Here is a 56,714-nt window from a genome sequence, read left to right as displayed (position 1 = left end):
AAACTCGCATCGAACTGCGGCGCGGCAGGGCTCGACTGCGGATCGTGACGGGCTTTCAGCAGGGCGGGATCATAAAGCAGCGAGATTTCCTGCTGGGTCTCGTTAGAAAACCCTGAGACCGCCGCGCTCTGGCGAAGCGAGAAATACCGGGCAAAGTTTTCAAGCGCGACAACAGAGTTCTGTTTGCGCCCGGTGTTCGGCGCTTCGACAATCAGGATGCCATCTGCATCCAGCGCGGTGAAGACCGCGCCCAGCGCATCGATCTGGTCGCCGCGCCGCACCTCGAAACGCCCGGACGGACCGTTATCCACCATCAGCGCATTGTCGTTGTCAAAGAGATTGGCGAACCATTCGACGTTATAGGTGGCCAGACGCATCAGGTCAGCGCGCCGTTGATCTCATCCCATGCCCGGTTGATGTCGCGCATTCTTTTTTCAGCGAGCTTGATTGCCTCTTCGGGCACTCCACGCGCCATCATGCTGTCGGGGTGTGTCTCGCGCACCAGCTTGCGCCAAGCCTTGCGGATTTCCGAGGGCGGCGTGTCCGGCGTGACCCCCAGCACCGAATAGGGATCGGGCTTGGCATCGGAGACAAACCGGCAGCGCAGCGCCTGAAACCCGGCTTCGGACAGGCCGAATATCTCGGCCACGTCGCCCAGAAACCTGTCTTCGTCCGGGTGGTACTGACCGTCCGCGATCGCGATATGGAACAGCCCCTCCATCAGGTCGCGCAGCGTGTTGGGATCGTCAGCGAACATACGCTGGATGGACCGCGCATATTCCTGATAGCCCGCGATATCGGTCCGGGCGAGGTTGAACACCCGCGCGGCGTTCGCCTCGTCCTCGCGGGCGATCTGAAAGACCTCGCGAAAGGCGGTGACCTCGTCCTTGGTGACCTGCCCGTCGGCCTTGGCCATCTTCGCGCCAAGTGCAATGATAGCGATGGTAAAAGCTATGCTGCGTTCGGGGGGCGTGCGCAGGCGGTCGAACACCTCCGAAAGGCTCTCGCCATTCGCAAGCGCCGAGAGCGCATCGGAAATTCTGGTCCAGATCGACATGGCAAGAGCCTACTTCAGCACACTGCCGCTGTCAGGCAGAGTTTGCATGCGCAGCGAAAGAGTTTTCGCTGTTCTCGATACAGCGTCTGCCATGCGGCGTTGAGAACTCTGCCATCAGACCGGCATCGCCGGTCTCGAACTGCACCCGATTTTCACCAAGGTGGGGGGCAAGAGTGCGGCGCAGGGAATCCGCCTTGGGGTGGGAAACCACCAGCATCTTGAGCGCACAGCCCGACGGTGTAAGCGACTTGGAAGGATGCTGCCCCGTTGACCATTCGATCAGCGGCGGGAACATGTTGTCATAAGGTAGCACGCCGTCGACCGGCACCGCCATGCGCCAGCACAACTCGCCGCGTGACAGTTCCATCGGCTTTCCAGCCGCCTCGGGCATCTGCGACAGGATCGCATCCAGATCCTCGGTGGCGCAGATCCAGTTGGTCAGCCGCGCCGGACCGCAGAATCTGTCAAGATCGAACCAGCGCGGCCGATCCGGTCTTGGCGCTTCGGGGTCGATGGCGATGGCTTCGAGATAAAGCCCGTCTTCGAGCCCGAGAAGGTTGTTATGGGTACCGAATACCGGATGCTGTCCGCCCGGCTGCATTTTAACGCCCAGAGCCTCTTCGACCAGATCGGTGGCACAACCGATCATTTCCCCGGAAACTGCGAGATGATCTAATTTCATTACAAAATTTACCTCGTATAAAAGATATAGGTCAGGATAGCTGAACAATCAGAGGATGAAAACATCCCGGCTTATAGCCAGACGATCAATGTCCAGATGCCGACAAGAACTGTCGTATAAAAAGTCGCTGCGAAACCGAATGCACGTAAAGCAGGCGCACGTCGGTAACCGATCCAGAACAATACTCTGGCGGCGGCAAAGGCTGTCCCCATCCAGATAACAACTGTTCCGCCAAGCGTCAGCGCCACAAACGGCCATATCAGCATGGCGAGCACCGCCTGTTCGACCGTATTGTTCAAAACCTGCTGATCGACCCAGCCCGGAGAGCCGGTCTCGAACGCCTGCCCGTCGATATGCGAGTCGTCAAAGAATCGCCTGCGCGCAAGGCTCCCGATCATTGCGATCATGACCAGACCGGGTCCGATAAGCGCACCCGGAATGGCCAGCGGCGGCGGCAGGAAAGCGCCGCCACCGTTCAAACCGGCAAATATGACGGCAACGGCCCAGACCAGACCGCCCGCCATTCCGGCGAGTATGGTGCGCCTCTCAGCCACGGGCCTTGCGGATCAGGGCAAGGATATCCTCGGCCGCCTTGGGGATATTGGTCCCCGGCCCGAAAATCGCCTTGACCCCTGCCTTGTAGAGGAAATCGTAATCCTGCTGCGGAATGACCCCGCCGCAGATGACCAGAATGTCCTCGGCATCCGCCTCCTTGAGCGCCTTGACCAGCTGCGGCGCAAGCGTCTTGTGCCCGGCCGCCTGGCTGGAGATACCGATCACGTGCACGTCGTTGTCGACCGCATCCTGCGCGGCCTCTTCGGGGGTCTGGAACAATGGCCCGACGTCCACGTCGAACCCGATATCGGCAAATGCGGTAGCAATCACCTTGGCCCCCCGGTCGTGCCCGTCCTGCCCCATCTTGACCACCAGCATGCGGGGGCGACGGCCTTCTTCCTCGGCAAAGGCTTCGACCGATTTCTGGATCGTGGCGAACCCCTCGTCGCCCTCATAGGCCTTGCCATAGACCCCGGCGAGCGTTTTGACCTCGGCGCGGTGACGACCGAACACCTTTTCCATAGCCATGCTGATCTCTCCTACGCTGGCCCGTGCGCGCGCGGCTTCGACCGCGCCTTCAAGCAGGTTGCCCCCCTCTGCCGCGCGGCGGGACAATTCCTCGAGCGCCGCGGTGCAGGCGGCCTCGTCCCGGGTGCTGCGGATCTTTTCCAGCCGCGCGATCTGGCTGGCGCGCACCTTGTCATTGTCGATTTCAAGGATATCGATCGGGTCTTCCTTGTCCTTGCGGTACTTGTTGACACCGACGATGACCTCGTCGCCCCGGTCGATCTGGGCCTGCCGCATGGCGGCTGTTTCCTCAATCCGCAGCTTGGGCATGCCGCTGGCCACCGCCTTTGTCATCCCGCCCATCTCCTCGACCTCTTCGATCAGCTCCCACGCCTTATCGGCCAGATCGGCAGTTAGTTTTTCGACGTAATAGGACCCGGCAAGCGGATCGACCACGTTGGTGACGCCGGTTTCCTCCTGCAGGATCAGCTGCGTGTTCCGCGCGATCCGCGCCGAGAAATCAGTCGGCAGGGCAATCGCCTCGTCCAACGCGTTCGTGTGCAACGACTGGGTGCCGCCGAGCACCGCGCTCATCGCCTCATAGGCGGTGCGGATCACGTTGTTATAGGGGTCCTGTTCCTGCAGGGACACGCCCGAGGTCTGGCAATGGGTCCGCAGCATCGAGGATTTCGGGTTCTTCGGTTCGAACTCCTCCATGATCCGGCTCCAGAGCAGGCGCGCCGCCCGCAGCTTGGCCGCTTCCATGAAAAAGTTCATGCCGATGGCAAAAAAGAAGGACAGACGCCCGGCAAACTTGTCCACATCCATGCCGCGCGCGATGGCAGCGCGCACGTATTCGCGCCCGTCTGCCAGCGTATAGGCAAGCTCTTGCACAAGGTTCGCACCGGCTTCCTGCATGTGGTAGCCGGAGATCGAGATCGAGTTGAACCGGGGCATCTCGCCCGAAGTATATTCGATGATATCCGCGATGATCCGCATCGAGGGCTCGGGCGGATATATATAGGTGTTTCGGACCATGAACTCCTTCAGGATGTCGTTCTGGATCGTACCCGACAGCACCGATTTGTCATGTCCCTGCTCTTCACCCGTCACGATGAAATTCGCTAGGATCGGGATCACCGCGCCGTTCATCGTCATCGAGACCGAAACCTTGTCGAGCGGGATGCCGTCGAACAGGATTTTCATGTCCTCGACAGAGTCGATTGCCACACCGGCCTTGCCAACATCGCCCTGAACGCGCGGGTGATCGCTGTCATAGCCCCGGTGCGTGGCAAGGTCGAAAGCCACCGAAACGCCCTGCTGCCCAGCGGCAAGGTTGCGACGATAAAAGGCGTTCGATTCCTCGGCAGTGGAAAAGCCCGCATACTGGCGGATCGTCCAGGGACGCCCCGCGTACATGGTCGCCTTGACGCCACGGGTATAGGGTGCCTCGCCCGGCATGGAGCCGAGATGACCGACATCCGAAAGGTCCTCCTGCGAATAGACCGGAGAGACATCGATGCCTTCCAGCGTCTTCCATGTCAGGTCTTCCAGCGGCCTGTCGCGCAGCTCGGATTCGGCGCGCTTCTGCCATTCGGCTTTTTTTGTCATAACAGCATCCTCGTGTTCATTCCCATCCGCGTGACGCCCCCAACCTTCAGGTCAGGCCGCCGCGCCCGCATTCACCCGCCCCATTGTCCGGGGCATCCGTTCAACCGGCGTGACAATCCTGTTAACCCGCCCGGTTTTATCGCTTTCCTGCTTCGCATTCGCGGTTCGGCTACCTATATTCAAAACAACAGGAGACCCAATGCCGCGCATCTCAGCCCTCGTTCTATCGCTCCTCGTTCCTCTGGGCGCGAGCGCACAGGAAACCGGAAAAGAGGCCTTGAACGCCTCTGAAACCTCGATCATCCAACCGGCCGGTGAAAGCGAGCTCAGCGAGTTCCACTGGATCGCGCGTCCGGTCGTTGTCTTCGCCGATTCCCCGCAGGACCCCCGGTTCATCGAACAGATCGAATATCTCACGGCAGAGGCCGAGATGCTGCGTGTGCGCGACGTGATCGTCCTGACAGATACCGACCCGGAGGCGCGCTCGCCGATCCGAATGCAGCTGCGCCCGAGAGGTTTCATGCTGGTGCTGGTCGACAAGGACGGCAATGTCGAATTGCGTAAACCGATGCCATGGACCGTGCGTGAACTCACGCGATCCATCGACAAGATGCCGAACCGGCAGCGCGAAATAGACGAACGGCGCCAAAGCAACTGACCTGACCTTGCGTCACGTTCACCCGTCGAAGCGTGACTTGCAGCGCCACGCTGATTATCCTCGCATTTCCAATTATTTGCGACATGCCGCTCGCGCGGGCGCGACCCGCAACGCTCCAAAGGACTGAAATGCGACTTCTCAACCTGAACGGCGATCTTAGCTATTTCTGGGAAATACTGGGCTACGCCGAAAATGAAACGTCCATGTTTTTTAAAAGTGGATCCATCACATTTTTCGAAAGCAGCGTAGGTTCGGGCAAGTCTTATGCATTGGGCATGACAGGTAATTTCGATGTCGAGACACTGACCGGCACGATCAGCAGCTCTGCATTCGAACTCATCGACTACGGCTCCGTCCTGACGCCGCCATTGATTGCCAGATTCTACGGATTGGACGTTGGGATTGGCAGCGTATTCGCCAAAAGCGCCATCTACGGCTACACCTTCGATCTCGGCAGCCTGACAGACGCCATCACAGCGGCAGGTGAATACATGGTCACCGGCTCGGACAATGACGACAGGCTGGCGCCCGACTCCTTGTTCGAATTCGCCAGCGACGATCAGATGTTCGGCGGCAAGGGCAATGACAGGTTTTTCGGCGGTGCCGGCAACGATCTCATGGATGGCGGAGAAGGCAACGATGTGTTCCACGGCAACATCGGCGACGACCGTTTGCTGGGACAGCAAGGTAAGGACAAGCTGATCGGGGACGAGGGCGATGATGTGCTTCTCGGCGGACGTGGCGGCGACACCCTCTTGGGCGGCACCGGGCGCGACAAGCTCAAGGGCGGCGGCGGCGGAGACCGGCTGGAAGGCGGCGGCGGCAAAGACACCCTGACGGGCGGCGGCGGTCGCGACATCTTCGTGTTTTCCGACCGTGGCCGGGATGTGGTCAGGGATTTCGCCGACGGCCGCGACGAGATTTCCGTCAACGCCTACATGAAAGACCTTGAGATCACCGATACCAAGCGCGGCGCGCTGGTGGTTCATGGCGATGCCGAAATGCTGTTGCTTGGCGTATCTGCCGACAGCCTCGGGGCGGACGACTTTCAGTTCATCTGATCCGCGCAGACGATACTGTCCGGTGCTGCAAGGCACCGGACAATTGATCGACATATGAGGCGCGCGGCGCTGCATCGCCTTATTCGAACTCCATGATCACATCGTCGACGGCAAGGCTGTCGCCCGGTCCGGCGTTGACCTTGGCCACCACGCCCTTTCGTTCGGCGCGCAGGATGTTTTCCATCTTCATCGCCTCGACCGTGCAGAGCGGTTGGCCTTCCTGCACCTCGTCCCCCTCGGCCACGTTGATTTTTACGATCAGACCGGGCATCGGGCAAAGCAGCATTTTCGAGGTATCGGGCGGCAGCTTCTCGGGCATCAGGTCGGCCAGTTCCGCCTGACGCGGGCTGCGCACATGCACCTTGAGATCCGCCCCACGGCTGCGCAGGCGGAAGCCGCCGGAAATCTTGCCCACCTTGAGCACGAGCCGTTCGGCATCGACCATCAGTTCCGCAAGCTGCTTACCGGGTGTCCAGTCGCTGGTGACGCGGTGGCTGGAGCCATCCTCGAAGACGACCGTCGCTCCTTCGGGATCGGCTTGCACCTTGACCTCATAGCGAAGCCCCTGAAGGTTGACGACCCAGTCTTCGCCGACCACCCGTTCATGGTTGTCGATCCGCCCCGAGATCCGGGTCCGACGGATTTCAGCCACGCGGTGCATGGCGGCGGCGCTGGCCGCGATCCGTCGCAGCACGTCCTCGGAGAGTTCGACACCTTCGAAACCTTCCGGCCATTCTTCGGCGATAAAGGCGGTGGTCGCCTCGCCCGCGACGAATTTCGGATGATCCATCACAGCGGACAGGAACGGTAGGTTATGCCCGATCCCCTCCAGCTCGAAACTGTCGAGCGCAACGCGCATCGCCTCGATGGCTTCGGCCCGGGTCGGCGCCCATGTGCAGAGCTTGGCGATCATCGGGTCGTAATACATCGAGATCTCGCCGCCCTCGTAGACGCCGGTATCGTTGCGCACGGCGATGGGGCCGCTGGGGGCCTCTCCCTGCCACTTGTCATTATCCAGCAGCGGACCCGCAGCGACCTCGGCGGGCGGACGATAGCGGGTCAGACGCCCGATGGAGGGCAGGAAGTTGCGATAGGGATCTTCGGCATAAAGCCGGTTTTCAATCGCCCAGCCGTTCAGCTTGATATCGTCTTGGGTGATCGTCAGTTCTTCGCCATTGGCGACGCGGATCATCTGCTCGACAAGATCAATGCCGGTGATCAATTCAGTCACCGGGTGTTCCACCTGAAGACGGGTGTTCATCTCGAGGAAGTAGAAATTCTTGTCGCCATCGACGATGAATTCAACGGTGCCCGCACTCGTGTAGCCAACCGCTTGCGCCAGCGCGACCGCCTGTTCGCCCATCGCTTTCCGGGTCGCTTCGTCAAGGAAGGGCGACGGCGCTTCCTCGACCACTTTCTGGTTCCGGCGCTGGATCGAACATTCCCTCTCGCCAAGGTAGAGGCCATTGCCATGCGCATCGCACAGAACCTGAATCTCGATGTGGCGCGGCTGGGTGACGAATTTCTCGATAAATATCCGGTCATCGCCAAAAGAGTTCGCGGCTTCGTTCTTGGACGACTGGAAGCCTTCGCGTGCCTCGTCATCGTCCCAGGCGATACGCATGCCCTTGCCACCGCCACCGGCGCTGGCCTTGATCATCACCGGATATCCGATCTCGGCCGAGATTTTCACCGCTTCGTCAGCGTCCTCGATAAGGCCCATATAGCCCGGCACCGTGCTGACGCCGGCCTCTTTGGCGATCTTCTTCGAGGTGATCTTGTCGCCCATCTTTTCGATGGCGCCAACGGGCGGGCCGACAAAAGCCACGCCCTCGGCGGCCAGAGCCTCGGCGAATTTGGGGTTTTCCGACAGGAAACCATACCCCGGATGGACCGCTTCGGCCCCGCTGGAGCGGATCGCCTCCATCACCTTGTCGATGACGATATAGGACTGGTTGGCGGGCGGCGGACCGATGTGAACCGCCTCATCCGCCATTTCCACATGCAAGGCCTGCCGGTCAGCGTCGGAATAGATCGCGACCGTGCCGATCCCCATCTTGCGCGCGGTCTTGATCACGCGGCAGGCGATTTCGCCCCGGTTGGCAATCAGGATTTTCTTGAACATGGAGTGCCCTTCGTCTGGAAGCGTTGGAAATGCAAAACGCCGCGACGCGGATCTCTCCACGTCACGGCGTTCGGATAGGTGCGGACTGACAGGCGGTCGCGGGATCCGCGACGCCCCGTCAGATCAGGTTCAGCATTTGCCGGGGTTTTCCTGGCAGTAAATGAGGTTACCGGCTGCGCCGACGGCAGCGCCGGTGACAAGGTTGGTGTCAAGGACGGCTGCTGCGCCTGCCCCTGCCGCGCCACCATAAAGTGCGCGTTCGCCGGTTGTGTCGCCACAGGCCGCCAGCCCGCCGACGAGCCCAAGAACCGTTGCCGATTTAACGATGAAAGATGCACGTAGCATGGGGAAATTCCTTCGATTTTTTTATTGCTCGATGGAAAAACAAATGAACGGCTTCTTTGGTTCCACAAGGATAAACCGCGCCCGCGCCGGGTTTCAGCGACTTCCCGCCTGCGGTATGCCGGACCGGCGCCAATGGCCCAAAGAAAGACAGACAGGCCATCGCGGGGTGCGGTGACCTGCCTGCCTAAGGAAGGGGTACAGAATAGTTGGGACGCGACACGGAAAGATCCGAAATAGATTGTCGCGAGGTCAATTTTTAATGAAAAGTTAACCCCTGCCAAGCGGTTACTACAACTTTTACGGGTATCAGCCATTTCGCGCCGAAAAGCTGCGCTGACGTGCAGATTCCCGCCGATCCGAGATGTCAGGTTCATCTAAACACCTCGGGGAAGGACAGGCGGGCCACGGCCACGTCGATCTTCAGAAGCGATTCATAGCTGGCAGGATCGAATGGCTCCTCGGCCGGAATCACTTCACGTCCGAATAGCCAGCTCAGCCTCCCCGCGTCGAGGTTTCCGCGCTTGAACGGTTCTTCGCCGAAATGTTCCCAGAGCGCGGTCATGAACCCCGCATCAGCCCGCCGGTCAGGCGGGCGGCGGTCGGCAAAACGCTCGCGCCGGGTCAGAGGTGTGATCCCCTTTGGATTGGGACGGCGAATGACGAACTGGTAATCCGTGCCAGGCAGCCGCCCGGGAAATCCGCGATGTTTCAGCATTGTCCTGCCGCCTTCTTTTCTTCGTCGTGTTCGTATGGGGGACGTCGCATCAAAATGGCTCCCAGATGCAGCCACCATCATCCGGACGGTAGGATTCAAAGAACTGGGTGGCCTCGGGATCGGCATAGCCGAAAGGCACCTCGCGATCCGCCATCGATATCACGACGCTGGCGACGTCCAGTTCATATTTTTCCAGATAAGGCAGCACAAGCTGGACGCAGAGATCGGCCATGTCATTCGATGCGGTTTCGAAATCAACTGTACCACCGTCGCGCGCAATGGCCGGGGCAAGGAATCGAAACCGGGCAAGCGACCCGTCAACGGAGTCATCGATCAGGACCTCGTTAAGGGTGACGCTCTGGCCGGAGGGAACCTTGACGGGCTGATCGGCCCGGAGCGTTTCCGGGACTGAAACAAGCATTAGCAGGGCAAGCGCCGGTCCAATTAGACCGCGGCCCCAACCTTGCCCTTTCGGGCAAGCTCCTCCTGTCGGGGCCGCAGGCGCTACGTTCGTCACGCGCGCAAACTTTGTTCCGTATTTCGCGATCATGGCGCAACTTCGTGCCGAGTGTCAAACACTGTGGTGATTTTATGTCCTGCAATCTTGAAATTTCCGGACGGGCGTGATTGGCTCGCGCGCCGCAGACGGCCAATGACAGCTGTCCAGACCCGCTGGCTCGCAGGTTTTGAGGCGCGACGTTTACCGCCTCCACCCCCACCTATAGTGGCTGGGCAAAGCCGAGCCGGCACATGTTGGGGTTTTACGATAAGAAACAGGGGAGATTCACCTTTTAGGTGAATTATTCGGCAATCTGCGCATCCATAGATTGATTCCGCTCTCACCAGTCGCTTCAAGAGAGCGTTTTCCGCATATCGAAGCGCGCTTGCAGGACCCTCAACTTTGCCCCGCTGATTCTTTCCGCCGTGCGAGAATTGTTTCTGCAAGGCAGGGGCGTGGTTCAGCTGTTGCGCAGCGCCTTTATGAGTTCCGTCTTGCTCATGTCCGAGCGGCCCTCGATCTCCAGCTCCTGCGCACGGCTGTAGAGTTCCTCGACGGTCCAGTCCTCGTAAGGCGGATGGCTTCCGCCCTTTTCCGAAGGGTGCATATCCGGATTGGCTTTCGCGTTGGCGATACGCGCGGCCTTTTCCTTGGAGGCGCCCTGATCGCGCAGTGCTTCGTAGGTATCCTGATCCTTGACCGACGGTCCCGGTGTCTTTCCCATGGCTGGCTCCTTTAAAAACGAAACCGCTACCGGCGGAAAGGGTTCCGCCGGTCGGGCCGATTGACGTCTGTGCGGTCTGCATCCGGATCATGATCTGTCGGGCCGTGGTGATGCCTTCAGGCGTGGGAGCCTCCGGCGGGAGTATTTCGCGCAAAAGGAAACTAGAGCACTCAGAGCGGGATGTTATCGTGTTTTTTCCACGGGTTGCTAAGGTGCTTGTTGCGCAGGGAGGCAAAGGCCCGGGCGACGCGGCGGCGTGTCGAATGTGGCATGATGACCTCGTCGATGAAGCCCCGCTCGGCGGCGACAAAGGGATTGGCGAAACGGTCTTCGTAATCCTTGGTATGGGCGGCGATCTTTTCCTCGTTGCCGAGGTCCGCGCGATGGATGATCTCGGTCGCGCCCTTGGCGCCCATCACCGCAATTTCCGCCGTCGGCCACGCATAGTTGAAATCGCCGCGTATGTGTTTCGAACTCATCACGTCATAGGCGCCGCCATAGGCCTTGCGGGTAATGACGGTGACTTTCGGTACCGTCGCCTCGCCATAGGCAAAGAGCAGTTTTGCGCCGTGCTTGATGACGCCGCCGTATTCCTGGCTGGTGCCGGGAAGGAAACCGGGCACATCGACGAAGGTGAGGATCGGGATTTCGAAACAGTCGCAGAAGCGCACGAAACGCGCGGCCTTGCGGGAGCTGTCGATGTCGAGGCAGCCCGCAAGCACCATCGGCTGGTTGGCGACGACGCCGACAGTCTGACCCTCGAGCCGGATGAAGCCGGTGATGATGTTCTTGGCGAAATCCTCCTGAATCTCGAAGAAGTCACCTTCATCCGCGGTCTTCTCGATCAGCTCTTTCATGTCATAGGGCGTGTTCGCGTTTTCCGGGATCAGCGTGTCGAGGCTTTTCTCGCCGCGGCCCGGTTCATCGAAGAAAGGGCGAACGGGAGGTTTTTCGCGGTTGTTGAGTGGCAGGAAATCGACGAGACGGCGCACTTCGGCGAGAGCTTCGACGTCATTCTCGAAGGCTCCGTCCGCGACCGAGGATTTCTTAGTATGGGTCGAGGCACCGCCAAGTTCCTCGGCTGTCACCACTTCGTTCGTCACCGTCTTGACCACGTCGGGGCCCGTAACGAACATGTAAGAGCTGTCCTTTACCATAAAGATAAAGTCGGTCATCGCCGGGGAATAGACTGCGCCGCCGGCGCAGGGCCCCATGATCACCGAGATCTGCGGCACCACGCCGCTGGCCATGATATTGCGCTGGAACACTTCGGCGTATCCCGCAAGCGAGGCGACACCTTCCTGAATGCGGGCACCGCCGGAATCGTTGATGCCGATCACCGGCGCGCCGTTCTGAACTGCCATGTCCATGATCTTGCAGATCTTCTGCGCATGGGTTTCAGAGAGAGAGCCCCCGAAGACCGTGAAATCCTGCGAGAACACATAGACCATCCGGCCGTTTATCGTGCCCCATCCGGTAACGACGCCGTCGCCATACGGGCGCTGCTTCTCCATCCCGAAATCGGTGCAGCGGTGGGCGACGAACGTGTCGAATTCCTCGAAACTGCCTTCGTCCAGCAGCAGTTCTATGCGCTCGCGGGCGGTAAGCTTGCCGCGTTTGTGCTGGGCTTCGATCCGGTGCTCGCCGCCACCCAGACGGGCCATGTCGCGGCGGCTTTCCAGTTCCGACAGGATATCCTTCATGATTCAGCTTCCCTCGCAAATTTGGGCCACCATAACGTCATTCGGAAAATCACACAGGAAAATCTCGCAAATTTGCAAACCACTCTCTTTGCCGTATGAATATATTGCAAATCAGCAAATTGCCCTTGTTTTGACGATTTTAAGTGTAAATGAGTTAAGCTGCGCGGGGAGAGAGCGCACAACAGGCATTCACAGGTTTGTTTCATGACGACGGATATTCTCGAAGGGCTGCAATATGAAGGGCTGCGCGCCCTGAACCCGGTCAATGTGACCGGGGCCGCGCGCTATAGCATCACCTACCAGTTCGCGACGACCTACCAGCCCGACGATCTTGCCTTTTCAGGAACCTACACGGGATGGACCGCGCTGAACGCGGCGGAGAAGGCGAACATCCGCACACAGCTGGACCATATCGAAACCTTCCTGAACGTTTCTTTTGTCGAGACCTTTGGCTCGACCGACCCGGTTCTGAACCTTGGCAAGATCTCGATGGCCGGCGAATACGCAGGAACCACCGGGCTTGGCGGCAGCTGGTATCGCTATAGCGGCAATACCATCACGAAGTGGGACGGCAGCGCGGTTTTCAAGAACGACATCGACATGTCACAGGCCAGCGAGGATGACCTCATCCTGCATGAGATCGGTCATGCCATGGGTCTGAAGCACCCCCATGCGGACCCGACGCTGGACGAGGCATTCGACAGCAACAAGTATTCGGTCATGTCCTATGAATCCAACCCGGACAACGGCGAGGATTCCGATGCGATGATGCTGTTCGATGTCTATGCCTTGCAGGACATCTGGGGAGCGGCGGATTACAACACCGGCGACGACACCTATACCGGAAAGCGTACCGATACGGTCGACACGATCTGGGATACGGGCGGCATCGACAGCCTTGATGCAGGTGCAAATGGCAACGCAGTGGTCATTGACCTGAACCAGGGCGCGTTTTCGCAATTCGGCGCCTATGACGACGTGGTGATCGCCTATGGCGTCGATATCGAGAATGCCGTCGGCAGCGCCTTTGACGACGACATCACCGGCAACGCACTGGGCAACCGGCTGGAAGGCGGCACAGGGGATGACCGCATGATCGGCGCCAACGGCGATGACACCCTGCTTGGCGGCAGTGGGCGGGACAAGCTGTCAGGCGGCAAGGGCCGCGATTCGCTGTTCGGCGAGGCCGCTCGGGACAAGCTCAAGGGTGGCGGCGGGCGCGATACGCTGGACGGTGGCGCACGCAAGGACAAGATCGACGGCGGGCGCGGCGACGATACGCTCACCGGGGGAGCGGGCCGCGACAAGTTCCTGTTCAAGAAGAAATTCGGCGATGACACGATCACCGATTTCAAGGACGACAAAGATATCCTCAAGTTCCGCTCATATACTGACGCCAATAAAATAATCGAGGCAGGGCAGGATATCGGCGATGACGTGGTTTTCGATTTCGGCGATGGCAACACCCTGACCGTCCTGAACATGTCGCTTGCACAACTGGGAGATGATATTCTGGTGTGACCACCCGACGTCCGCCGAAGGGCGCGGCCAATTAAATGAAGATGCCGGTCGCGTCCTCAATGGACATTTCACACTTGAAGTACTAACTCCGTGCAGATGGCAAGACACCCCGTTTCCCGTTACCTTGATCGCAAGACAGTTCCGCATGTCTCGACCCTGATCCTTGTGACGGGCTTGGCGGCGCTGGCGATGAACGTGTTTCTGCCAAGCTTGCCGGGCATGACGGAGTACTTTCATACCGAATACCGGGTTATGCAACTTTCAGTTGCGCTCTACCTTGGGTTCAACGCGATCCTGCAAGTATTGATCGGCCCGATTTCGGACAAGTTCGGGCGACGTCCGTTGATCGTGTGGGGGATTGCTCTGTTTCTGCTGGCAACGCTGGGCTGCATCTATTCGCCCACTGCCGAAATCTTCCTGTTCTTTCGCATGTGCCAGTCGGTGGTTGCAGTTGCCATGGTGCTAAGCCGCGCGGCGGTGCGCGACATGTTCGACACCGACCGGGCCGCAAGCATGATCGGTTACGTGACGATGGGCATGGCGGTCGTACCAATGATCGGCCCGGCCTTTGGTGGCGTACTGGATGAGATATTCGGCTGGAAATCGACCTTCTGGGCGTTGTTCCTGATCGGAATCCTGACGCTTGTCGTGACCTATTACGACTTTGGCGAAACCGCGATGAAAAGCGGCAAGACCCTTGGCCAGCAGTTTCGCGAATACCCGGAACTGCTCACCTCACCGCGCTTCTGGGGCTATTCTCTGGCGGCGGCCTTCACCTCGGGCAGCTTCTTTGCCTATCTCGGCGGCGCGCCCTATGTCGGCAGCGAGGTCTTTCACCTGACGCCGTCCGAACTGGGTGTCTACTTCGGTGCGCCGGCGGTCGGGTACTTCATCGGTAACTTCATCACCGCGCGCTGCGCCGTGCGCTTTGGGATCAACAAGCTTGTCCTCTGGGGCGGCATAATGATCTTTGCCGGGATCACGACCTCGACGGTGATTACAATGCTGGGTCATGCGAACGCCTATACCTTCTTTGGCTTCATGTGCTTTGTCGGCCTTGGCAATGGCATGACCATCCCGAACGCGACCGCAGGGTCGCTGTCGGTACGCCCTCATCTGGCCGGGACCGCCTCGGGCCTTGGCGGGGCGTTGATGCTCGGCGGCGGCGCGGCGCTCAGCGCCTTTGCTGGCATGATGCTGAAACCCGGCGTTGGTCCCCTGCCCCTGCTGTTCATGATGATGGCGACCACGGCGCTGGGCATCTGTTCGATCCTGCTGGTCATCTACCGCGAGCGCCAACTCGGCCTCAGATGACCTTGCTCCGGACGGTTTGCAAACATATCCTGCGGGAAAAGCAAACCTGCAAAGGCACTCTATGGCTCCGCACAAGCTCTACGCTGGCACGAAACTGCGCGAAATGCGCGCCCGCTTTGGGCTGACCCAACGGGAATTCGCAGCCAAGCTCGGCGTCTCCCTCCCCTATCTGAACCAGATGGAAAACAACAACCGCCCGGTGTCGACAACGGTGATCCTTGCGCTGGCGCAGGAATTCGGGCTGGACGTGACCGAGCTGTCGACCGGGGACAGCGCCAGGCTGGTGAGCGATCTTCGCGAGATTCTGGCCGATCCGGTGTTTGCCGATGTTATGCCCCCTCTGGCGGATCTGCGCTTGGCCGCGTCGAACGCGCCCGCCCTTGCCCGGGCCTTTATCGAACTGCATCGCAGCTATCGCCAGACCCATGAACGTCTCGCCTCTCTCGACGAGGCGCTGGGCCGCGGCGACAGCCGGGTTCAGGCCAGCCCGTGGGACGAGGTGCGCGACTTTTTTCATTATTGTGACAATTACATCGACGCGGTGGACCGCGCAGCGGAAAGCTTTGCCAGTCAGGCAACCGGCGGGCGCGATATCCGTGCGGTCGCGCTTGCCGCGCTTGCCAGTCAGGGCATCCGGGTCGAAATGACCGAGATGGAGCAGCTACGCCGTTACGACGCCCAGACCCGCGTTCTCCAGATTTCCTCACGCGCCGCGCCCCAGACCCAGATATTCCAACTGCTTCTGCAAACCGCCCTGCTGCAGCAGGACAAGCTGATCGAGGCGACGCTCGATTTTGCCCGCTTCCAAAGCGACGAGGCCCGCGCCATCGCCAAGATCGGTCTGGCTAATTACTTCGCGGGCGCGGCGCTGATGCCTTACAACACCTTTCTCGAAGTCGCGCAGGAAGTCCGCCACGATCTGGAATTGCTGTCGGCCCGGTTCGACGCCTCAATCGAACAGGTGGCGCATCGCCTCTCCACCATGCAGCGTCCGGGCAACAAGGGCATTCCGTTCTTTTTCGTTCGTGTGGATCAGGCTGGAACCATCACCAAGCGCCACAGCGCAACCCGGCTGCAATTCGCCCGTTTCGGCGGCGCCTGCCCGCTCTGGAACGTGCATCGCGCCTTTGAAACGCCCCGCCAGTTCCTGCGCCAGCTGGCCGAAACGCCGGACGGGGTGCGCTATATCAACCTTGCGCGGGATGTCTCGAAACCGGGCGGCTCATTCGGCGCGCCGGTGCGCCGTTTTGCCATCGCGCTGGGTTGCGAGGTGCGGCACGCGGACAAACTGGTCTATGCGGACAGTCTCGACGTGACCAAGGCCAGCGCCTTTGAGCCCATCGGGATTTCCTGCCGCATCTGCGAACGCAAGACCTGCCATCAGCGGTCCGTCCCGCCTCTCGAGCGGCAGCTTTCCATCGATACGGATCAGCGTGGCGTACTGCCCTACGAGGTGAACTAGCGTTTCGCCCGGCGCCATCCTGCCGCGCGCGCCTCGGCCTCGCTGCAGAACCAGCGTTCGCCCTTTGCCGGGGAAATCTTCGTGCGATTGTAATGCTCTTGCCCCGGCGCGTGATAAATCCGCTCGCCATTGGAGGAAATGTTACCCTTGATACGGCAATCACCCGGCGCAGGCTGCACGTTCACCTGCCGCTGCGCCGCCCGGAAATCCGAAGGCCGCTGCATGTCGGCCCCGTGCAGTCCGATGCCCTGCACTGCCGCGCGTTTCTCATCAAGATCGTAATCCATCGAGTAACGCCGATAGGCCAGTGCCACCCCGTCCGCCACAAGATCGCGCCCGACGTCGCGCCCCTCAACGCTGCAGCGCGCGACGACACGCTGATAGCGATCCACGGTCACCGCGCGGCAGGTCGCTGTCTTGCCTTGATAGCGCGCGCGGACCTCGCGCGAGGCCCAGGCCCCGCAGCGCCAGAGCTCACCCCCGCGTTCACAGGTCTGGTCCGTCTCCGGCGTGTCGATCCCGAAGAGCCGCACGCGCGTACCGCCCACATTCCAGGTATCGCCGTCGATGACCCGGACAACACCCGACGGATCGGCCAGCGCTGCCAACGGAAGCATGAGCAGAATGAAAAGCGAACAAATCCTTAACATCCTGCCGCTCTACGGCAAAAGTTAACGGACTCACAAGCCGTCCCTCATAACAGGCTTAACGCTGCGCGCTCTCCCACTGTGGGTGTATCCACGGTGCATCATTCGACGGTGCTATCGGATCGCGCTCCAGCAGGTGATCGGACATCTTCTCGCCCACCATGATCGACGGACCGTTCAGATTGCCATTGGTGATGCGCGGGAAAATACTGCTGTCCGCCACGGTCAGCCCGTCTACACCGATCACCCGGCCCTTGGGGTCGACCACCGCCTCCGGATCGTCCGCCCGCCCCATCCGGCAGGTGCCACAGGGATGATAGGCGCTCTCGGCATGTTCCGCGACAAAGGCATCGAGATCTGCATCGCTCACTTTGTCCGCCCCGGGCTGGATCTCATGCTTGACGAAAGGCGCGAAGGCGGGCTGCGAGAATATCTCTCGCGTCATGCGCAGACAGGCGCGGAAATCCACCCAGTCCTGTTCCGTCGACATGTAGTTGAACCGGATCACCGGCGCCGCCCCCGGATCGGCAGACCGCAAGGTCACCGCGCCCAGGCTGGGCGAGCGCATCGGGCCCACATGGGCCTGAAACCCGTGCCCCTCGGCCGCCGCCTTGCCATCATAGCGCACCGCGATCGGCAGGAAATGATATTGCACATCCGGATATTCGATCCCCGCCCGGCTGCGCAGGAAGGCCGCGCTCTCGAACTGGTTCGACGCGCCCAGACCCGACTTCAGGAACAGCCACTGTGCCCCGATCACGGCCTTCGACAGAAGGTTCCAGTGCTTGAACAGGGTGACCGGCTGGCTCGACGCCATCTGGAAATAGACCTCCAGATGATCCTGTAGGTTTGCACCAACACCGGGACGGTCCGCGACGACCTCGATCCCGTGCTCGCGCAGATGCGCACCGGGACCGATACCGGAGAGCATCAGCAGCTTGGGGGAATTCAGCGAGGATGCCGCCAGCACAACCTGTCGGCGCGCGCGGACCACGCGACCACCGGACAGTGCCACGCCGACCGCGCGCCCCTCTTTGATCACCACCTTCTCGACCAGCCCACGGACAAGATCACAGTTGTCCCGCTTCAGCGCCGGGCGCAGATAGGCATTGGCCGCAGACCAGCGCCGTCCCTTCCAGACGGTCTGCTCCATCGGGCCAAAGCCTTCCTGCTTCTGCCCGTTGTAATCATCGGTCAACTCGTATCCGGCCTCACGTCCCGCAGCGACAAAGGCCTCGTGCAGCGGATTGTCCCTCGGACCCCGGCTCACATGCAGCGGGCCGTCGGTGCCGCGCCAGTCCGGGTCGCCGCCATGCCCTCCGTCATGCCAGCTTTCCATGCGCTTGAAATAAGGCAGCACATCGGCAAAGCCCCAGCCATCCGCACCGCTTTCGCGCCAATGGTCGAAATCGCGGGCATGACCACGCACATAGACCATTCCGTTGATCGAAGACGACCCGCCGATCACCTTGCCGCGCGGCACCACCAGCCTGCGGTTGTTCAGGTTCGGCTCCGGCTCGGACATGTAGCCCCAGTCGTATTGCTTCATGTTCATCGGATAGCTGAGCGCCGCCGGCATCTGGATGAACGGCCCGGCATCCGTGCCGCCATGTTCGACCACGATGACAGAAGCCCCCGCTTCGCTGAGCCGATAGGCCATGGCACAACCGGCGCTGCCCGCTCCGACGATGACGAAATCCGCCTCCATCAGCCCATGACCTCAAATACCCCGGTGATTCCCTGCGGGGTCAAGGGGGCGAAGCCGCGCCGCAGGCGCCTTGCCCTTGAGGCCGGAGGGAATCGCCCTATCACAATTGAACAGGTGACCTGAGGATCGGACCGATCCCTCAGGCACCTCTCAGCAGAATCCCCCTGCTCCGCGCCAAACGGCACCGCAGGCGCAAATGCGTCGCCTCTCGCCTTTCGCAACAGGAATGCGCGGCAGCGCACCGCTTTCGCAGCGCCTCGCATCAGAATGGCGCCTCGAGATCGCCCATCCGCACGTAGACCGATTTCAACTGGCTGTAATGCTCGATGGCTGCCGCCGAATTCTCCCGCCCGACCCCGGATTGCTTTGACCCGCCAAAAGGTGCTTCGACCGGCGCATCATTATAGGTGTTGATGTAACAGGTACCCGCCTCGAAACCGGCGGCGACGCGATGGGCGCGGGCGAGATCGCGGGTGAAGACCCCGGCAGCAAGACCGAATTCTGTATCATTGGCCCGCGCCATGACTTCGGCCTCGTCCTCGAAGTCGAGAACCGCCATGACCGGACCAAAGATTTCCTCGCGCGCGATGGTCATGTCGTCGGTGACATCGGCAAAAACTGTCGGCTCCAGCCAGAATCCTTTGCGCTCCAGCCGTTTGCCGCCGGTCACCAGCCGGGCGCCTTCCTCGACACCCTTGGCGACATAGCCCTCGACGATCTCGGTCTGGCGGGCGCTGACCATTGGACCAAAGCTGGTGTTCGGGTCCATCGGATCGCCGATCACCGCCTTGCCCAGCCGCTCCGTAAGGCGGGCGAGGAACGCTTCCTTTATGCCCTTTTGAACGAACACCCGCGTGCCATTGGAACAGACCTGCCCAGAGGAATAGAAATTGCCGAGGATCGCCCCCGAGACCGCATTGTCGAGGTCCGCATCGTCAAAGATCACCATCGGGGACTTGCCCCCCAATTCCATCGTGACATGCTTCATGCCTGCCGCCGCCGAGGCATAGACCTTGCGCCCGGTCGGGACCGATCCGGTAAGCGAGACCTTGTCGACCCGGGGATCCGAAACCAGCGCGGCGCCCACGTCGCCCAGACCCTGCACCACGTTGTAAACACCGGCGGGCAGACCGGCCTCCACGAGGATCTCCGCGACTTTCAGCGCCGAGAGCGGCGTGGTTTCCGAGGGTTTGAACACCATTGAATTGCCACAGGCGAGCGCCGGGGCCCCCTTCCAGCAGGCGATCTGGGTCGGATAGTTCCACGCGCCGATCCCGACACAAACGCCAAGCGGTTCGCGCACCGTATAGACCCAGTCTTCGCCCAGCTGGATGTGCTGGCCGGCCAGCGTCGCCGCCATTCCACCGAAGTATTCCAGCGCATCCGCGCCGCTGGTCGCATCGGCCACGCTGGTTTCCTGATAGGGTTTGCCCGTGTCCCATGTTTCTAGCACGGAAAGATCGTGATTGCGCTCGCGCATGATATCGGCGGCGCGGCGCAGAATTCGGCCACGCTCCGTTCCGGTCATCTTTGCCCATTCGACCTGCGCCGTGCGGGCCGCGTCGAGCGCCTGCCCGATGATGGCTGGAGTCGCAGAATGAATTTTCGCGATCACTTCTCCTGTCGCAGGATAAATCACATCGATAGGAGCGCCCGCGTCATCCTCGACATAGGCACCGTTGATGAAATGGCTCGCTTTGGGTTGGGTCGGATAGGTCATGACAGATACTTTCTTGCCTCCGGCGGGAGTATTTCGTGCAAGAGGAAAAGCTATTCGCCTCTTGGGAACCGCTTGGATTCCTCGAGTACATTCAGGTCCATGTGGTTGCGCATGTAGCGTTCGGACGCTTTCTGGAGCGGCTGGTAGTCCCAAGGGTAATAACCGCCCTGGCGCAAGGCTTCGTAAACGATCCAGCGGCGCGCCTGGCTGGCGCGTACCTCGGCATCGAAACGATCCAGATCCCATCTTGCGTCGGCTTGGGCGCGGAAATCTTCCAGTGTCTCTCGATGTGCCGGGTCTTCGGCCAAATTGGTCAGCTCGTTCGGGTCGGCATCCAGATCGAAGAGCTGTTCGGGATCAAGCGCGCAGCGGTTGTACTTGAACCGGCCGTGCCGCAGCGAGACCAGCGGCGCGTTGGAACCTTCGGCCGCGTATTCGATGGCGACCGGGGTTTCCCGCGTTGCGCTATTGGCCAGCGCCGAGATATCTTCGCCATCGGTCCAGGGTTCGATTTCCTCCATGTCGACACCGGCCAGCTTGCCAAGGGTCGGGGTGAGGTCGATGGTAGAGACCGGGGTTTCGACCAGTCCCGGTTCCATGTCCGGCGCCGAGATCATAAGCGGCACGCGGGACGAGCCTTCGAAGAAGGACATCTTGAACCAGAGGCCGCGCTCGCCCAGCATATCGCCATGGTCCGAGCAGAACACGATGATCGCTTCCTGACGGGTGTCTTCCAACACCTGCAGGATCTCGCCGATCTTGTCGTCGAGATAGGAGATATTGGCAAAATAGGCGCGACGGGAACGCGAGATGTCCTCGTCGGTGATATTGAAGCTCCGCCAGTCATTCGCGTCGAAGATGCGTTTTGAGTGCTTGTCCTGTTCCTCGTAAGGAATGGCCGGCACTTTGGGCGCCAGATGTTCGCAATCTTCGTAGAGGTCCCAGTATTTCCGGCGGGCCACATAGGGGTCATGCGGGTGGGTGAAGCTTGCCGTCACGCACCAGGGACGATCATCGCCACCGCGCGACAGGTCGTAGAGTTTCATCTTGGCGAAATGTGCGACCTCGTCGTCATATTCCATCTGGTTGGTAATCTCGGCCACGCCCGCGCCGGTCACCGAGCCCATGTTGTGATACCACCAGTCGATACGCTCGCCCGGCTTGCGGTAATCCGGGGTCCAGCCGAAATCGGCAGGGTAGATATCGGTGGTCAGCCGTTCTTCGAAACCGTGCAGTTGGTCGGGGCCAACGAAATGCATCTTGCCGCTGAGACAGGTGTAATAGCCCGCCCGGCGCAGGTGGTGGGCATAGGTCGGGATATCGCTGCTGAATTCGGCAGCATTGTCATAGACGCCGGTGCGCGATGGCAGCTGGCCGGACATGAAGCTGGCCCGCCCCGGCGCGCAGAGCGGCGAGCCGGTATAGGCATTCGCGAAGCGGGTCGAACGCGCCGCCAGCTTCTTGAGGTTCGGCACATGCAGCCAGTCGGCGGGACCGTCGGGAAACAGGGTTCCGTTCAGCTGGTCGACCATCAGAATCAGGATATTCGGTTGGGTCATTTCGGCTTTCCGATGAGGTGGGTCAGCACGTCCAGCGCATGGACGGTGGCGCGTTCGGGCGTATCGGGATCGCTGAGCGCGGCACGGATATAAAGTCCGTCGATCAGCGCGGCCAGCGTGTCGGCGGCTGCGGCCGGATCCCGGGTCAGCGGGCGCAGCGCATGGGTCAGGTTCGACCGGATGCGGCCCTGATAGACACGCCAGAGGCGCAGCGCCTCGGGCGAGGTCTGGGCGAGGACGTAGAACGTCATCCAGGCCGAGATCACGTCGGGTGTAAAGCAGGACGGCGCAAAGGACGCGCGAATTACAGCCGCCGCACGAGAGTCCGGTTCGGCCTGTTTCAGGCCCGAGCGCACCTCGTCTCCGAAATCGCGGAGGATGCGGCGCATCGCGGCGAGAAAGATCTGGTCCTTGCCGCCGAAATAGTGATGAGCCAGCGCACTGGACATGCCGGCCCGCTTCGCGATCTGGGTGACGGTCACGTCAAGGGAACCGGCTGCGCCGATTTCCGCAATTGTCGCTTTGACCAGCGCCTCGCGCCGGATCGGTTCCATTCCAACTTTTGGCATGATCTATCCCTGTCCGGTCCGGAGACAGGCTAGAAAAGGTTTATTGACTCGTCAATCAATAAAACTAAACGAGGCAGCACGCTTACTCCATGCGACGGTATTGCAGGAAGTTGCCGCGCGGCAGGAAGATCAGCGTCATCTGGTGCAAATCGATGGAATCAATGGCGAAACACTGCTTTTCCTTGGTGTCGGGTTCGTAAACGTTGAGATACGGGCCCTTGCCTGCGAAATCACCGCAGCTGTCTTCTACGCTCAGGTATTCCATGTCGCTCACCGCGCCCTGGAACACGTTCTGCCGCTCTGCGCCCAGAATCGAGAACTGCGCATTGGCATCCTCGGCCGCGTACCAGTGGCCCTGAAGCTGATGCAGCACGCGGTCATGCGGCCCGGCCGCACGCGGCAGGGCAAGGTCCATCACCACGTTCGCGCCACCATCAAAGCTCTTGGTGATATGACCGACGATGGCCAGCGGCGCGCCGGGTTCCTGCGCATTCAGGAACTCCATCACCTCGTCTGCGGTGCTTCCGTCCTGATAGGCATAAAGCTTGCGCCCCTGCCCGTGCATCGCGCAATAGGCCCCAAGGGCCGTTTCGCCGCACTCCTGGAACACCACGTTTTCCGCGATGGCCGCCCCCGGTGACGTACCCGTGGTTTCGAACTGGGTTGCCGGCTCCGGCTCCGGCACCTCACTCGCATCGGCTTGTACCGGCGTGACCGCCACCATGAGATCCGGCCCGCCTCGGGCAGCAAGCGACAGGCCGGCGACGGCAAGCGCCGAGACCGAAGCGGCACCAATGACATTCAACAGCCAGGTCATATCTTGGTCGCCCCCGAAACGGGCGTGATCGCGCGGCGTTTCAGCTGCGCCTCGCGCAGCGAAATAAACGTCACCGAGGCCAGCACCACAGCGCCACCGACCACGACCCAGACATCCATTGGTTCGCCAAAGACCAGCACACCCAGCATCGTAGCCCAGACCAGTTGCAGATAGGTTACCGGCTGGGTCACCGCGACCGGCGCGGCGGCAAAGGCCAGCGTCATCGTGAAATGACCCGTCGTCGCCAGCAGACCGACCCCGGCGAGCAGGGCAAGCTCCGTCCACGTTGGCGTTATCCAGACCGAAATTGCCATCGGCGCCAGCGCAATCGAAACCCAGACCGCCAGCATGCCGTTGACCAGCGCCGGGTTCGTCTTGTCCACCAGCACCTTGGCCAGCAAGTACGACCCGCCAAAGACAAAGGCGGCGAGCATCATCGCCCAGTGCCCAATATCGACTTCGCGCAGGCCGGGGCGCAGGATGATCATCCCGCCGATCAGCGCCACCATTACCGCCGCGATCCGACGTTTTGCCAGCTTCTCGCCAAGGAAAAGCGCCGCGCCGAGTGTCACGTAAACCGGGGAAAGATAGTTGATCGCGGTGACCTCGGCGATCGGGATGCGCGTCATCGCAAAAAACCAGAGCGCGACGCCAATCGCATGGCATAGCCCGCGGGCGCCGAACTGGAAAAACAGCTTTGGGGTCACACGGTCTTTCCGCATCGCGCCCAGAAGCGGCAAAAGCCAAATCGCACCAAGGCAGTAACGGATGAAAGCGGCTTCGGTTGCGGGCAGGCGCGACCCTACCGTCTTGACCAGCGCGTTAACCCCAACGAAGCATAAACCCGTAACCAACATCCAGAAGATGCCAACCATGGGACGTGAAGGCGTTGCGGTACTCATACATGCCTTGAACACGTTAACGGCAGTCAAGACAAGGCAATACCATCAGGATTTGACTGGCAATTTTGCCGTCACGCGGTGACTTTTTCGTCACATAAAGATGAGCTTGGCCGCAATCGCCCACATCACCGCGCCGATACAAAGGTCAAGCACCCGCCAGGCCCCGGGCCGCGCGAAAACCGGCGCCAGAAACCGCGCGCCATAGCCAAGCGAAAAGAAGAAAACAAAGCTCGCCAGCACCGCGCCGAGCCCGAACAAAAGCCTGTTTTCCGCCTGCGAAGAAACCGACCCGACCAGCACCACCGTGTCCAGATAGACATGCGGGTTAAGCCACGTGAATGCCAGAACGGTCAGCAACGCCTTGCGCAAACCTGCGCTTTCGCCGTTGCCGGAACGCAATGACTCGCCCCCGGCCATCGCACGGCGCAGGCTGAGCCCTCCGTAGGCAAGCAGAAAGGCCGCGCCGCCAAAGCGCATCACCGGCTCGAACCACGGCAATGCCACACCCAGCCGCCCGAACCCGGCCACCCCTGCCGAGATCAGCAGCGCATCAGAGAGCGCACAGGTCAGGCAGATCGCGAACACATGCTCGCGCCGCAACCCCTGCCGCAGCACGAAAGCATTCTGCGCCCCGATCGCAAGGATCAGAGAAAAGCCAAGGGCAAAGCCTGAGATGAACCCGGTATTCATATGTCCTCCGAAACTGACCCGGGTTTGACTAAAGACGCGCACGCCCGTAATCCAGTTAATTATCGTGACCCTGATTAAGTTTGGCTAATGCACTTCGATCCCGACCATCTGGCCGCGCTGACCGCGATCCTGCGGCGCGGCAGCTTTGACGCGGCGGCCCATGAACTGGCTGTCACGCCTTCGGCCGTGTCGCAGCGGATCAAGGCGCTCGAGGAACGGGTTGGCGCGACACTCATCAATCGTGGCCCGCCCTGCACCGCCACGCAGACCGGCGAACGGCTCGCCAAACATGCCGAGAATATCGGTCTCCTTGAGTCGCAGCTTGCCCGCGAGTTGCGGTTGGAACAGTCCGGCGAGACCCGGTTGCGCATCGCGGTGAATGCCGACAGCCTTGCCACGTGGTTCATTCCAGCCTTGGCCGAAGTACCGGATATCCTGTTCGAACTCGTGATCGACGACCAGGATCACAGCGCCGACTGGTTGAAACGCGGTGAGGTCAGCGCCGCCATCACCGCCAGCGCGCCCGCCGTCACCGGCTGCGATGCGACCCCGCTTGGCAGCCTGCGCTACTTTGCGACCGCCAGCCCGGATTTCGCTGCGCAGTGGTTTCCCGACGGGGTTACTGCCGTTGCGTTGGCAAAAGCGCCTTGCCTCGTCTTCAACGCAAAGGATGCGTTGCAGCGGCTCTGGCTGGAAACGCATAGCGGTCGCCGACTTTCTCCGCCCTCGCATACGATCCCGTCCACCCATGCCTTCATCGACGCGGCCCGCGCCGGGCTTGGCTGGGGAATGAACCCGGAGATCCTGTTGCAGGGTCCGCTGGAGCGCCGCGAGTTGATTGACCTTTCGCCCGGTCAGCCGCTGGATGTGGCCCTCTCATGGCAGGTCAGCCGCGTCATGGCCCCGGCGCTGGCCGATCTGACCGGCGCCGTGAAACGGGCCGCGCGCGACAGGTTGCGCCAGATATGAAAAGACCGCGGCTCATGACAGGCCGCGGTTTCCGAATTCCCTAAACTGGCTTGGCCTTACAGCTGCGCCATCACCTCGTCCGAGGCTTCGAAATTGGTGGTGACGCGCTGCACATCGTCATCGTCTTCAAGCGCATCCACCAGCTTCATCAGCTTTTGCATCGCTTCGATATCCATTTCGGTCGTGGTGGTCGGGCGCCACGCCAGCTTGGTCGATTCACTTTCGCCAAGCTCCGCTTCAAGCGCGCTGGACACTTCGTTGAGATCGGTATCGGCGCACCAGATCGTATGGCCCTCTTCCGAGCTTTCCACATCCTCGGCCCCGGCCTCGATCGCCGCCATCATCACCGTGTCCGCATCGCCCACCTCGGCGGAATAGGTGATCTCGCCCTTGCGGTCGAACATGAACCCGACCGAGCCGGTCTCGCCAAGGTTGCCGCCGTTCTTGGTGAACGTAGAACGCACGTTCGACGCGGTGCGGTTGCGGTTGTCGGTCATCGCCTCGACGATCACCGCGACACCGTTCGGGCCATAGCCCTCATAGCGGATTTCTTCGTAATCCTCGCCTTCGCCCGCCTGCGATTTCTTGATCGCGCGGTCGATCACGTCTTTGGGAACGGAATTCGACTTGGCTTCCTTAACCGCCAGACGCAGACGCGGGTTCTTTTCAGGATCCGGGTCGCCCATCTTGGCAGCAACGGTGATTTCCTTGGAGAGCTTGGAAAAGAGTTTCGAACGCGCCGCGTCCTGACGGCCCTTGCGGTGCTGGATGTTTGCCCATTTTGAATGGCCGGCCATGGATTGCCTCCGACTGTACTGATCAGGTTTGCGTCTCTATATGGCAGCCCCGCCCTGCCCCGCAAGCCCACACGCGCTGAGCAATACGCGCCACCTGCGCCGGGAACCGCCGCATCCTGCAAGACGTTGCATTCACAGTGGAATTGCGAAACGCTGTCCGCGCCTTGCCAGAATTGCCGGAACACCGACCGTATGACCACTGACCAGATGATCCTGTTCGGCCTGTTTGCAGCCGTCTTTGCCCTGCTGATCTGGGGCCGATTCCGTTACGATCTTGTGGCTTTCGGCGCGCTTCTGACCGGCGTGGTGCTGGGCGTCGTGCCAACCGACATGGCATTCTCTGGCTTTGGCCACCCCGCGACGATTGTCGTCGCGCTGGTGCTGATCGTCTCTGCCGGGCTGGTGCGCTCGGGCGCGGTGTTCCTGATCACCCGAACGATGGTCGACAGCTCGCGCCGCCTTGGCACCCATATCGCGCTGATGGGCGGGATCGGTGCGGTGCTTTCGGCCTTCATGAATAATGTCGCCGCGCTCGCCCTGCTTATGCCCGTCGACATTCAGACCGCGCGCAAGGCCGACCGTCCCCCCGGCCTCTCGCTCATGCCGCTGTCTTTTGCGACAATCCTTGGCGGCATGGTCACGCTGATCGGCACCCCGCCCAATATCATCATCGCCTCGATCCGGCAGCAATCGCTGGGCGAGTCCTTTTCCATGTTCGACTTCGCCCCCGTTGGCGGGATCGCCGCGCTTGCCGGGCTGATCTTTGTCGCTCTGATCGGCTGGCGGCTGATCCCGGACCGGGGCAAAACCTACGCCACCGCCGCCGACCTGCAACAGTATATCGCCGAACTCACCGTCCCGGACGACAGCGACCTGATCGGCAAACGTGTCGGCGAGTTGGACGAAGAGGCCGAAAAATCCGACGTGGCAATTCTTGGCCTGATCCGCGATGGCAGGCGCCGATACGGTCGCTCGGCCAATGCCATGCTGCGCGAAGGCGACAGCCTCGTAATCGACGCCACCCCCGATGCGCTCGACGAATTCCGCTCGGCCCTGAACCTCGCCTTCTCCGACCGGGACCGGGAAAAGAAACTGACCGCCGATGCCGAAGGTCTCGAAGTGGTCGAAGCGGTGGTCCCCGACGACGCCCTGATCGCCGGACGCACCGCGATGGGGATCGGTCTTGCATGGCGGCAAAGCTCGGTTCTGCTCGGCATCTCGCGCAAAGGCACGCGTATCAACGATCAGGTGCGGCGGACAGAAATCCAGCCCGGCGATATCCTCCTGCTGCTCTGCCCCAAGGGGCGCGCGCCTGATGTAATAGACTGGCTCGGCTGCCTGCCGCTTGCCCAGCGCGGGCTGAACGTGACGGCCAATGACAAGACATGGCTGTCCATCGGGATTTTCGGCGCCGCCGTCGCGGCCGCGAGCTTCGGCCTGCTCTACCTGCCCATCGCGCTGGGTATCGTTGTCACCGCCTATGTGCTGACGCGCATCCTGCCGGTGACCGAAATCTACGAGCACGTGGAATGGCCGGTGATCGTGCTGCTCGGTTCAATGATCCCCCTCGGCGCCGCGCTCGAGGAATCGGGCGGTACCCAGTTGATCGCGAACGCGCTGACCGATCTGACTGCCGGCATGCCTGCATGGGTCATCCTGACCGTGCTGATGGTCGTCACCATGACGCTCTCGGATGTGCTGAACAACACGGCCACCACCATCGTGGCCGCCCCGGTCGGCATCCAGATGGCAAAGACGCTCGATGTGTCGCCCGACCCGTTCCTGATGGCTGTGGCGGTTGCCGCCTCTTCGGCTTTTCTCACCCCGATCGGGCACAAGAACAACACGCTGATCCTTGGCCCGGGCGGCTACCGCTTTGGCGATTACTGGCGCATGGGTCTGCCGCTGGAAATTCTCGTCATCGCCGTATCCATTCCCTCCATCCTGATCTTCTGGCCACTCTGACCCGGTTGCCCCGCGCCCGTTCACCGGCATAGGCTGTCACGAACGGGGAGAGAGATACGATATGGCTGAATCGGCAGATGTGATCATCGTCGGCGGGGGTCTGGCAGGGCTGGTCGCAGCGGCGGAACTCGGTGACCGGGGCAAAAAGGTCATCCTGCTGGATCAGGAACCGCCACAATCGCTCGGCGGACAGGCCTTCTGGTCGCTGGGCGGGCTCTTCATGGTCGACACCCCGGAACAGCGCCGCATGGGCATCCGCGACAGCCACGCGCTCGCGCTGAACGACTGGATGGGGTCGGCAGGTTTTGACCGCAAAGAAGATCACTGGCCCCGCAAATGGGCCGAAGCCTACGTGGATTTCGCCGCCGGAGAGATGCGCCCCTGGCTGCATGCGATGGGCATGCGCTGGTTCCCCGTCGTCGGATGGGCCGAACGCGGCGGCAGCTTTGCCGATGGTCACGGCAATTCCGTGCCCCGGTTTCACCTCACATGGGGCACCGGGCCGGGCACGCTAGATCCGTTCCTGGCCCGCGTGCGAGAACATGAAAAAGCCGGACGCGTCACGCTGAAATTCCGCCACCGGGTCGACCGGATTTTCATGCAGAACGGCACCGCCCGCGGCGTGGCCGGGGTGGTTCTCGACCCGGATGACATGCCCCGCGGCCAAAGCAGCAACCGCGTGATCGCCGATGATTTCGCCCTTAATGCCGCGTCGGTCATCGTCACTTCGGGCGGTATCGGCGGCAATTTCGACCTGATCCGCAAGGCCTGGCCGGAACAGCGGCTCGGGCTCGCCCCCAAGCACATGATCGCCGGAGTGCCCGCCCATGTGGACGGTCGCATGATCGCGATCAGCGAAAAGGCCGGCGGTCATGTCATCAACAACGACCGCATGTGGCACTATACCGAAGGCGTGAAGAACTGGGATCCGATCTGGCCCGCCCACGGCATTCGTATCCTGCCGGGACCTTCCTCCATGTGGTTCGATGCAAAAGGCAACCGTTTCACCCCACCCGCCCTGCCGGGTTTCGACAGCCTTGCCACGCTGCGCGCCATCCTTGCCACCGGATTTGACTACAGCTGGTTCATCCTGACCCAGAAAGTCATCGAAAAGGAATTCGCGCTTTCCGGGTCGGAGCAGAACCCCGACCTGACTTCCAAAAGCTGGCGCGAAGTGATCAAGGCTAGGCTCCTCTCCGGCAAAGGCGCCCCCGCCCCGGTCGAAGCCTTCAAATCCAAAGGCGAGGATTTCGTCGTTGCCAAAACGCTGGAGGAACTCGTTCTAGGCATGAACGACCTCGCCGGCGGCAACCGGCTGGATTCCGAAAGGATCAGAGCACAGATCGAAGCACGGGACTCCCAGATCGACAACGCTTTCTGCAAGGACGCGCAGGTCATGGCGATCCGCAATGCCCGTCAGTACCGAGGAGACAAACTGATCCGGACAGCCCAGCCTCACCGCTTCCTCGACCCTCAAAACGGCCCCCTTATCGCCGTCAGACTCAACATCCTGACCCGCAAAACACTCGGCGGACTGCAGACGGACCTCGAAAGCCGCATGCTCGACTCAATCGGCAATCCGGTCCCCGGTCTCTTCGCAGCCGGAGAAGTCGCCGGTTTTGGTGGCGGCGGCTACCACGGCTACAACGCTCTTGAAGGTACGTTCCTCGGCGGCTGCATCTTCTCGGGTCGCAACGCAGGCAGATCCGACCATATTGCGTAATGGGAAACAATTGCCTCTGGCAAAACGGGGGCTCTGCCCCCACCTGTCGAAATCAGGGATTTCGCCAGCCCCCGGGATATTTGAAACCCAAAGAAGAGGATAAACTTTCCCCTGCTTCTTTGGGTCAAAAAATATCCCCGCCGGAGGCTCCCGCCTTATCGGCCTGCGCGAAGGCCCGTTACGTCACCTCGGTTCAGTCTAGAGGGGCCAGATGAAGGGAATGACGAGAGAAACCAACACAGACATGCTCAGGTTCAGCGGAACCCCAATCCGCATGAAGTCAGAGAAACGATATCCCCCCGGTCCGTAGACGAGCGTGTTGGTCTGATACCCGATCGGCGTCGCAAAGGCACAGGACGCAGCAATCATCACGGCAACCACGAGCGGACGTGGATCAAGCCCAAGGGCCGCCGCGAGGCCGATGGCAAGCGGTGTCATGATGACAGCCACCGCGTTGTTGGAAACGATTTCGGTCAGGACCGTTGTCATCAGGAAGACCACGAAAACGACAAGCGAGGGCGGCAGGCTCTTCAGCCCCGGCACCACCCCGTCGACGACGAGAGCGATCGCGCCGGTGTTATCAAGCCCCGCCCCGACCGCCAGCATCCCGAAGATGAGCGCGAGGAGGCGGCCGTCGACAAAGGAAAAGGCCTCGTCCGCGTCGATGCAGCCGGTCACCAGAACCAAAGCGACAGCGAGAACCGCGAGAAGAAGGATCGGCGCGACATTCAATGCGGCAAGGATAACGATGCTGGCCAGCGCGGCGACCGCAATCGGCGCATGACCCCGGCGATAGGCGCGGGCCGAAGGCTGTGAAACGTCGACCATTTCCATTTCGCTTGCGAGGCGCTGGATGTCAGCAGGTGCGCCTTCGAGCAGCAACGTGTCGCCAACCCGCACCACGAGATCGTCAAGCTGACGTCCAATGTTCTGGTTCCTGCGGTGCACCGCCAGAACATAGACACCATAGCGCCGCCGCAGCCGCAGCCCGCCCAGCGCGCGGCCGACCATCTTGCATTCCGGCGTGATCAGCACTTCGACGGTGCTGGTCTCGACCGCCGAAACCTGATCGACGCGCTTCAATTCCTTGTTGTTCTGCAGGCTCAAAAGCTCGGTCATCTGGGTCCGCAGAACCACCCGGTCGCCGACTCGCAGCTCCACGCCCTTGAGATTGCGGCGCAACGAAACATCGCCCCGGATCACGTCGATCAGCCGCACGCCTTCGCGTTTGAAAAGCTGGACTCCGGTGACTTCGCGGCCGATCAGGTTGGAGTCGGGCGGGATCACCGCCTCGGTGAAGAACTTCATCTTGGACCGGTCCGAGAGCATGTTTGCCATGCTGTCGCGATCCGGCAGCAGGCGCGGACCAAGGACGATCATGTAGAGCAGACCCCAGGCGCAGACCACAAGGCCGATCGGCATGATTTCAAGGATACCAAAGGGTTCAAGCCCCTGCGTTCGGGCGACGCCGTCGACCAGCAGGTTCGTTGAGGTCCCGATCAGGGTCAGCGACCCGCCCATGATCGCCGCGTAGCTGAGCGGGATCAGCAGCTTGGAGGCCTTGGTACCCAGTGTCTGGGACAGCTGCACAAAAACCGGGATCATGACCACCACGACAGGTGTGTTGTTCATCACGGCCGATCCAGCCATCACCATCGCGATCACGCCGGTTATCGCCAGTTTGGGATGGGTGCGGCCATAGCGTTCGGCCGCCCTTGTGAGAACATCGAGCGCACCGGTCCGCACCAGCGCGCCCATGATGATGAACATGGCCGCAATCGTCCAGGGTGCCGGGTTCGACAGTACGGGCAGCGCCGCATCATAGGGCAGCACCCCGGTCACCAGCATCAGGGCGACTCCGGCAATAGCCACGACTTCTGTCGGGAAGGTCTCGCGCAGGAAGAGCGCAAACATGCCCACAACGATGATCAGCGAAAGAACCGCGCTGCCGGTTTCCGAGAGGGCGAGTAACTGCATTTACAAAATTCTTTCTGGCACCAGAAAACAGACGCCGGTTAATGCGTATTTTCGCCGATTGCGGCCTGTTCGGCAACAGCTTCGTTCCTGCGCGGCTGAACCAGCATCACACCGGCCAGCACGATGCCAAGCGCCGCCCAGATATAGGGCGAATAGGTCTCGCCAAGGATCTGCATCGCCCAGAAAACGCCGAACCCCGTCACCACATAGCTGACCTGCACGGCAAAAACCGCGCCCGCACGGCCCACCAGCCACACATAGCCCGCATAGACGACAACATGAATCAGCGCCGAGCCGATCAGCGCCCATTCCGGCGCCCCATAGGGGCGCAGCGGCGAGATGAACTGCCCCGTCGCAAGGGCCAGCGGCAGCGCCATGATCGCACCGATCAGCGAGGCGCCAAAGAGCACGCGGATCGGGTCGAGCCCGGCAGTGCCCCAGCGCGCGACGAAGTTGCCCTCAAAAGCGTAGAACAGCGGCGCGACCAGCCCCAGCGGGACCCAGGCCAGCATCGCCGCATCGGGCAGGGACGCATCCGGCAGGATCAATAGCAACACACCGGCCAGCCCTGCCAGCAACCCCAGCAGGCGGCGGGGCGCGAATTTCTCAAGCCCCAGCGCCAGCGCCATGGGAAAGGCCAGCATCGGCACCAGCGACAGCAGGATCGACAGAACCCCCGATGGCAGATGCGCAATCGCCTGGTAAGAGGCAGAGTTGGGAATGATCGTGCCCGCCAGCGCCACCACAAGATAGACCCGCAGGGTATCGCGGTTGAATGGCAGACGACGGCGCTGCGCCAGCGATACCGCCCCAAAGGCCACCGTGCCGATTGCGAGTTGCCAGAAGATCAGGCCGAAATGCCTGTGCCCGGTGCTGACCGCGATCTTGCCCAGCGGCTGCGTCAGCCCCCAGCCCGCGCCGATCAGCAGCAGCATGCCGGTAAAGAACAGCAGCTCGCGGCGGGGCATATCGGGCGTGGCGGGCAGGCTCATGGGGTGGCTTCTTGCAGCCTTCCGCCCACCCGGATCATCGAAATCCGCTCGGCCTTGCCGGTTTTGTCATCGGTTTCGACAAAGACACCGGAGAGGGTCGCTTCGCCTTCGGCCGGGCTGAACCGTCCCTTGGGCATGCCGGTGATGAAACGGCGCATCGGCTCGGCCTTATCCATGCCGATGACCGAGTTGTAATCGCCGCACATGCCCGCATCGCTCTGGAACCCGGTGCCGCCGGGCAAAATCTGCGCATCCGCCGTCGGCACATGGGTATGGGTGCCGACGACGAGGCTGGCGCGCCCGTCGCAGTAATGACCCATCGCCATCTTTTCCGAGGTCGCCTCGCAATGCATGTCAACCAGCACCGCAGCCGCCTGACCGCCCAGCGGATGCGCCTTCAGCACCGGCTCGATGGCGGAAAACGGATCGTCAAAGGCGCGCTTCATGAACACCTGCCCAAGCACCTGCACCACCAGCACCTTTTTGCCGGATCTCGTGGTGAACAGCCGGTATCCTTTACCCGGCGCGCTCTTGGCGAAATTGATTGGGCGGATGATGCGCGGCTCGGACTCGATGAACTGCATCATGTCGCGCTGGTCAAAGGCATGATCGCCCAGCGTCAGGCAATCCGCCCCCGAGTCGAGCAAAAGCTTGGCATGATCGCCGCTCAACCCCATGCCGTTGCTGGAATTTTCACCGTTCACCACCACGAAGTCGGCGCGCCATTCCTCGCGCAGACGTGGCAGGTTTTCCTGGATGGCCTTGCGCCCGGCGCGGCCCATCACATCGCCTAGAAAAAGAAGTCTCATGAAGAGGTTGGTAAGTGGCGGTTTGAACAAGGACAAGGCCCTTTTGCCACGACCACGCGTCGCTAGCGCCCCGAGAGCTGCAAAACACTGCTTTCCGTCACGATCATGTCAAGCGGCTGATCGGTCGGCTCAAGCGGCAGCGTTTCGGTTTCCTGCGCGCCATAGGCAAAGCCGATGGCCAGAACCGGCCCCTTTGCCCGCAAGCCCTCGAGCGTCCGGTCATAAAACCCGCCACCATAGCCCAACCGCCCGCCCTGCCGGTCAAAAGCGACCAGCGGCACGATGAGGATTTGCGGTTCCATCCAAGCCTCGACCACCGGGATCTGCGCGCCGAACGGGCCATCTTTCATCTCGCTGTCCGGCTCCCATCGGGAAAACCGCAGCGCCTGCCCCGCGCCCATGATCACGGGCACACCAACCGGCCCGTGGGCGGCTGCTTCGGCCATCGCGGGCAGCGGGTTGATCTCGGTGCGCATCGGCATATAGCCCGCCAGTGGCACGCCGCGATATCCGGCCAAAACTTCGGACAAGTAACCCGATGCGGCATAAGCGCCGGCATGGGCCATGCGGCGCCGCTCGAACGCCGCCTTCCGCGCCGCGGCTTTCTGTTCTTCCAGCGTCATAGCAGGTAGATCGAGGCAAAGCCGAGAAAGGCAAAGAAACCAACCACATCCGTCACAGTGGTGACAAAGGTGCCCGAGGCAAGCGCCGGGTCGACCTTGAATTTCTCTAGCGCAATCGGAATCACCGTGCCCGCCAACCCGGCCATGACAAGGTTGATGACCATCGCCGCCGCGATCACGATCGCAAGCCTGACCGATCCGAACCAGATCAGCCCGATGATCCCCATGGTCAGCGCAAAGGCCGTACCGTTGACCACGCCCACCAGCACTTCGCGCCGGATCACCCGCCAGACGTTCGAGCCGGTCAGGTCGCGCGTGGCCAGCGCCCGTACCGCAACCGTCATCGACTGCGTTCCTGCATTGCCGCCCATCGAGGCCACGATGGGCATCAGCACCGCCAGCGCCACGAATTGCGTGATCACCGCGTCGAACTGGGCAATGACCAGCGAGGCAAGGATCGCCGTGGCAAGATTCACAAGCAGCCACGGAAAGCGGCCCCTGACCGTCTCAACAACCCGGTCGGTCAGAGAGCTCTCGCTGACACCGGCGAGCAGCAGCAGGTCTTCCTCGTGTTCCTCTCCCATGACGATCATCGCGTCGTCGATGGTGATCTGACCGACCAGCCGACCTTCCTGATCGACCACCGGGGCCGAAATCAGGTGGTACTGGTTGAACGCATAGGCCACGTCTTCCTCGTCCTGATCAATCGGGATCACGCGGAACATATCCTCGGTCAGGTCGGCCAACGCGATTTCCCGACGCGCCGCCATGACCCGGCCCAGCGCCACGTTGCCCACCGGATGCAGGCGCGGATCGACAAGGATGATGTGATAGAACTGGTCCGGCAGGTTGTCGTTGCTGCGCATGTGGTCGATGGCCTGCCCGACATTCCAGTGCTCGGGCATCATCACCACTTCGCGCTGCATCAGACGACCAGCGGATTCTTCCGGGTAGCTCAGCGCCTGCTGCACGGCGAGCCGGTCAGCGTCGGGCAGCGCGCCAAGGATCGCATCCTGCTGCCCCTGCTCAAGATCCTCGACAAGGTCGACAACATCGTCACTGTCCAGCTCGCGCACGGCTTCGGCCAGCACTTGCGGCGAGAGCAGCGAAATCACCTCTTCGCGCACCGACTCGTCGAGTTCCGACAGGATTTCCCCGTCGAATTCCCGGTCATACAGCCGGACCAGCCGGGTCCGGTCATAGGCATTGATCTGTTCGAGAAGGTCGGCGATGTCGGCCGCGTGCAGCGGCTCCATCAGCTCGATCAGCTTTTCGCGGTCATCGATGTCCACCGCATAGAGAATCGCGGCCACCGTCTTTCGATTGAGGGGGTTGTCCTCCTCGTCGTCCAACAGGTCCAGTTCCTCTACGTCAGCTTCGGTTTCCATCGGCGCCCTTTCCTCGATTGACCGCAACTTAGAAGAAGCTGTCGGTTAGAAACAATGACAATAGCGCAATTTACCCCGCCGTCCCGTCCGATTATCCTCGGCCGGAAATCAAGCGGGCAGGATCATGCAGACAGAGACCATTCTCACCGGGCAGGTGCTGTCCTTTACCGGCTCTCCCTTCGGGCAAAACGCGGCCGACGCCGCCCGTTTCGATGAGGCCGTCGGCATTGGTGGCGGCCGGATCACCGCGCTTGGCACACTCGACGAGCTGCGCACCGCCGCGCCCCAAGCTCGCGTGGAAAACTACGGCGACAAAATCATCTTGGCCGGTTTCGTCGATGCCCATGCACACTATCCGCAGACCGCGATCATCGCGAGCTGGGGCAAACGGCTGATCGACTGGTTGAACAGCTATACCTTTCCCGAGGAAATGCGCTTTGGCGATCCCGGCTACGCGCGTGAGATCGCGTCGCGTTACCTCGACCTGACAATCGCCAACGGCACGACGACAGTCGCGACCTATTGCACGATCCATCCTGAAAGCGTCGATGCGATCTTTTCCGAGGCACAGAAGCGCGGGCAGAGGATTGTCGCGGGAAAGACCTGCATGGATCGCGACACCGCCCCCGAAGGCCTGCGCGACACCGCGCAATCGGCCTATGACGACAGCCGCGCCTTGCTGAACCGCTGGCATGGGGTGGACCGGCTGTCCTATGCGATCACACCGCGGTTTTCGCCGACCTCCAGCGTCGAACAACTCGAAGCGCTGGGCGCGCTCTGGGCCGAGCACCCGGACTGCCTCATGCAGACACATCTTTCCGAACAGGTGGACGAGATCAAATGGGTGCTGGGCCTCTACCCCGATGCGCGTGATTACCTCGACACTTACGAAGCGCATGGCCTGCTTGGAGATCGCGGGCTTTACGGCCACGCGATCCACCTAGAGCCGCGCGAGCGCGACCGGCTGACGGAAACCGGCGCTGCGCTGGTCCATTGCCCGACCTCGAACACCTTCATCGGTTCGGGTCTCTTTGACATGGACGGGTTAATGCGGGCGGGGCAGCAGGTGGCGCTGGCCACGGATACCGGCGGCGGGTCATCCTTTTCCATGCTGCGCACCATGGCCGCCGCCTATGAGATCGGCCAGTTGCGGGGTCGCGCGCTGCACGCGGCCGAGCTCCTGTGGCTTGCGACCTGCGGCTCGGCCCGCGCGCTTCATCTGGGCGACAAGATCGGCAATATCGCCCCCGGCATGGAGGCGGATCTTGTGGTGCTGGACCCGGGCGCGACGCCTGTACTTGCCCAGCGCACCGCCCGGGCCGGGGACATGTGGGAGACGCTGTTCGCGCTGATCATGCTGGGCGATGACCGGGCCGTCAGTGATGTCTGGATCGGCGGAGGGCGCGTGGCCTGAATGCCGCCGCTGTCGCGGCGACAGCCTCCGGCGGGGATATTTTTTGACCCAAAGAATGAAGGATCGGGGTTTCAGCAGCCCGGTCGGCCCAACACCATGACCCAGATATTGCCGGTCTGCCGGGCAAGCGCGAATTCCGTGACCCGGTCGAGGAACATGTTGCGCCTATGAGACGGGGAGCCGATCCATCCCGCCATGACCTCATCGAGCGAGGGCTGCCCTTTCGCGATATTCTCGGCGATGGTGCAATAGGCGTAGCCGGTTTCCATTGCGCGCTGACCGACGTCGGACCCGTCCGAGCCGGTGTGAGAGAAAAACCCGTTTTCCGCCATATCAACGGCGTGGCGCTCGGCCACTTGTTGCAGCGTGTCGGATTGCGTCAGCGCTGGCAGGCCTTCGCTGGCGCGGAAGTCGTTCAGCGCCTGTGCCGCCCTGGCGACTGGCTCGGCCCGTGCCGCACCGGTTGCGAGCGTTGCTGTGATCAGAAGCGAAACGAGAAAGCGGATCATCATGCGGACTCCATAAGTTGCCGGGTCAGCCGGTTCTGGCGTTCGACGAGATGCGGCAGGTCGAGTGTCACGAGCTGACTGTCGCGCACGACCTCGCGACCCTGTACCAGCAGGTCGCGCACCCGCATCGGACCGGCGAGCAGCAGCGCGGCCGGATCCCAGCTTCCGGCGGTGTCGACGCCGGAGATGTCCCAGATCGCGATATCGGCGCATTTGCCCGGTTCGATCCGGCCGCAATCGGGGCGGCCCAGCACTTCCGCCCCGCCCCGCGTGGAGATTTCCAGCGTTTCCCGTGCACTCATCGCATCTGCCCCCCGTGTGACCCGCTGCAACAGCATTGCCTGCCGCGCTTCGGCCACGAGATTGCCGGTATCGTTGCTGGCCGAGCCATCGACGCCCAGCCCCACCGGCACACCGGCATCGCGCATCGCCCGGACCGGCGCGACGCCGGAGCCGAGGCGGCAGTTGGAGCAGGGGCAATGGGCGACTCCGGTTTTCGAGCGTGCGAAAAGATCGACCTCGCCTGCGTCGAGTTTTACGCAGTGGGCATGCCAGACATGCGGCCCGGTCCAGCCGAGTTCTTCGGCATATTGCCCCGGACGGCAGCCGAAGTTCGCCTCGCTATAGGCGATATCCTGATCGTTTTCGGCCAGATGCGTGTGCAGCATGACCTGCTTGTCAGCCGCCAGCAGGGCCGTGTCGCGCATCAGCTCGCGACTGACGGAGAAGGGCGAACAGGGGGCAAGCCCCACACGGCACATGGCACCTTCGGCGCTGTCGTGAAAGGCGTCGACGACGCGGATGCAATCCTCGAGAATGTCGCGCTCGGCTTCGATCAGACTCTCGGGCGGCAGACCGCCCTTGCTTTCCCCGATGCTCATCGAGCCGCGTGTGGGGTGAAAGCGCAGACCGACCTCGGCGGCGGCGGCGATGGAATCGTCCAGCCTCGCCCCGTTGGGCATGATGTAGAGGTGATCCGAGCTTAGCGAACACCCCGACAGCGCAAGTTCCGCCAGCGCCACCTGTGTCGAGACGTGGATTTCCTCGGGACCGAGCCTTGCCCAGATCGGGTAGAGCACCTTGAGCCAGTCGAAGAGCAGCGCATCCTGCGCCGCCGGTACCGCGCGGGTCAGCGACTGAAACATGTGGTGATGCGTATTGACCAGACCGGGCGTGACCAGACAGCCGCGTGCCGGGATGACCTTACCCTTGGTGGTAAGATCTTTGCCGATCTCTGTAATCTTGCCGTCCCGGATCAGCATATCGGCCCCGGCCAGTTCGCGCCGGTCGCCATCCATGGTCAGCAGCCGATCGGCATCCTTGATCAGTATTTCCTGCATTCACGTCTCCGTGCCAAAGAAATGCCGTCTCATGGAAAACATCCATTGGCACGATCGGAAAACGACGAAGAGATCGCGCATTGGCCCTAGATACGCAGCCGGTCCGACCGGATCAAGGCAAAGCTACGAATGCAAGATCAGGGGGTTGGCGTGTCGCGCAAAAGGTCCAGCGCGGCGCGGTGCAATGCCGGGTTCGGTGCCGCAAGGCAGCGCCCGCCCTGATGCGCCGGTCCGCCCTGCCAGTCGGTGACGACGCCGCCCGCCGCCTCGATTACCGCGATTGGCGCCTGAATGTCATAGGCGTTCAGTCCGGCTTCGATCACGAGATCGATCTGCCCGGCCGCCAGCAAGGCATAGGCATAGCAGTCCACGCCATAGCGAGTCAGGCGGACGTTTTCGGCCACCCGCCGGAACGCCTCGCCCTCGGCCGGCGTGCCGACTTCGGGGAATGTGGTGAACAGAATGGCCTCGGCCAGCGTCGCGGTTTTCTTGACGAAGAGGTCACGCGGCCCCAAGGGGCCGGTCATCCCGGCATGGCCCAGCCCGCCGGAGAAACGCTCGCCCGTATAGGGCTGGTCGATCACGCCAAGAAATGGCCCATTCTCATCGCCCAAAGCAATCAGCACGCCCCATGTGGGGGTGCCGGAAATGAAACCGCGCGTGCCGTCAATGGGGTCAAGCACCCATTGACGTCCGCTGGTGCCCTCTTGCTGACCAAATTCCTCGCCAAGGATCGCGTCCTCGGGTCGATGCTCGGCCAGAACCGCCCGCATCGCCTCTTCGGCGGCGCGGTCGGCGATGGTGACCGGGTCAAACCCTTCGGCCAGCTTGTTTTCGGCGCTGAGATTGGCCTGCCGGAAATGCGGCAGAATGGCCTTGCCGGCCGCATCGGCCAGCAAGTGCGCAACATCCATATCGGTGAGGGCAGCAGAAGTCATAGCTTCCACTGCCATCAGCTAGTCCGAGATGCAAGCGGAGGCTTAGGCGACGTCGCTCAGAACCCGGGCAAGATCGAACAGGCGGCGCCGCTGATTTTCCGGGATAGCGTAATAGGAACGCACCAGATCCAGCGCTTCCTTGTCACCCATGATATCGGCGGGCATCGCGTTGCCCTCGACCGGGGCATCGGCCTGATCCTCGATACCTTCGAAGAAGAACGCGACCGGCACGTCCAGCGCCTCGGCGATGTCCCAAAGACGCGATGCGCTGACGCGGTTAGCGCCGGTTTCGTATTTCTGGATCTGCTGAAACTTGATGCCGACCTTTTCGGCCAGCTGCTGCTGTGTCATTCCGATCAGCCAGCGGCGGTGACGAACGCGCATTCCAACATGCACATCAACCGGGTGAGCCATCCCTTATTCTCCTTACCACACTTATTACATACAGGTCTGGTTTCCGATTGGGACCACCCCCGCATGGTCGGGTAAAAATTCGTGCAAGATGTACGACTTTCTTCCCAGTCAACGCCCCCCTCTGTACCCCATGAGGACATCATAGGGCCGAAACATAAGGTATACTGCGCATTTATCAAGGAAGTTGAGCCGCTATGCACGACACGACCTGATGCGGTGGATGCTATTCCCGTTTCATTGCCAAACATTTACTCTTTAACAAGGACCCTCGATAACCGGCGGCCCGTTGCCGTTCATGGCTATTGTATGGCACAGCCAAAGCCGTCCGTCTGCAACCAAAAGAGAAGCGTTTCGCCCGATGCTCGCCTACAGAATAGAAACTCCGAAAGAAAAAGCGGTTTTAAAACAAATTGTTACGCCTGAACCGGGACCTAACCAGGTACGATTAACCATACATGCATGTGGTCTGAACTTCGCCGACCTTTTGATCCAAAATGGAACCTATCAGGAGATTCCAAGCCCACCGTTTACACTTGGCATGGAAATCGCCGGTGAAATCGAAGCCGTCGGTGAGTCGGTAGGGCATTTTTGCATCGGTGATCGCGTGATGGTCTACGCCGGACAGGGCGGACTGGCCGAGATGGGCGTTTTCGACGCCGACAGGGTGATTCCGATTCCCGAATCCATGCCCTTTGATATCGCCGCCGGATTCCAGATCGCCTATGGGACAAGCCACATGGCGCTGGCCCATCGCGCCCAGCTTCAGCCCGACGAGACGCTCCTTGTAACCGGGGCCGCGGGTGGCGTCGGGCTCACCGCAGTCGAGATCGGCAAGCTGATGGGCGCGACTGTCGTCGCCCATGCGCGCGGTGCCGACAAACTGGCCGTGGCAAAGGCCGCCGGGGCGGATCACCTGATCGACGACAGCGAGGACCTGCGCGCGCGCCTTCTCGAACTCGGGCGGGCCGACGTGGTCTATGACGCAGTCGGCGGCGATGCTTTCCGGGCCGCATTCCGGGCCTGCAACCCCGAGGCGCGTCTGATCTGCATCGGTTTTGCCAGCGGCGACATCCCGCAGATCCCCGCCAACCACCTGATGGTAAAGAACCTCACCGCCATCGGATTTTACATTGGCGCCTACATGCATTTCCGCCCGCAGGCGGTACGCGACAGCTTTGCCACCCTGCTCGACTGGTACGATCAGGGCCGGCTAAAGCCGCATGTCAGCAACGTTCTGCCGCTTTCAGAGGTTGAAGACGGCATGGAACTGCTGCGTCAGCGCAAATCAACCGGCAAGGTCGTGATCCGGATGCGCTGATCTCAGGCCGAGACCTTGAGGCGCGGACGCGCGTGGGTTTCCGCGAAAGCGTCGCGCAGCAGCCGCGCCAGCGTCTCGTGCACCTCGTCTCGCGCCTCGCTGCCACCGTAGAAGTTGATAAACTGCTGCGGCAGTTGCGGCAGGTCTCCGCCGTGATCGACCTTTTCCAGATGCGGCGGTAAAGTCCCGTCCAGCAGCGCCTGCACGGCGAGATCGGCGGAAACCGTCGCTTCAACCGTCCTGTCAGAATCGGAATCCACCGCGAGGTTCCACTCGATCCCCGCGTTATCCAGCGCTCGCAGCGCCAAGGGCCGGAATATGCAGTGCCGACAGAACGCCAGATCCAGCGGCCGCTGCCGCCAGGCGGATCCGCCGATTGCCCCCGCCCAGATCAAATCCTTGCGCGCCAGCTCTTCCGATCCGGGCATGCGTTCCGCCTCGGTCGTCACGATCATGTCGCACTCACCCCGTGCGAACTGCTCTTTCAGCGCCCGCGTATTCGATGACAGAAGGTTCACGCGATAGCGCGGAAAAGCCGCGTTGAACTGCTGCAGTACCCTCGGAACCGCCGGGTAAACCACGTCATGCGGCACGCCGAGCACGATCTCGCCCTCATAGGCTTTGTCGGTCAGACGCCCGATCACCTCGTCATTCATCGCCACCATGCGCCTTGCGTAACCCAGCAACTGCTCGCCCGAGGCGGTCAGGGCGATCCCCCTGCCCGAGCGGTCGAGCAATTCGAGGCCCAGCAATTCTTCCAGTCGCTTCAGCTGCATAGAGACCGCCGACTGGGTCAGATGCAGAAATCCGGCCGCCCGTGTCACGCCGCCGCTGTCCGCCACCGCCACGAAAGAACGAAGCGTCGTTATGTCCAGATTTCGCATCATCACATTCCTTGATGGGTAACGTCAAAAACATTCGTTTCCAAAATGAACCACATCCCGCCATATACATCAAGGAATTTGATGAAGACGCGATATACGATCACATAATGATGAAAGGACATGGATCATGACCGTTGCAGTTCACCACCGCCCCCTTCGCCGGCGCAGCTTTTCGCCGCTGGCAAGCCTCGCCCAGATGCATGCCGTCTGGCGTCAGCGCCAGAGCCTGCGCAAACTCGATGACGCGGCGCTTGCCGATATCGGACTGACCCGCCGCGAAGCGGAACGCGAAGCCTCCCGTCCGATCTGGGACGCACCGACAACCTGGACCTGCTGAGCAGGGCCGGACACATGCACACAGCACGTAACTGAACACCCCGCCTCGCCGGGGTGTTTTCCGTTCACGCAAATGCGAACTATTCGCGTCGGAAACACTTGAAAACCGACGGTCTCTTCCCGATATTCAAAGACGATAGCTGGTGGAATGTGCCACCGCTGAACCTGTTGTCCTGGATGGAGACCTAAATGGCTGAATTCGACACGACCCGCGTAGCTGGCCGGGGAGCGGCCGGATCTCGCGCAGTTAATATTGACGAGGGCCTTCGCGCCCATATGAACAAAGTCTACGGCACGATGTCCGTGGGCATGCTGATCACCTTTGCTGCTGCCTGGGCCCTGTCCGGTCTCGCCGTGACGAACGTTCCCAACGAAATGCAGATCGGTGCCGACAAGTACCTGACCGATTTCGGCTATGCGCTTTATGCCTCGCCGCTGAAATGGGTCGTGATGTTCGCCCCGCTGGCCTTTGTCTTTGGCTTTTCAGCCATGATCAACCGCATGTCGGCCGCAACCGCGCAGACAGTGTTCTATGCCTTCGCCGCTGTGATGGGCGTTTCGATCAGCTCGATCTTCCTCGTGTTCACCGGCTACTCGATCATGCAGGTCTTCCTGATCACCTCGATCGCCTTTGCCGGCCTGTCCCTCTGGGGCTACACCACGAAAAAGGACATCTCCGGCTGGGGTAGCTTCCTGATCATGGGTGTGATCGGCCTGATCGTAGCTTCGATCGTCAACATCTTCTGGCCGATGCCGGGCCTCGCCTTTGCGATTTCGATCCTTGGCGTGCTGATCTTTGCCGGTCTGACCGCATATGACACTCAGAACATCAAGACGACCTACCTGCAGCACGCCCATTCGGGCGATAGCGAATGGCTGGGTAAAGCCGCGATCATGGGCGCGCTGAGCCTGTATCTCGACTTCATCAACATGTTCATGTTCCTGCTGCAGCTGCTGGGCAACCGCGAATAAGCGTCAGCAACAGACCCAAAAAGAAACCCGCCAGAGCATCCTCTGGCGGGTTTTTTGATGGCCCACAGCGTGTCAGATGACCGCCTTGCCACTGTAAAATCCGCCCTCTCAGCATAGAACTGGCCCGGCATATCTGTGCCGGATCGTCCAAATCTTAGAAAACGGTGCACGGGGGGTGTACAGGGGGTGTACAGATAGCAGCCGGGTTGTGCACCGTCCTTTTCAGCGGTTACAGCCAACCTGGCGAGCCGTTTTCAGATCACTTGAAAACCTGCCGCGCAGCCGTTTCCCCGGAGAACTCCAGCCCAAAAGCCGCCTGAGCGGCGCGCAATGTCGAACCGCCAACGCCCTTGCATCCCACACTTTTTCCCTTCTCGCAGGTCGACAGAGCCAGTATCGCGCCCGGAAGCAGTCTCGTAATTATCTTGAGCTATCCCATAGGCAGCTTCAATTGAGACAAAGTTAATCGCGCGCCAGTGCCGAGGCCATGACCATCCGCATCTCGATCGCCGAAAAGGTTATACCCGGCTGCAACGGCACGTCGATCGGCCCCAGCTCCAGAAACCCGAGCGCCGCATAGAATGGCACCGCGTTCCGGGTCGACCAGCATTCAAGTATTCGCATCCCGGCCGAGGCTGCCTCGCGCCGGATATGCGTCATCAGAATCCTACCGACGCCTTGTCGTACCTGCGCCGGATCAGTGGCCACGTGCCGGATATGACCGATATCAGGCGTTTGCAGATCGACGGTCCAGCCGCCGACCCCGACGATACGATTGTCATGCTCCACCGCGTAATAAGTCCCGCAATCCAAAAGCCAGGGTTGCGCCCGCGAAATCAGCGGCAGCGCCGTCACCATTACGGAAGGAGGGTAACAATCCCGAACCAGCTTTGGAAAACTGCGCGCAAGCAGCGCGTCAATCTCTGCCATGTCCAGCGACGTTGTTCGGCGCAGACTAAATCCGCTCACGTTTCAATCCTCCAAAGAAAAAGGGCCACGCCTTTCGGCGCGACCCCATAACTTCTGACGTCGAAATAGAAAGGCTTACTTAATCTTGCCTTCTTTATATTCGACATGCTTGCGGGCCACCGGGTCATATTTACGGATCGACATCTTTTCGGTCATCGTCCGCGCATTTTTCTTGGTGACATAGAAGTGGCCCGTGCCTGCGGTCGAATTCAGGCGGATCTTGATGGTGGTTGGCTTGGCCATTGTCGGTCTCCTACGCCAGAGGCGTTGAGCCCCCGTGAAACTTATGAAGTTCGCCTTTTACCCATGGATCGCTGCGAGTCAACCGGTTCCTTAGCGATTCCCGGTCAAACCCGCCGCGCAAAGGGCTTACATCGGAAAGATCTTGCCCGGGTTGAGGATATTGTCCGGATCCAGCGCCGCCTTCACCACCGCCATATAGCGGGGGGTCGCGCCAAGCTCCTTTTCAAGATAAGCCTTCTTGCCCTGCCCGATCCCGTGCTCGCCGGTGCAGGTCCCGTCCATGCCGATCGCCAGTTCGGCCAGCCAGCTGACAAAGCCTTCGGCCTTGGCGATTTCTTCTGGATTATCCATGTCGATCAGGGGAAGCGTATGAAAATTGCCGTCGCCAACATGGCCGACGATGGGGCAAATCAGCCCCAGCTCATCCGCCTTGCGCTGCGCGGCCTCGACACATTCCGCCAGCCGCGAGATCGGCACGCAGACATCGGTGGAAAAGCCCTTGGCCCCCGGACGCAGTTGCATCGACGCCCAGTACATGTCGTGACGCGCCTGCCACAGCCGGTTGCGTTCCTCGGTGCTGGTGGTCGCTTCGAACCCGCTGCCGCCGAATTCCTCGGCGATGGTGCCGAATGTCTCGGACTGTTCGACCACCCCCGCTTCGGAGCCGTGGAACTCCAGTAAAAGCAGCGGCTCTTCCGGCAGGTCCAGCTTGGAATAGGCATTGGCCGCTTTCACGCTCAGCGAATCGAGCAACTCGATCCGCGCGACCGGGATGCCAAACTGGATCGTCATCATCACCGCCCGGCAGGCCGCCTCAACCGTGGGGAAAGAGCAGCGCGCGGAACTGATCGCCTCGGGAATGCCCTGCAGGCGCAGCGTGATCTCGGTGATCAGGCCAAGCGTGCCTTCCGAACCGACCAGAAGCCGGGTCATGTCATATCCCGCCGAGGATTTGCGCGCCCGCTGCGCAGTACGGATGACCTCGCCATCGGCCATCACGGCCTCGAGCGCGATCACGTTATCCTTCATCGTCCCATAGCGTACGGCGTTGGTGCCCGAGGCCCGCGTCGCCGTCATCCCGCCAAGCGAGGCATTGGCACCGGGATCGATGGGAAAGAACAAGCCCTGGTCGCGCAGATAGGTATTGAGCTGTTCGCGCGTCACACCGGGCTGAACGACGCAATCCAGATCTTCGGCATGGACCGCGAGGATCTGGTTCATCTCGCTCATGTCGATGCAGATGCCGCCGGCCGGGGCGTTCACGTGCCCTTCCAGCGACGTGCCCGTGCCATAGGCGATCACCGGCACCGCATGGGCCGAACAGCTGCGCATGATCTCGGAAACCTCGGCCGTGTTCTGCGGAAAGATAACCGCATCGGGCAGCTGGTTGGTCAGCCATGTGGTCGTATGCCCGTGCTGCTCGCGCATCGAATGACCGGTATGGACCTTATCACCAAACCGCTTTTTCAGCACGTCGATCACCGCGTTAATCCCGGCCTCGTTACGCGGCAGATCCTTTACCTGAACCATACTTTCTACTCCTGTTGCGGGCTAGTCGCCCAGCGCGATCCCTTCGCGGCGCGGGTCGGCACCGCCGAAAAGGCTCGCCCCAATTTCAATCGCATGCAGGCCAGAGTTCAAATTCGTCACCGAAACCTCGTATTCCATCTGCTCGAGCGGTGCAGCCATGTCGGCGGCCGCCGTGCCCTCTTCCAGATCGAATTGGCCAAATCGGTTGACCGCATGTCCTGCGGACACGGCTTGCTGCACATTCATCCCCCAGTCAAGCCAGCCGATCACCGATTGCGCCACATATCCGATGATCCGGCTGCCCCCGGGCGAGCCAATGGCCAGCACCGGCTTGCCATCCTTCATCACGATGGTCGGCGCCATAGAGGAACGCGGCCTTTTGCCCGGCTCGACCCGGTTGGCAATCGGCACGCCGTCTTCATGGCTGGCAAAGGAGAAGTCGGTCAGTTCGTTGTTCAGAAGGAACCCGCCGACCATCAGGCGCGAGCCGAACCCGTTTTCGATGGTCGTGGTCATCGACAGCACATTACCTGCCCCGTCGACGATAGAGATATGCGATGTCGAGGGGAATTCGATGGACTGGTCATCGGCCCAAAGCATCGCGTGATCGAATTCGGGCGCGCCCGGTTCGACCGTTTCCAGTGCGGTGTCGCCGCTCAGCAGCCTGGATCGCTTCTCGAGATAATCCGGATCGACAAGGCCACTTGTTGGCATGGGCACGAAATCCTCATCTGCCATGAACCGTCCGCGATCCGCAAAGGCCAGACGCGAGGCATCGCCGATCAGTCGCCAGGCCTCGGCGCTCTCGGGACCAAGTGCCGCCAGATCGTAAGGTTCCAGCATCCCGAGGATCTGCCCTACGGTCAGCGCGCCCGAAGATGGCGGCCCCATGCCACAGACATCATGGGCACGATAGGTTACACAGACCGGTTCGCGTTCGCGCACCTGATAGATCGCCAGATCAAGTTCGGACAACACGCCCGGATTGCCCTCGGCCCGGTTCACCCGACGGACAATGGATCGCGCCAGCGGCCCGGTATAGAACGCATCCGCGCCGCCCTCGGCCAATGCGCGCAGCGTCTTGGCATAGGGACGGTTGCGCCGGGTCTGCCCCGCGACCAGCGGCGTGCCATTTGGCAGAAAATAGTTCGCCGTGGGCCGGAAGCGGCCCAGCCGGTCGGCATCTTCGGCCACCAGTTCGGCAAGCCGGGGCGAAACGGCAAACCCCTCTTCGGCCAGACGGATCGCGGGGTCGAAAAGCGTCGCCCAGTCGGATTTTCCCCAGCGATCATGCGCCGCCTGCAAGAGCGCGGGCGTGCCCGGCGTTCCAACCGAACGGCCACCGACCACGGCGTCAAAGAATTTCAGCGGCGTGCCAGTCTCGTCCTGAAACAGGCGCGGCGTGGCGGCCAATGGCGCGGTCTCGCGCCCGTCCAGCGTAGTCAGCTCGCCGGTTTCAGCGTCGTACCAGACCAGAAAGGCGCCACCGCCCAGCCCCGAGGATTGTGGCTCGACCAGACCGAGCACCGCCTGCACGGCGATCATCGCATCTGCCGCACTGCCACCATTTTGAAGAACCTGCGCCCCGGCTTCGACAGCAAGAGGGTTGGCCGCGGCGACCATCCAGTTCTTCGCCTCGACGGGCTCGCCCGCCGATTTTGCCGCCTGCGCCGCCGCGATGGCGGGCGACATATCCGCCATCTGTGCGATTGCCGGTTTCGTGGCCGTTTCAGGCTCTACCGCATCCGCCGCCTGCTGCGCAAAAGCAGCGCCCGACACAAGACCAAGGAACAGGATCGCAAACGGTCTTCGCAACATGGCAGCACTCCCCCTCTGCGCCATCGGCGCGGTTTACAACATGGACGGGATGACCTGGTCCGGCGGGCGGTGCCCGTCTTCGAAGGTCTTGATATTGATAATGACTTTTTCGCCCATCTCGATCCGTCCCTCGACGGTGGCCGAACCCATATGCGGCAGCAGCACCACGTTATCGAGATTGCGCAACTCGGGGTTGATATCGGTTCCGTGTTCGTACACGTCGAGCCCCGCCCCGGCGATTTCCCGGTTCCGCAGCATCCGCACCAGCGCGCTTTCGTCGATGACTTCCCCGCGCGAGGTATTCACGATCACCGCGTCCGGCTTCATCAACTTGAGCCGCCGCGCATTCATCAAATGAAAGGTCGACGGCGTCGACGGGCAGTTGATCGACAGGATGTCCATCCGTGCGACCATCTGGTCAAGGCTCTCCCAATAGCGCGCGCCGAGTTCCTCTTCGGTTTCCGAGCGTAGCTGCTTGCGGTTGTGGTAGTGCACCTGCATGCCGAAGGCCGCCGCGCGTCGCGCCACCGCCTGCCCAATCCGGCCCATGCCAAGGATGCCAAGACGGCGCCCGCCAACCCGGCCACCCAGCAAGGCCGTCGGTGCCCAGCCTTGCCAGTCGCCCCGCTGCATGATCGCAAGCCCTTCGGGGATGCGGCGGGTAACGGCAAGGATCAGCGCCATCGTCATGTCCGCAGTATCATCGGTCAGCACGCCCGGTGTATTCGACACCAGCACCCCGCGCTGCCGCGCTGTTGCCACGTCGATATGATCGACGCCCGCCCCGTAATTGGCGATCAGCTTAAGCTTGTCGCCCGCCTGCGCGATCAGCGTCGCGTCGATTTCATCGGTGACGGTCGGCACGAGCACATCCGCGCCCTTTGCCGCCTCTACCAGTTCGGAACGCGACATCGGCTCGTCGGATCCGCGTAATTTCGTGTCGAACAATTCGCTCAACCGCGCCTCTACCTGCTCCGGTAACCGTCGCGTTACGACAACACTCAAACGCTCTCTTGGCACGCTTGCACTCCCTCGGGTTTTCATTTTGGGCCGCCTTGTGTCATCGTGGCGCAGGATCAGGCGAGGCACAAGAACCTCAGGCGGTATTTTCCGCAGCCGGTCCTCGGATCGTACAGGCAAACGAGCGGGCAGTCGGTGACAGGTTTCCTTGGATTTACTCGCCATTTCATGGCGCTAACTGTGGCGTTGGCACTGGGCTCAAACACGGCGATTGCCGAAGAGCACCGTGGACCGGTCACGAATCTCCCCCTTCCCCGCTTCGTGTCGCTCAAGGCGAACGAGGGCAACGTGCGGCGCGGGCCCTCGCTCACGCATCGGATCGACTGGGTGTTCAAACGCCGCGACATGCCGCTTGAGATCACGGCGGAATATGGCCACTGGCGGCGCGTCAAGGATCGCGATGGCGCGGGTGGCTGGGTGCACTATGCCCTGCTCTCGGGCGTGCGCACGGTGCTCATCGAAAAAGATATGACTCCGGTCTACACACGGCCCGACCCGAACGCGCCCATCGCTGCCGCTTTCGAGCTTGGCGTCGTTGCGCGGCTTGGCGAATGCCAAGTGGTGTGGTGCAAGGTTTCTGCGGGCGGCTACAAGGGCTGGATCGAGAAACAAGCGCTCTGGGGCGTCGCGCCGGACGAAATCCGCGAGTAAAAAGCGCCAGACAGCCTTCCTTTCGCCCAGCAAACAGCCAGCGGCTGCGTAAAGCGGATTTTACCGCCCGCAGGTCTGGCATCCCGGTCAATTCCAGCTAGGTTCCCGCTAAGAACCCCAGCAAGGATTGACCATGTTTGCCATCACCTACCGCTCTTTCGGACCGGCCAGCGACGTTCTAACCCTCGAGGAAATGGATTCGCCCGCCCCCGGCCCCGGAGAAGTGCTGGTCGATCTGGCCTACTCGGGGGTGAACCCCTCCGATGTGAAACTGCGCGCCGGCGCGCGCGCCGGGGCAACCGCCACCGAGCTGCCCTATCCTGCCATCATCCCGCATAGCGACGGCTCCGGTGTCATCAAGGCCGTGGGCGAAGGGGTCGACCTGGCGCGGATCGGACAAAAGGTCTGGATATGGAACGCCCAGTGGCAACGAGCCTTTGGCAGCGCTTGCACCGAAATCGCCCTACCCGCCTATCAGGCCGTGCCGCTGCCCGACGGGGTAAGCCTTGAGACCGGCGCGGTCCTTGGCATTCCCGGTCTGACCGCCTGTCACACCGTTTTCAGCGGTGGCGAGGTATCGGGCAAAACCGTCCTCGTTCAGGGCGGCTCGGGCACGGTCGGATATCTGGCCGTTCAACTGGCGAAATGGGGTGGTGCCAAAGTGATCGCCACCGCCGGATCGGACCGTCAAGACCTTGCCCGGCAGGCTGGCGCGGATACGGTGCTCGACCACAAGGCGCCGGATCTCGCGCAGCAGATCCTTGATGCAAACGATGGCAAGCATGTCGATCATATCGTCGAAGTCGAATTTGGCAGCAACATCCACACCGACACTGCCGTGATCGCTGAAAGCGGCCGGATCACCGCCTATGGCTCGGCGCTGGAACGCGAACCCGCGCTGCCGTTCTACCCGCTGATGTTCAAGAACGTCATTCTCGAGATGACTCTTGTCTATTCCCTTTCACCGGAGAAACGCGACCGGGCCATCGCGCGGCTGCATCAGGCGCTGGACGCCGGAGCACTCGCCTGCCCCATCAATGGGATCTACAATCTCGCCGATTGCGCATCGGCGCATGAGGCCGTCGAAACCGGCCACCGCAGCGGTGCCGTTCTGGTGCGCACCGAAAACGCGGCCTGACCCGGCACGCACGGAGGGCGTTGCGTCCGCGCGCCTTCGCGCTACCCTGACCCGGATTTTCAGCGACGGATTTCCCATGCGCCTTTTCTACCGTTTCCTTTTCGTGGCTCTCTTTGCGGGTGTTCTTGCAAGTGATCCCGCTCCCACTCTCGCGCAGGCGAACGGTCAGCAACCTGAAGGCACGATAACCGTTCAGAACGCCGCCGGTCAGGACGCCGCCATAGCCGAACGGCTTCGTAACATTCTCGCAGGGCTCAGCGGCTATGACGATGTCACGGTCGAGGTCTCTTCTGGTATTGTCACCCTCCGAGGCACCGCGCTCGACGGGGAGTCGATGACACGACTGGCCGATATCGCAGCCCGGGTCGAAGGTGTGGTCGCCATTGAAAACGAGGTGACCGAATCCGCTGATGTCGCTGAACGACTGAACCCGGCGGTCGCGAGGTTCCGGGCACGGCTGACGCAACTGGTGGCGATGTTGCCGTTGTTCTCGATCGCCCTGCTTGCCGCCGGGCTGATTGCTGCGTTGGGTTTCTGGATTGCCCGGTTGCGCTGGCCGCTCGACAGGATCGCGCCGAATGCCTTTATCGCGGATATCTACCGCCAAATCCTGCGAATCGTTTTCGTGATCGCGGGGGTCGTGGTCGGGTTGGATATTCTCGGAGCCACCGCGCTCTTGTCGACCATCCTCGGCGCGGCCGGTATCGCCGGTCTGGCCATTGGCTTCGCCGTACGGGATACCGTCGAGAACTTCATCGCCTCGGTGCTCTTATCGATGCGCCAGCCGTTCCGTCCGAATGACGTGGTCGAAATCGAAGGCGATATCGGCAAGGTCATCCGCCTGACATCCCGGGCCACGATCCTGCTGAGTTTCGACGGCAATCACATCCGCATCCCCAACGCGACAGTGTTCAAGGCGCGAATCGTGAATTTCACCCGCAACGACGAACGCCGCTTCACGATCGATCTTGGCGTCGCTTCGGATACGAACCTCTCCGCCGCACAGGAACTGGCCCTGAACACGGTGACGTCGTTACCATTCGTACTCGACGAACCTGCCGCGCAGGTCTGGATCGAAACACTCGGCGATAGCGCGGTGATCCTGCGCGTCGCTGCATGGATATCGCAGGCCGAAACCAGCCACGTACTGGCCCGCTCCGAAGCGACGCGGCTTTGTCTGATTGCGTTTGCCAAGGCCGACATCGATATGCCCGAGCCCAGCTTTCGACTGGTCGGCGCCGCCGCACCGACGCCGCAGACCAAAGCGACCCCGCAATCGGAAACCGCCGATTCCACGCCGCCTGAAACCGCGCCGCAGAAAACCAACGCCTCTGCCGAGGCCCAACTGGACAGAATTATCGACGAAGAAAGAAAGCACGAAGAGGAAAAGGATCTGCTTAATCACACCGCTCCGTCAGAATAGGTCATTTTTTGCCATTTCAGGCCTTGCACCGCGCTGCCGCTTTGCTTAATTAGCCGCTCACTGTTGGGGTGTAGCCAAGCGGTAAGGCAGCGGTTTTTGGTACCGTGTACCGTAGGTTCGAATCCTACCACCCCAGCCAGTACTCTTTCGTAGATTGGAATAAGCGGGTTCTGGAACAGTCGTTCCTGAGCGTCCCTTTTTAGCGATACTGAGGCTTAAGCCGCGAGCAAAGCGCTAATGACGGCAGCACGGCTTGTGAAGGATTCAGTAATGACTGTTCCAGTAAGACGGACGGACTTCCGTCAGGCTACCGTTTCAAACATTTGACTTTCTCGAATTCTCCGGGTCTGCCGGCTTCGTTCCATTGCTCCAAAAGCATTTGGGCCGCATATAGCAATCCCGCCACCTCGGTCAGCGCCGGATGATCGCCTAAGCTATCGACCTCCGCCCTTGCGTATTCGATCAACCGTTCCTCCGGCGATAGCGGTTGTTCTTTCTTCTTTCCCCTGTTCATATTCCCTCCCGCTTGCGCTTCCCACCGACACGCATGATCCGATAAATTATCTTAATTACAATTAGTTAGTGACGCACTTAGAGAAACGTTAAATAGCACTCACCAAATGTACGTTTGAAGATTTCTGCTGGATCAATGTTTACGCAGAGTCCGGTGGGGCTGGTCAAGCACAGCAATTTGCCCGGAAAGCCCGCGAACCTCACCAGAGGTCTCCTGCCTTTTGCAAAAACGGCGTATCCGTTCTGCGGCCACATGCCTCGAGACAGAGTGCAGCCTTTGGCGACAATCCTGAAAACCGTTAAAGGCCCTTAAACCCACGCGGGATTTTCTTTTTCTTCCAAAGTGGCTTAGATCCAAGCCCCGGCTACGGTGACCCGGAATGAATATACAGAAGGCAGCCTGTTTATGACGTCCAGCTTGATCCTCTTTCTGGCCTCCGCCGCTGCACTGCTTGCGACCATGGTGATCCCGGGCTGGACCGATTTCCTCCTGCTGTCAGCACCCTGCTTCATCGCCGCGAGCATCCTGCTGATCCGAAACGGGATCCGCAGGAATCGGCGCAGGCAATGGGTCGTCGTGGACGGATCGAACGTCATGCACTGGCGCGACGGGAAACCGCGACTGGAGACAGTAAAGGAGGCCGTCGCCCAGCTCGAGGCCTCGGGCTTCACCCCCGGCGTGGTGTTCGATGCAAATGCCGGGTACCTGCTTTTTAACAAGTACCTGCACCACCGGGCTTTCGCCCAACTGCTGGGCTTGTCCGAAGAGCGTGTGATGGTAGTGCCCAAGGGGACACCGGCCGACCCCACAATCCTTGCGGCGGCCCGCGACCATGGCGCGAGAATCCTGACAAATGACCAGTTTCGAGACTGGTCGAACCAGCACCCGGAAATCCACGACCCCGGCCACCTCATTACCGGGCGGTACGCGTCGGGTCGTCTCAAGCTGGACCTCTAAGAGACGGCGAAAAGGATCCGTTTCGTCTCACGGCAGGTTTTCGCGAAAGATGATTTCCAGTTTCATCGGCGCAACGGGACGATCGGGTTTTTGGATCGCGTCGATCGCCCGGTCGATCAGGGTGCCGGGATCGGTGTTGAACACCGCGTCCATCGCACCCTCGACCAGAGCGTTGCGGGTGTCGCGCGTCAATCCGTGACCGATAAAGACAATGTCCTGCCGCGCCCTTTCGGTCAGCGCCCGGGCGATCCCGCCGGATGAACCGCCCACGTTGTAAATACCCAGGAGGTCGGGGTTTTGATCAAGCAGTGCGATGGTATGGCGATAATTCTGACCGCTGTCGTCATGCCCTTCCCGCATACCGACGAGGCGGAGATGCGGAAAGAGTTCCTCCTGAATCGACAGAAACCCGGCCTCTCTTTCACTATGCGCGCGATAGTGGCGCGACCCGGCAACCAGCGCGACGGTGCCTTCCCGCCCGTTCACGAAACGACCGATCAGCAGGCCCGCCGTGCGTCCGACCGAGCGGTTTTCGTGCCCCACGTAAGCGTCACAATCGGCATGGCCGAGGTCAGAAACGATGGTCACAAGCTTGACGCCTTTAAGGGCGACCTCGGCCACGGCCTCGCGCACTTCGGGGTGGTCGATGGCGAAAAAGGCGATTCCATCGGCCCATACCGCATTGCGCCGGATCGCCTCGGCCAGCGCGGCGGCGTTGAAGCCTTCGATAAAGAAACAGCGGATGCGGGGGCTGCTTTCTTCCTGCGCCGCCACCCTTTCGCGCAGGTGTTCGCCGAGATCGCGGAGGTATGGATTGGTGCCGGCCGGAAGCAGAAAAACGATCTTGGGCTGCTGGCTTGTGGTCAGCGCGCGCAGATCCGCCGAGCCGAGAAACCCCAAGGCAACCGCCGCGTCTAGCACCTGCAGCCGGGTGCGTTCCTTGACCCCTTTGCGGCGGTTTATCACGCGATCCACGGTCGCGAGCGAGACACCGGCCCGCGCCGCCACGTCCACCATCTGCACCCGACCGGGAAGGGAAGTTCTTTCACTACACATCAATACACCTCAAAACACGTCATGTGTTTTGCTTTGACACAGGATGCAGTGGAAACCTAATTTGGTCAAGAATTGCGGTGTTTTATTGTGATTTAGATTAAAAACGCCGGGAGGGGATGGCAGACAGCCATCAAAACACATCAGAATTCTGAGGGAGGAATTCACATGACCAACACCTTGACCCGTCTGGGCCGCCGTTCGGTTCTGGCCCTTGGCGGCGCCGCCGCCGTCAGCGCCGCGCTACCGATGCGCGCCCGTGCGCAGACCGTTCTGCGCTATGGCCACAATAACGAGCCCGCTTCCGTCGCGGGCGCTCAGGCCGACTGGTTCGCAGAAGCGCTTGGCGCATCGTCGAACGGTGACATCAAGGTCGATGTCTACCCCGCCAGCCAGTTGGGCAAATTGCAGGAACTGGCCGAGGCCGTTTCGCTCGGCACCATCGCCTTTTCGCATAATACGGCAGGGGCGCTCGGCTCGCTTTACGAACCCTTCGCCGCGCTCGACACGCCCTATCTGTACCGCGATATCGATCACCTGATGGCGGTGACGGATGTGAATTCCCCGGTCATGCAGGAACTGAACGAAGGCCTGATCGCCGCTGCCAACGTGCGTGTGATCTATGCGCATTACTTTGGCCGCCGGAACCTGACCTGCAACAAGGCGGTGATGTCGCCCGAGGATCTGGCCGGCGTGAAAATTCGCGCGGTGCCTTTCCCGATCTACACCACCGCCGTCGAAGGGATGGGCGCTGTCGCCGTACCGGTCGACTGGTCCGAAGTACCGACCGCACTGGCCACCGGTGTCGTGCAGGGTCAGGAGAACCCGGTGAACGTGGTGCTCAAGGTCAAACTTTACGAAGTTCAGTCGCACCTGATG

At 61.3% G+C, this 56,714-nt stretch carries 54 protein-coding genes and 1 tRNA gene (2 of these 55 only partly in view); 18 read left to right on the top strand and 37 right to left on the bottom strand.

Annotation, left to right across the window (positions count from 1 at the left end):
• The 5 genes from MF268_RS04410 to scpA all read right to left on the bottom strand — a co-directional run.
• A protein-coding gene (locus MF268_RS04410; RefSeq protein ID WP_238369699.1) for an endonuclease/exonuclease/phosphatase family protein crosses the window boundary here: on the bottom strand, positions 1-377 show its 5' end (the start). It extends 616 nt beyond the left edge of the window; the window shows 377 of its 993 coding nt (coding positions 1-377); its start codon is at positions 375-377; its stop codon lies off the left edge, out of view.
• Complete coding sequence (locus MF268_RS04405; protein WP_238369698.1) at positions 377-1,057, bottom strand: molecular chaperone DjiA; 681 nt, start codon at positions 1,055-1,057, stop codon at positions 377-379. Before MF268_RS04405 ends, MF268_RS04410 begins: the two co-directional genes overlap by 1 nt.
• Before the next feature lie 31 nt (positions 1,058-1,088).
• Complete coding sequence (locus MF268_RS04400) at positions 1,089-1,739, bottom strand: VOC family protein (RefSeq protein ID WP_238369697.1); 651 nt, start codon at positions 1,737-1,739, stop codon at positions 1,089-1,091.
• 71 nt (positions 1,740-1,810) lie between these two features.
• Positions 1,811-2,293, bottom strand: a complete 483-nt coding sequence (locus MF268_RS04395) for an MAPEG family protein (RefSeq protein WP_238369696.1) — start codon at positions 2,291-2,293, stop codon at positions 1,811-1,813.
• Positions 2,286-4,412 carry a methylmalonyl-CoA mutase gene (scpA, locus tag MF268_RS04390; RefSeq protein WP_238369695.1) on the bottom strand — a complete coding sequence of 709 codons (2,127 nt, stop codon included), beginning with the start codon at positions 4,410-4,412 and terminating at the stop codon, positions 2,286-2,288. Before scpA ends, MF268_RS04395 begins: the two co-directional genes overlap by 8 nt.
• A 199-nt stretch (positions 4,413-4,611) precedes the next feature.
• Here scpA and MF268_RS04385 point away from each other — a divergent pair, with 199 nt between their 5' ends.
• Entirely contained in the window at positions 4,612-5,070 is a 459-nt protein-coding gene (locus MF268_RS04385; protein ID WP_238369694.1) for a DUF4174 domain-containing protein, read from the top strand.
• Positions 5,071-5,198: 128 nt separating this feature from the next.
• Positions 5,199-6,131: a calcium-binding protein gene (locus MF268_RS04380; protein WP_238369693.1), complete on the top strand. Its 933-nt coding sequence runs from the start codon at positions 5,199-5,201 to the stop codon at positions 6,129-6,131.
• 79 nt (positions 6,132-6,210) lie between these two features.
• Here the strand turns inward: MF268_RS04380 and MF268_RS04375 are convergent, their stop codons facing one another.
• The 6 genes from MF268_RS04375 to MF268_RS04350 all read right to left on the bottom strand — a co-directional run bounded on the left by MF268_RS04375 (position 6,211) and on the right by MF268_RS04350 (position 12,242).
• Complete coding sequence (locus MF268_RS04375; RefSeq protein ID WP_238369692.1) at positions 6,211-8,256, bottom strand: acetyl-CoA carboxylase biotin carboxylase subunit; 2,046 nt, start codon at positions 8,254-8,256, stop codon at positions 6,211-6,213.
• A gap of 129 nt (positions 8,257-8,385) precedes the next feature.
• Positions 8,386-8,601 carry a hypothetical protein gene (locus MF268_RS04370; RefSeq protein WP_088633875.1) on the bottom strand — a complete coding sequence of 72 codons (216 nt, stop codon included), beginning with the start codon at positions 8,599-8,601 and terminating at the stop codon, positions 8,386-8,388.
• A gap of 370 nt (positions 8,602-8,971) precedes the next feature.
• A complete protein-coding gene (locus MF268_RS04365; RefSeq protein ID WP_238369691.1) occupies positions 8,972-9,316 on the bottom strand; it encodes a hypothetical protein in 345 nt (114 codons plus the stop codon).
• Between the two features lie 49 nt (positions 9,317-9,365).
• On the bottom strand, positions 9,366-9,737 hold the full coding sequence (locus MF268_RS04360; RefSeq protein WP_238369690.1) for a DUF6497 family protein: 372 nt from the start codon (positions 9,735-9,737) through the stop codon (positions 9,366-9,368).
• A 538-nt stretch (positions 9,738-10,275) separates the two neighbouring features.
• On the bottom strand, positions 10,276-10,539 hold the full coding sequence (locus MF268_RS04355; protein WP_238369689.1) for a DUF7218 family protein: 264 nt from the start codon (positions 10,537-10,539) through the stop codon (positions 10,276-10,278).
• A gap of 170 nt (positions 10,540-10,709) precedes the next feature.
• On the bottom strand, positions 10,710-12,242 hold the full coding sequence (locus MF268_RS04350; RefSeq protein ID WP_238369688.1) for an acyl-CoA carboxylase subunit beta: 1,533 nt from the start codon (positions 12,240-12,242) through the stop codon (positions 10,710-10,712).
• 204 nt (positions 12,243-12,446) lie between these two features.
• Here MF268_RS04350 and MF268_RS04345 point away from each other — a divergent pair, with 204 nt between their 5' ends.
• The 3 genes from MF268_RS04345 to MF268_RS04335 all read left to right on the top strand — a co-directional run bounded on the left by MF268_RS04345 (position 12,447) and on the right by MF268_RS04335 (position 16,539).
• Positions 12,447-13,763 carry a M10 family metallopeptidase gene (locus tag MF268_RS04345; protein ID WP_238369687.1) on the top strand — a complete coding sequence of 439 codons (1,317 nt, stop codon included), beginning with the start codon at positions 12,447-12,449 and terminating at the stop codon, positions 13,761-13,763.
• A gap of 96 nt (positions 13,764-13,859) precedes the next feature.
• On the top strand, positions 13,860-15,077 hold the full coding sequence (locus MF268_RS04340; protein WP_238370197.1) for a multidrug effflux MFS transporter: 1,218 nt from the start codon (positions 13,860-13,862) through the stop codon (positions 15,075-15,077).
• Between the two features lie 61 nt (positions 15,078-15,138).
• Positions 15,139-16,539 carry a helix-turn-helix domain-containing protein gene (locus tag MF268_RS04335; RefSeq protein ID WP_238369686.1) on the top strand — a complete coding sequence of 467 codons (1,401 nt, stop codon included), beginning with the start codon at positions 15,139-15,141 and terminating at the stop codon, positions 16,537-16,539.
• Here the strand turns inward: MF268_RS04335 and MF268_RS04330 are convergent.
• From MF268_RS04330 to MF268_RS04295, 8 genes are all read right to left on the bottom strand, one after another.
• Positions 16,536-17,189, bottom strand: a complete 654-nt coding sequence (locus tag MF268_RS04330) for a thermonuclease family protein (RefSeq protein ID WP_238369685.1) — start codon at positions 17,187-17,189, stop codon at positions 16,536-16,538. The two genes, MF268_RS04335 and MF268_RS04330, sit on opposite strands and share 4 nt — an antisense overlap.
• Before the next feature lie 55 nt (positions 17,190-17,244).
• The gene (betA, locus tag MF268_RS04325; protein ID WP_238369684.1) at positions 17,245-18,894 is read right to left on the bottom strand and encodes a choline dehydrogenase; all 1,650 of its coding nucleotides are present in this window, start codon (positions 18,892-18,894) and stop codon (positions 17,245-17,247) included.
• A 262-nt stretch (positions 18,895-19,156) separates the two neighbouring features.
• Positions 19,157-20,614, bottom strand: a complete 1,458-nt coding sequence (gene betB / locus MF268_RS04320; protein WP_238369683.1) for a betaine-aldehyde dehydrogenase — start codon at positions 20,612-20,614, stop codon at positions 19,157-19,159.
• A gap of 50 nt (positions 20,615-20,664) precedes the next feature.
• Positions 20,665-22,173 (bottom strand): choline-sulfatase, encoded by a 1,509-nt coding sequence (gene betC, locus MF268_RS04315; protein ID WP_238369682.1) that lies wholly within the window; start codon positions 22,171-22,173, stop codon positions 20,665-20,667.
• Entirely contained in the window at positions 22,170-22,742 is a 573-nt protein-coding gene (gene betI, locus MF268_RS04310; RefSeq protein ID WP_238369681.1) for a choline-binding transcriptional repressor BetI, read from the bottom strand. Before betI ends, betC begins: the two co-directional genes overlap by 4 nt.
• Before the next feature lie 82 nt (positions 22,743-22,824).
• Positions 22,825-23,559, bottom strand: coding sequence for a hypothetical protein (locus MF268_RS04305; RefSeq protein WP_238369680.1), 735 nt, complete (start codon positions 23,557-23,559; stop codon positions 22,825-22,827).
• Complete coding sequence (locus MF268_RS04300; protein WP_273544896.1) at positions 23,556-24,461, bottom strand: DMT family transporter; 906 nt, start codon at positions 24,459-24,461, stop codon at positions 23,556-23,558. Before MF268_RS04300 ends, MF268_RS04305 begins: the two co-directional genes overlap by 4 nt.
• Before the next feature lie 90 nt (positions 24,462-24,551).
• Complete coding sequence (locus MF268_RS04295) at positions 24,552-25,151, bottom strand: LysE/ArgO family amino acid transporter (RefSeq protein WP_238369678.1); 600 nt, start codon at positions 25,149-25,151, stop codon at positions 24,552-24,554.
• A gap of 87 nt (positions 25,152-25,238) precedes the next feature.
• Here MF268_RS04295 and MF268_RS04290 point away from each other — a divergent pair, with 87 nt between their 5' ends.
• Positions 25,239-26,120, top strand: a complete 882-nt coding sequence (locus tag MF268_RS04290) for a LysR family transcriptional regulator ArgP (protein ID WP_238369677.1) — start codon at positions 25,239-25,241, stop codon at positions 26,118-26,120.
• A 56-nt stretch (positions 26,121-26,176) separates the two neighbouring features.
• Here MF268_RS04290 and MF268_RS04285 read toward each other — a convergent pair whose 3' ends face one another.
• Positions 26,177-26,917, bottom strand: coding sequence for a YebC/PmpR family DNA-binding transcriptional regulator (locus MF268_RS04285; protein ID WP_088633892.1), 741 nt, complete (start codon positions 26,915-26,917; stop codon positions 26,177-26,179).
• 192 nt (positions 26,918-27,109) lie between these two features.
• Between MF268_RS04285 and MF268_RS04280 the strand changes: the two genes are divergently transcribed.
• Complete coding sequence (locus tag MF268_RS04280) at positions 27,110-28,882, top strand: SLC13 family permease (protein WP_238369676.1); 1,773 nt, start codon at positions 27,110-27,112, stop codon at positions 28,880-28,882.
• 61 nt (positions 28,883-28,943) lie between these two features.
• The gene (locus MF268_RS04275; RefSeq protein WP_238369675.1) at positions 28,944-30,605 is read left to right on the top strand and encodes an FAD-binding dehydrogenase; all 1,662 of its coding nucleotides are present in this window, start codon (positions 28,944-28,946) and stop codon (positions 30,603-30,605) included.
• A gap of 198 nt (positions 30,606-30,803) precedes the next feature.
• Here MF268_RS04275 and MF268_RS04270 read toward each other — a convergent pair whose 3' ends face one another.
• The 5 genes from MF268_RS04270 to mgtE form a co-directional block, all read right to left on the bottom strand.
• Positions 30,804-32,582: an SLC13 family permease gene (locus MF268_RS04270; RefSeq protein WP_238369674.1), complete on the bottom strand. Its 1,779-nt coding sequence runs from the start codon at positions 32,580-32,582 to the stop codon at positions 30,804-30,806.
• Between the two features lie 38 nt (positions 32,583-32,620).
• Positions 32,621-33,574, bottom strand: coding sequence for a DMT family transporter (locus MF268_RS04265; protein ID WP_238369673.1), 954 nt, complete (start codon positions 33,572-33,574; stop codon positions 32,621-32,623).
• Positions 33,571-34,383 carry a TIGR00282 family metallophosphoesterase gene (locus tag MF268_RS04260; RefSeq protein WP_238369672.1) on the bottom strand — a complete coding sequence of 271 codons (813 nt, stop codon included), beginning with the start codon at positions 34,381-34,383 and terminating at the stop codon, positions 33,571-33,573. Before MF268_RS04260 ends, MF268_RS04265 begins: the two co-directional genes overlap by 4 nt.
• A gap of 62 nt (positions 34,384-34,445) precedes the next feature.
• Entirely contained in the window at positions 34,446-35,006 is a 561-nt protein-coding gene (locus MF268_RS04255; RefSeq protein WP_238369671.1) for a 5-formyltetrahydrofolate cyclo-ligase, read from the bottom strand.
• A complete protein-coding gene (gene mgtE, locus MF268_RS04250) occupies positions 35,003-36,394 on the bottom strand; it encodes a magnesium transporter (RefSeq protein ID WP_238369670.1) in 1,392 nt (463 codons plus the stop codon). Before mgtE ends, MF268_RS04255 begins: the two co-directional genes overlap by 4 nt.
• A gap of 124 nt (positions 36,395-36,518) precedes the next feature.
• Here mgtE and guaD point away from each other — a divergent pair, with 124 nt between their 5' ends.
• Positions 36,519-37,808: a guanine deaminase gene (guaD, locus tag MF268_RS04245; RefSeq protein ID WP_238369669.1), complete on the top strand. Its 1,290-nt coding sequence runs from the start codon at positions 36,519-36,521 to the stop codon at positions 37,806-37,808.
• Positions 37,809-37,879: 71 nt separating this feature from the next.
• On the opposite strand, the gene MF268_RS04240 is transcribed toward guaD, so the two are convergent.
• The 4 genes from MF268_RS04240 to MF268_RS04225 form a co-directional block, all read right to left on the bottom strand.
• Positions 37,880-38,320, bottom strand: a complete 441-nt coding sequence (locus tag MF268_RS04240) for a CAP domain-containing protein (RefSeq protein WP_238369668.1) — start codon at positions 38,318-38,320, stop codon at positions 37,880-37,882.
• Positions 38,317-39,657 (bottom strand): 8-oxoguanine deaminase, encoded by a 1,341-nt coding sequence (locus MF268_RS04235; protein WP_238369667.1) that lies wholly within the window; start codon positions 39,655-39,657, stop codon positions 38,317-38,319. Before MF268_RS04235 ends, MF268_RS04240 begins: the two co-directional genes overlap by 4 nt.
• 137 nt (positions 39,658-39,794) lie before the next feature.
• Positions 39,795-40,610, bottom strand: a complete 816-nt coding sequence (hisN, locus tag MF268_RS04230; protein WP_420485412.1) for a histidinol-phosphatase — start codon at positions 40,608-40,610, stop codon at positions 39,795-39,797.
• A gap of 27 nt (positions 40,611-40,637) precedes the next feature.
• Positions 40,638-41,009: a helix-turn-helix domain-containing protein gene (locus MF268_RS04225; RefSeq protein ID WP_088633902.1), complete on the bottom strand. Its 372-nt coding sequence runs from the start codon at positions 41,007-41,009 to the stop codon at positions 40,638-40,640.
• A 358-nt stretch (positions 41,010-41,367) separates the two neighbouring features.
• Here MF268_RS04225 and MF268_RS04220 point away from each other — a divergent pair, with 358 nt between their 5' ends.
• Positions 41,368-42,327: an NADPH:quinone oxidoreductase family protein gene (locus MF268_RS04220; protein ID WP_238369666.1), complete on the top strand. Its 960-nt coding sequence runs from the start codon at positions 41,368-41,370 to the stop codon at positions 42,325-42,327.
• Positions 42,328-42,329: 2 nt separating this feature from the next.
• Here the strand turns inward: MF268_RS04220 and MF268_RS04215 are convergent, their stop codons facing one another.
• Positions 42,330-43,211, bottom strand: coding sequence for a LysR family transcriptional regulator (locus tag MF268_RS04215; protein ID WP_238370195.1), 882 nt, complete (start codon positions 43,209-43,211; stop codon positions 42,330-42,332).
• 127 nt (positions 43,212-43,338) lie between these two features.
• Here MF268_RS04215 and MF268_RS04210 point away from each other — a divergent pair, with 127 nt between their 5' ends.
• Complete coding sequence (locus MF268_RS04210) at positions 43,339-43,548, top strand: DUF1127 domain-containing protein (RefSeq protein ID WP_238369665.1); 210 nt, start codon at positions 43,339-43,341, stop codon at positions 43,546-43,548.
• Between the two features lie 188 nt (positions 43,549-43,736).
• Complete coding sequence (locus tag MF268_RS04205) at positions 43,737-44,519, top strand: Bax inhibitor-1/YccA family protein (protein WP_238369664.1); 783 nt, start codon at positions 43,737-43,739, stop codon at positions 44,517-44,519.
• 462 nt (positions 44,520-44,981) lie between these two features.
• Here MF268_RS04205 and MF268_RS04200 read toward each other — a convergent pair whose 3' ends face one another.
• From MF268_RS04200 to MF268_RS04180, 5 genes are all read right to left on the bottom strand, one after another.
• The gene (locus tag MF268_RS04200) at positions 44,982-45,488 is read right to left on the bottom strand and encodes a GNAT family N-acetyltransferase (RefSeq protein ID WP_238369663.1); all 507 of its coding nucleotides are present in this window, start codon (positions 45,486-45,488) and stop codon (positions 44,982-44,984) included.
• 75 nt (positions 45,489-45,563) lie between these two features.
• Positions 45,564-45,731: a 50S ribosomal protein L33 gene (gene rpmG, locus MF268_RS04195; protein WP_057816833.1), complete on the bottom strand. Its 168-nt coding sequence runs from the start codon at positions 45,729-45,731 to the stop codon at positions 45,564-45,566.
• 126 nt (positions 45,732-45,857) lie between these two features.
• Positions 45,858-47,261 carry an FAD-binding oxidoreductase gene (locus MF268_RS04190; RefSeq protein ID WP_238369662.1) on the bottom strand — a complete coding sequence of 468 codons (1,404 nt, stop codon included), beginning with the start codon at positions 47,259-47,261 and terminating at the stop codon, positions 45,858-45,860.
• Between the two features lie 21 nt (positions 47,262-47,282).
• Positions 47,283-49,079, bottom strand: a complete 1,797-nt coding sequence (gene ggt / locus MF268_RS04185) for a gamma-glutamyltransferase (protein ID WP_238369661.1) — start codon at positions 49,077-49,079, stop codon at positions 47,283-47,285.
• Between the two features lie 33 nt (positions 49,080-49,112).
• On the bottom strand, positions 49,113-50,099 hold the full coding sequence (locus tag MF268_RS04180) for a 2-hydroxyacid dehydrogenase (RefSeq protein ID WP_238369660.1): 987 nt from the start codon (positions 50,097-50,099) through the stop codon (positions 49,113-49,115).
• Between the two features lie 168 nt (positions 50,100-50,267).
• Here MF268_RS04180 and MF268_RS04175 point away from each other — a divergent pair, with 168 nt between their 5' ends.
• The 4 genes from MF268_RS04175 (at position 50,268) to MF268_RS04160 (ending at position 53,450) form a co-directional block, all read left to right on the top strand.
• Positions 50,268-50,750 (top strand): SH3 domain-containing protein, encoded by a 483-nt coding sequence (locus tag MF268_RS04175; RefSeq protein ID WP_238370194.1) that lies wholly within the window; start codon positions 50,268-50,270, stop codon positions 50,748-50,750.
• Positions 50,751-50,883: 133 nt separating this feature from the next.
• Positions 50,884-51,888, top strand: a complete 1,005-nt coding sequence (locus MF268_RS04170) for an NADPH:quinone reductase (protein WP_238369659.1) — start codon at positions 50,884-50,886, stop codon at positions 51,886-51,888.
• 76 nt (positions 51,889-51,964) lie between these two features.
• A complete protein-coding gene (locus MF268_RS04165; RefSeq protein ID WP_238369658.1) occupies positions 51,965-53,311 on the top strand; it encodes a mechanosensitive ion channel family protein in 1,347 nt (448 codons plus the stop codon).
• 64 nt (positions 53,312-53,375) lie between these two features.
• Positions 53,376-53,450 (top strand) — tRNA-Gln (locus MF268_RS04160).
• Between the two features lie 168 nt (positions 53,451-53,618).
• On the opposite strand, the gene MF268_RS04155 is transcribed toward MF268_RS04160, so the two are convergent.
• Positions 53,619-53,825, bottom strand: coding sequence for a hypothetical protein (locus MF268_RS04155; protein WP_238369657.1), 207 nt, complete (start codon positions 53,823-53,825; stop codon positions 53,619-53,621).
• Positions 53,826-54,230: 405 nt separating this feature from the next.
• Between MF268_RS04155 and MF268_RS04150 the strand changes: the two genes are divergently transcribed.
• Positions 54,231-54,782, top strand: a complete 552-nt coding sequence (locus MF268_RS04150) for an NYN domain-containing protein (protein WP_238369656.1) — start codon at positions 54,231-54,233, stop codon at positions 54,780-54,782.
• Positions 54,783-54,809: 27 nt separating this feature from the next.
• Here MF268_RS04150 and MF268_RS04145 read toward each other — a convergent pair whose 3' ends face one another.
• Positions 54,810-55,838, bottom strand: a complete 1,029-nt coding sequence (locus MF268_RS04145; RefSeq protein WP_238369655.1) for a LacI family DNA-binding transcriptional regulator — start codon at positions 55,836-55,838, stop codon at positions 54,810-54,812.
• A 165-nt stretch (positions 55,839-56,003) separates the two neighbouring features.
• On the opposite strand from MF268_RS04145, the gene MF268_RS04140 reads away from it, so the two are divergent.
• Positions 56,004-56,714, top strand: the 5' portion of a protein-coding gene (locus MF268_RS04140; RefSeq protein WP_238369654.1) for a TRAP transporter substrate-binding protein. Its footprint extends 306 nt past the window's final position; 711 of the gene's 1,017 nt are visible here — the first part of the coding sequence; it begins with the start codon at positions 56,004-56,006; its stop codon lies off the right edge, out of view.

This window comes from Heliomarina baculiformis (genome assembly GCF_019966545.1).
GTDB classification, from domain to species: Bacteria; Pseudomonadota; Alphaproteobacteria; order Rhodobacterales; family Rhodobacteraceae; genus Heliomarina; species Heliomarina baculiformis.
Note: the sequence above shows the minus strand (reverse complement) of the source record. Positions and strands in the feature narration are given on the sequence as shown.

What these genes read in the sequence shown, in the direction of transcription:
- MF268_RS04405 (WP_238369698.1), bottom strand. Translation starts at nt 1,057, where the DNA reads ATGTCGATCTGGACCAGAATTTCCGATGCGCTCTCGGCGCTTGCGAAT.
- MF268_RS04400 (WP_238369697.1), bottom strand. Translation starts at nt 1,739, where the DNA reads ATGAAATTAGATCATCTCGCAGTTTCCGGGGAAATGATCGGTTGTGCC.
- scpA (WP_238369695.1), bottom strand. Translation starts at nt 4,412, where the DNA reads ATGACAAAAAAAGCCGAATGGCAGAAGCGCGCCGAATCCGAGCTGCGC.
- MF268_RS04385 (WP_238369694.1), top strand. Translation starts at nt 4,612, where the DNA reads ATGCCGCGCATCTCAGCCCTCGTTCTATCGCTCCTCGTTCCTCTGGGC.
- MF268_RS04380 (WP_238369693.1), top strand. Translation starts at nt 5,199, where the DNA reads ATGCGACTTCTCAACCTGAACGGCGATCTTAGCTATTTCTGGGAAATA.
- MF268_RS04375 (WP_238369692.1), bottom strand. Translation starts at nt 8,256, where the DNA reads ATGTTCAAGAAAATCCTGATTGCCAACCGGGGCGAAATCGCCTGCCGC.
- MF268_RS04370 (WP_088633875.1), bottom strand. Translation starts at nt 8,601, where the DNA reads ATGCTACGTGCATCTTTCATCGTTAAATCGGCAACGGTTCTTGGGCTC.
- MF268_RS04365 (WP_238369691.1), bottom strand. Translation starts at nt 9,316, where the DNA reads ATGCTGAAACATCGCGGATTTCCCGGGCGGCTGCCTGGCACGGATTAC.
- MF268_RS04360 (WP_238369690.1), bottom strand. Translation starts at nt 9,737, where the DNA reads ATGCTTGTTTCAGTCCCGGAAACGCTCCGGGCCGATCAGCCCGTCAAG.
- MF268_RS04355 (WP_238369689.1), bottom strand. Translation starts at nt 10,539, where the DNA reads ATGGGAAAGACACCGGGACCGTCGGTCAAGGATCAGGATACCTACGAA.
- MF268_RS04350 (WP_238369688.1), bottom strand. Translation starts at nt 12,242, where the DNA reads ATGAAGGATATCCTGTCGGAACTGGAAAGCCGCCGCGACATGGCCCGT.
- MF268_RS04345 (WP_238369687.1), top strand. Translation starts at nt 12,447, where the DNA reads ATGACGACGGATATTCTCGAAGGGCTGCAATATGAAGGGCTGCGCGCC.
- MF268_RS04340 (WP_238370197.1), top strand. Translation starts at nt 13,860, where the DNA reads ATGGCAAGACACCCCGTTTCCCGTTACCTTGATCGCAAGACAGTTCCG.
- MF268_RS04335 (WP_238369686.1), top strand. Translation starts at nt 15,139, where the DNA reads ATGGCTCCGCACAAGCTCTACGCTGGCACGAAACTGCGCGAAATGCGC.
- MF268_RS04330 (WP_238369685.1), bottom strand. Translation starts at nt 17,189, where the DNA reads ATGTTAAGGATTTGTTCGCTTTTCATTCTGCTCATGCTTCCGTTGGCA.
- betA (WP_238369684.1), bottom strand. Translation starts at nt 18,894, where the DNA reads ATGGAGGCGGATTTCGTCATCGTCGGAGCGGGCAGCGCCGGTTGTGCC.
- betB (WP_238369683.1), bottom strand. Translation starts at nt 20,614, where the DNA reads ATGACCTATCCGACCCAACCCAAAGCGAGCCATTTCATCAACGGTGCC.
- betC (WP_238369682.1), bottom strand. Translation starts at nt 22,173, where the DNA reads ATGACCCAACCGAATATCCTGATTCTGATGGTCGACCAGCTGAACGGA.
- betI (WP_238369681.1), bottom strand. Translation starts at nt 22,742, where the DNA reads ATGCCAAAAGTTGGAATGGAACCGATCCGGCGCGAGGCGCTGGTCAAA.
- MF268_RS04305 (WP_238369680.1), bottom strand. Translation starts at nt 23,559, where the DNA reads ATGACCTGGCTGTTGAATGTCATTGGTGCCGCTTCGGTCTCGGCGCTT.
- MF268_RS04300 (WP_273544896.1), bottom strand. Translation starts at nt 24,461, where the DNA reads ATGAGTACCGCAACGCCTTCACGTCCCATGGTTGGCATCTTCTGGATG.
- MF268_RS04295 (WP_238369678.1), bottom strand. Translation starts at nt 25,151, where the DNA reads ATGAATACCGGGTTCATCTCAGGCTTTGCCCTTGGCTTTTCTCTGATC.
- MF268_RS04290 (WP_238369677.1), top strand. Translation starts at nt 25,239, where the DNA reads ATGCACTTCGATCCCGACCATCTGGCCGCGCTGACCGCGATCCTGCGG.
- MF268_RS04285 (WP_088633892.1), bottom strand. Translation starts at nt 26,917, where the DNA reads ATGGCCGGCCATTCAAAATGGGCAAACATCCAGCACCGCAAGGGCCGT.
- MF268_RS04280 (WP_238369676.1), top strand. Translation starts at nt 27,110, where the DNA reads ATGACCACTGACCAGATGATCCTGTTCGGCCTGTTTGCAGCCGTCTTT.
- MF268_RS04275 (WP_238369675.1), top strand. Translation starts at nt 28,944, where the DNA reads ATGGCTGAATCGGCAGATGTGATCATCGTCGGCGGGGGTCTGGCAGGG.
- MF268_RS04270 (WP_238369674.1), bottom strand. Translation starts at nt 32,582, where the DNA reads ATGCAGTTACTCGCCCTCTCGGAAACCGGCAGCGCGGTTCTTTCGCTG.
- MF268_RS04265 (WP_238369673.1), bottom strand. Translation starts at nt 33,574, where the DNA reads ATGAGCCTGCCCGCCACGCCCGATATGCCCCGCCGCGAGCTGCTGTTC.
- MF268_RS04260 (WP_238369672.1), bottom strand. Translation starts at nt 34,383, where the DNA reads ATGAGACTTCTTTTTCTAGGCGATGTGATGGGCCGCGCCGGGCGCAAG.
- MF268_RS04255 (WP_238369671.1), bottom strand. Translation starts at nt 35,006, where the DNA reads ATGACGCTGGAAGAACAGAAAGCCGCGGCGCGGAAGGCGGCGTTCGAG.
- mgtE (WP_238369670.1), bottom strand. Translation starts at nt 36,394, where the DNA reads ATGGAAACCGAAGCTGACGTAGAGGAACTGGACCTGTTGGACGACGAG.
- guaD (WP_238369669.1), top strand. Translation starts at nt 36,519, where the DNA reads ATGCAGACAGAGACCATTCTCACCGGGCAGGTGCTGTCCTTTACCGGC.
- MF268_RS04240 (WP_238369668.1), bottom strand. Translation starts at nt 38,320, where the DNA reads ATGATGATCCGCTTTCTCGTTTCGCTTCTGATCACAGCAACGCTCGCA.
- MF268_RS04235 (WP_238369667.1), bottom strand. Translation starts at nt 39,657, where the DNA reads ATGCAGGAAATACTGATCAAGGATGCCGATCGGCTGCTGACCATGGAT.
- hisN (WP_420485412.1), bottom strand. Translation starts at nt 40,610, where the DNA reads ATGGCAGTGGAAGCTATGACTTCTGCTGCCCTCACCGATATGGATGTT.
- MF268_RS04225 (WP_088633902.1), bottom strand. Translation starts at nt 41,009, where the DNA reads ATGGCTCACCCGGTTGATGTGCATGTTGGAATGCGCGTTCGTCACCGC.
- MF268_RS04220 (WP_238369666.1), top strand. Translation starts at nt 41,368, where the DNA reads ATGCTCGCCTACAGAATAGAAACTCCGAAAGAAAAAGCGGTTTTAAAA.
- MF268_RS04215 (WP_238370195.1), bottom strand. Translation starts at nt 43,211, where the DNA reads ATGCGAAATCTGGACATAACGACGCTTCGTTCTTTCGTGGCGGTGGCG.
- MF268_RS04210 (WP_238369665.1), top strand. Translation starts at nt 43,339, where the DNA reads ATGACCGTTGCAGTTCACCACCGCCCCCTTCGCCGGCGCAGCTTTTCG.
- MF268_RS04205 (WP_238369664.1), top strand. Translation starts at nt 43,737, where the DNA reads ATGGCTGAATTCGACACGACCCGCGTAGCTGGCCGGGGAGCGGCCGGA.
- rpmG (WP_057816833.1), bottom strand. Translation starts at nt 45,731, where the DNA reads ATGGCCAAGCCAACCACCATCAAGATCCGCCTGAATTCGACCGCAGGC.
- MF268_RS04190 (WP_238369662.1), bottom strand. Translation starts at nt 47,261, where the DNA reads ATGGTTCAGGTAAAGGATCTGCCGCGTAACGAGGCCGGGATTAACGCG.
- ggt (WP_238369661.1), bottom strand. Translation starts at nt 49,079, where the DNA reads ATGTTGCGAAGACCGTTTGCGATCCTGTTCCTTGGTCTTGTGTCGGGC.
- MF268_RS04175 (WP_238370194.1), top strand. Translation starts at nt 50,268, where the DNA reads ATGGCGCTAACTGTGGCGTTGGCACTGGGCTCAAACACGGCGATTGCC.
- MF268_RS04170 (WP_238369659.1), top strand. Translation starts at nt 50,884, where the DNA reads ATGTTTGCCATCACCTACCGCTCTTTCGGACCGGCCAGCGACGTTCTA.
- MF268_RS04165 (WP_238369658.1), top strand. Translation starts at nt 51,965, where the DNA reads ATGCGCCTTTTCTACCGTTTCCTTTTCGTGGCTCTCTTTGCGGGTGTT.
- MF268_RS04155 (WP_238369657.1), bottom strand. Translation starts at nt 53,825, where the DNA reads ATGAACAGGGGAAAGAAGAAAGAACAACCGCTATCGCCGGAGGAACGG.
- MF268_RS04150 (WP_238369656.1), top strand. Translation starts at nt 54,231, where the DNA reads ATGACGTCCAGCTTGATCCTCTTTCTGGCCTCCGCCGCTGCACTGCTT.
- MF268_RS04145 (WP_238369655.1), bottom strand. Translation starts at nt 55,838, where the DNA reads ATGTGTAGTGAAAGAACTTCCCTTCCCGGTCGGGTGCAGATGGTGGAC.